The organism is Leuconostoc sp. XM4, assembly GCF_055698815.1.
The window spans coordinates 1,011,848-1,069,389 of sequence record NZ_CP134507.1; the positions used below are offsets into that span (position 1 = coordinate 1,011,848).

Annotated in this window: 63 protein-coding genes and 1 pseudogene (2 of these 64 running past the window's edge); 47 read left to right on the forward strand and 17 right to left on the reverse strand. The window is 38.1% G+C overall.

Translation table 11 applies throughout. The features are described 5' to 3' along the window. The 10 genes from RHP64_RS05095 to RHP64_RS05140 form a co-directional block, all read left to right on the forward strand. Window positions 1-352: the final stretch of a beta-galactosidase gene (locus RHP64_RS05095; protein ID WP_102753277.1), read on the forward strand. The gene continues 1,700 nt to the left of window position 1, outside the view; only the last 352 of its 2,052 coding nucleotides appear in the window; its start codon lies off the left edge, out of view; it ends in the stop codon at window positions 350-352. Window positions 353-367: 15 nt separating this feature from the next. Continuing rightward, window positions 368-2,287: a glycoside-pentoside-hexuronide (GPH):cation symporter gene (locus RHP64_RS05100; protein ID WP_105296023.1), complete on the forward strand. Its 1,920-nt coding sequence runs from the start codon at window positions 368-370 to the stop codon at window positions 2,285-2,287. A gap of 21 nt (window positions 2,288-2,308) precedes the next feature. After that, window positions 2,309-3,547 (forward strand): arabinogalactan endo-1,4-beta-galactosidase, encoded by a 1,239-nt coding sequence (locus tag RHP64_RS05105; RefSeq protein WP_102753275.1) that lies wholly within the window; start codon window positions 2,309-2,311, stop codon window positions 3,545-3,547. Between the two features lie 125 nt (window positions 3,548-3,672). After that, window positions 3,673-5,181: a UDP-glucose--hexose-1-phosphate uridylyltransferase gene (gene galT / locus RHP64_RS05110; RefSeq protein WP_102753274.1), complete on the forward strand. Its 1,509-nt coding sequence runs from the start codon at window positions 3,673-3,675 to the stop codon at window positions 5,179-5,181. Window positions 5,182-5,187: 6 nt separating this feature from the next. Then, on the forward strand, window positions 5,188-6,192 hold the full coding sequence (gene galE, locus RHP64_RS05115) for a UDP-glucose 4-epimerase GalE (protein ID WP_102753273.1): 1,005 nt from the start codon (window positions 5,188-5,190) through the stop codon (window positions 6,190-6,192). A gap of 22 nt (window positions 6,193-6,214) precedes the next feature. Then, window positions 6,215-7,405: a galactokinase gene (locus RHP64_RS05120; protein WP_102753272.1), complete on the forward strand. Its 1,191-nt coding sequence runs from the start codon at window positions 6,215-6,217 to the stop codon at window positions 7,403-7,405. 305 nt (window positions 7,406-7,710) lie between these two features. Then, window positions 7,711-8,964, forward strand: coding sequence for an IS110 family RNA-guided transposase (locus RHP64_RS05125; RefSeq protein WP_102753271.1), 1,254 nt, complete (start codon window positions 7,711-7,713; stop codon window positions 8,962-8,964). A gap of 29 nt (window positions 8,965-8,993) precedes the next feature. Then, complete coding sequence (locus RHP64_RS05130; RefSeq protein WP_102753270.1) at window positions 8,994-9,245, forward strand: transposase; 252 nt, start codon at window positions 8,994-8,996, stop codon at window positions 9,243-9,245. A 17-nt stretch (window positions 9,246-9,262) separates the two neighbouring features. Further along, window positions 9,263-10,141, forward strand: coding sequence for an IS3 family transposase (locus RHP64_RS05135; RefSeq protein ID WP_257999846.1), 879 nt, complete (start codon window positions 9,263-9,265; stop codon window positions 10,139-10,141). 140 nt (window positions 10,142-10,281) lie between these two features. Then, window positions 10,282-10,686 (forward strand): cytidine deaminase, encoded by a 405-nt coding sequence (locus tag RHP64_RS05140; RefSeq protein ID WP_102753268.1) that lies wholly within the window; start codon window positions 10,282-10,284, stop codon window positions 10,684-10,686. Window positions 10,687-11,014: 328 nt separating this feature from the next. Here the strand turns inward: RHP64_RS05140 and RHP64_RS05145 are convergent, their stop codons facing one another. After that, a complete protein-coding gene (locus RHP64_RS05145; RefSeq protein ID WP_102753267.1) occupies window positions 11,015-11,908 on the reverse strand; it encodes a LysR family transcriptional regulator in 894 nt (297 codons plus the stop codon). Window positions 11,909-12,049: 141 nt separating this feature from the next. On the opposite strand from RHP64_RS05145, the gene RHP64_RS05150 reads away from it, so the two are divergent. The 10 genes and pseudogenes from RHP64_RS05150 to RHP64_RS05195 all read left to right on the forward strand — a co-directional run bounded on the left by RHP64_RS05150 (window position 12,050) and on the right by RHP64_RS05195 (window position 22,148). Then, a complete protein-coding gene (locus RHP64_RS05150) occupies window positions 12,050-13,678 on the forward strand; it encodes a malolactic enzyme (protein WP_102753266.1) in 1,629 nt (542 codons plus the stop codon). Between the two features lie 16 nt (window positions 13,679-13,694). Beyond that, window positions 13,695-14,957 carry a 2-hydroxycarboxylate transporter family protein gene (locus RHP64_RS05155; RefSeq protein WP_059442524.1) on the forward strand — a complete coding sequence of 421 codons (1,263 nt, stop codon included), beginning with the start codon at window positions 13,695-13,697 and terminating at the stop codon, window positions 14,955-14,957. 790 nt (window positions 14,958-15,747) lie between these two features. Continuing rightward, window positions 15,748-17,070: a Y-family DNA polymerase gene (locus tag RHP64_RS05160; protein WP_105296026.1), complete on the forward strand. Its 1,323-nt coding sequence runs from the start codon at window positions 15,748-15,750 to the stop codon at window positions 17,068-17,070. Further along, a pseudogene (locus RHP64_RS05165) lies at window positions 17,063-17,414 on the forward strand (hypothetical protein). Before RHP64_RS05160 ends, RHP64_RS05165 begins: the two are co-directional and overlap by 8 nt. Then, window positions 17,411-17,665: a hypothetical protein gene (locus RHP64_RS05170; RefSeq protein WP_011679840.1), complete on the forward strand. Its 255-nt coding sequence runs from the start codon at window positions 17,411-17,413 to the stop codon at window positions 17,663-17,665. The pseudogene RHP64_RS05165 and the gene RHP64_RS05170 overlap by 4 nt, the downstream one beginning before the upstream one ends. Window positions 17,666-17,681: 16 nt before the next feature. Then, window positions 17,682-18,002, forward strand: coding sequence for a MazG nucleotide pyrophosphohydrolase domain-containing protein (locus RHP64_RS05175; protein WP_050892445.1), 321 nt, complete (start codon window positions 17,682-17,684; stop codon window positions 18,000-18,002). Window positions 18,003-18,367: 365 nt separating this feature from the next. Next, window positions 18,368-18,544: a helix-turn-helix domain-containing protein gene (locus RHP64_RS05180; protein ID WP_420537897.1), complete on the forward strand. Its 177-nt coding sequence runs from the start codon at window positions 18,368-18,370 to the stop codon at window positions 18,542-18,544. A 229-nt stretch (window positions 18,545-18,773) separates the two neighbouring features. Beyond that, window positions 18,774-19,397: a response regulator transcription factor gene (locus tag RHP64_RS05185; protein ID WP_105296027.1), complete on the forward strand. Its 624-nt coding sequence runs from the start codon at window positions 18,774-18,776 to the stop codon at window positions 19,395-19,397. Window positions 19,398-19,449: 52 nt separating this feature from the next. Continuing rightward, window positions 19,450-20,781, forward strand: a complete 1,332-nt coding sequence (locus RHP64_RS05190; protein WP_050892443.1) for a sensor histidine kinase — start codon at window positions 19,450-19,452, stop codon at window positions 20,779-20,781. Between the two features lie 329 nt (window positions 20,782-21,110). Then, window positions 21,111-22,148, forward strand: a complete 1,038-nt coding sequence (locus tag RHP64_RS05195; RefSeq protein WP_462784960.1) for a DDE-type integrase/transposase/recombinase — start codon at window positions 21,111-21,113, stop codon at window positions 22,146-22,148. Window positions 22,149-22,401: 253 nt separating this feature from the next. On the opposite strand, the gene RHP64_RS05200 is transcribed toward RHP64_RS05195, so the two are convergent. Next, window positions 22,402-23,340: a sugar-binding transcriptional regulator gene (locus tag RHP64_RS05200; protein ID WP_105296028.1), complete on the reverse strand. Its 939-nt coding sequence runs from the start codon at window positions 23,338-23,340 to the stop codon at window positions 22,402-22,404. A 263-nt stretch (window positions 23,341-23,603) separates the two neighbouring features. Here RHP64_RS05200 and RHP64_RS05205 point away from each other — a divergent pair, with 263 nt between their 5' ends. The 9 genes from RHP64_RS05205 (at window position 23,604) to RHP64_RS05245 (ending at window position 32,586) form a co-directional block, all read left to right on the forward strand. Beyond that, a complete protein-coding gene (locus RHP64_RS05205) occupies window positions 23,604-24,755 on the forward strand; it encodes an NAD(P)-dependent malic enzyme (RefSeq protein ID WP_050892383.1) in 1,152 nt (383 codons plus the stop codon). Between the two features lie 9 nt (window positions 24,756-24,764). Further along, window positions 24,765-25,826: a [citrate (pro-3S)-lyase] ligase gene (gene citC, locus RHP64_RS05210; RefSeq protein WP_105296211.1), complete on the forward strand. Its 1,062-nt coding sequence runs from the start codon at window positions 24,765-24,767 to the stop codon at window positions 25,824-25,826. After that, window positions 25,816-26,109 carry a citrate lyase acyl carrier protein gene (gene citD, locus RHP64_RS05215; RefSeq protein ID WP_050892382.1) on the forward strand — a complete coding sequence of 98 codons (294 nt, stop codon included), beginning with the start codon at window positions 25,816-25,818 and terminating at the stop codon, window positions 26,107-26,109. Before citC ends, citD begins: the two co-directional genes overlap by 11 nt. Continuing rightward, window positions 26,109-27,017, forward strand: coding sequence for a citrate (pro-3S)-lyase subunit beta (gene citE, locus RHP64_RS05220; protein ID WP_050892381.1), 909 nt, complete (start codon window positions 26,109-26,111; stop codon window positions 27,015-27,017). Before citD ends, citE begins: the two co-directional genes overlap by 1 nt. After that, window positions 27,007-28,545, forward strand: coding sequence for a citrate lyase subunit alpha (gene citF / locus RHP64_RS05225; RefSeq protein ID WP_105296029.1), 1,539 nt, complete (start codon window positions 27,007-27,009; stop codon window positions 28,543-28,545). Before citE ends, citF begins: the two co-directional genes overlap by 11 nt. A 79-nt stretch (window positions 28,546-28,624) precedes the next feature. Further along, a complete protein-coding gene (gene citG, locus RHP64_RS05230) occupies window positions 28,625-30,028 on the forward strand; it encodes a triphosphoribosyl-dephospho-CoA synthase CitG (RefSeq protein WP_050892379.1) in 1,404 nt (467 codons plus the stop codon). After that, a complete protein-coding gene (locus RHP64_RS05235) occupies window positions 30,025-30,822 on the forward strand; it encodes an alpha/beta fold hydrolase (RefSeq protein ID WP_105296030.1) in 798 nt (265 codons plus the stop codon). Before citG ends, RHP64_RS05235 begins: the two co-directional genes overlap by 4 nt. Before the next feature lie 82 nt (window positions 30,823-30,904). Next, window positions 30,905-32,230, forward strand: a complete 1,326-nt coding sequence (locus tag RHP64_RS05240) for a 2-hydroxycarboxylate transporter family protein (RefSeq protein ID WP_105296031.1) — start codon at window positions 30,905-30,907, stop codon at window positions 32,228-32,230. 200 nt (window positions 32,231-32,430) lie between these two features. Further along, complete coding sequence (locus RHP64_RS05245; protein WP_462784961.1) at window positions 32,431-32,586, forward strand: transposase; 156 nt, start codon at window positions 32,431-32,433, stop codon at window positions 32,584-32,586. Between the two features lie 262 nt (window positions 32,587-32,848). Here RHP64_RS05245 and RHP64_RS05250 read toward each other — a convergent pair whose 3' ends face one another. Together RHP64_RS05250 and RHP64_RS05255 are read right to left on the reverse strand one after the other, a co-directional pair. Next, complete coding sequence (locus tag RHP64_RS05250) at window positions 32,849-33,655, reverse strand: IS3 family transposase (RefSeq protein ID WP_061399638.1); 807 nt, start codon at window positions 33,653-33,655, stop codon at window positions 32,849-32,851. Between the two features lie 45 nt (window positions 33,656-33,700). After that, a complete protein-coding gene (locus tag RHP64_RS05255; RefSeq protein ID WP_004912700.1) occupies window positions 33,701-33,943 on the reverse strand; it encodes a transposase in 243 nt (80 codons plus the stop codon). A gap of 327 nt (window positions 33,944-34,270) precedes the next feature. Between RHP64_RS05255 and RHP64_RS05260 the strand changes: the two genes are divergently transcribed. From RHP64_RS05260 to RHP64_RS05280, 5 genes are all read left to right on the forward strand, one after another. Then, on the forward strand, window positions 34,271-34,537 hold the full coding sequence (locus RHP64_RS05260; RefSeq protein ID WP_050892476.1) for a GNAT family N-acetyltransferase: 267 nt from the start codon (window positions 34,271-34,273) through the stop codon (window positions 34,535-34,537). Window positions 34,538-34,858: 321 nt separating this feature from the next. Beyond that, window positions 34,859-34,936: a putative holin-like toxin gene (locus RHP64_RS05265; protein ID WP_285714049.1), complete on the forward strand. Its 78-nt coding sequence runs from the start codon at window positions 34,859-34,861 to the stop codon at window positions 34,934-34,936. Window positions 34,937-35,157: 221 nt separating this feature from the next. Then, entirely contained in the window at window positions 35,158-36,480 is a 1,323-nt protein-coding gene (locus RHP64_RS05270; protein WP_435302999.1) for a Y-family DNA polymerase, read from the forward strand. Beyond that, a complete protein-coding gene (locus RHP64_RS05275; protein ID WP_150288723.1) occupies window positions 36,473-36,841 on the forward strand; it encodes a hypothetical protein in 369 nt (122 codons plus the stop codon). The genes RHP64_RS05270 and RHP64_RS05275 overlap by 8 nt, the downstream gene beginning before the upstream one ends. Before the next feature lie 255 nt (window positions 36,842-37,096). Further along, entirely contained in the window at window positions 37,097-37,528 is a 432-nt protein-coding gene (locus RHP64_RS05280; protein WP_146955667.1) for a GNAT family N-acetyltransferase, read from the forward strand. Between the two features lie 33 nt (window positions 37,529-37,561). Here RHP64_RS05280 and RHP64_RS05285 read toward each other — a convergent pair whose 3' ends face one another. From RHP64_RS05285 to RHP64_RS05295, 3 genes are read right to left on the reverse strand one after another with little or no spacing between them, the layout of a single operon-like run. Further along, window positions 37,562-37,807: a hypothetical protein gene (locus tag RHP64_RS05285; protein ID WP_146955668.1), complete on the reverse strand. Its 246-nt coding sequence runs from the start codon at window positions 37,805-37,807 to the stop codon at window positions 37,562-37,564. Between the two features lie 12 nt (window positions 37,808-37,819). Beyond that, window positions 37,820-38,143 carry a hypothetical protein gene (locus RHP64_RS05290; protein WP_146955669.1) on the reverse strand — a complete coding sequence of 108 codons (324 nt, stop codon included), beginning with the start codon at window positions 38,141-38,143 and terminating at the stop codon, window positions 37,820-37,822. Further along, complete coding sequence (locus RHP64_RS05295; protein WP_146955670.1) at window positions 38,124-38,354, reverse strand: hypothetical protein; 231 nt, start codon at window positions 38,352-38,354, stop codon at window positions 38,124-38,126. The genes RHP64_RS05290 and RHP64_RS05295 overlap by 20 nt, the downstream gene beginning before the upstream one ends. A gap of 17 nt (window positions 38,355-38,371) precedes the next feature. Here RHP64_RS05295 and RHP64_RS05300 point away from each other — a divergent pair, with 17 nt between their 5' ends. Next, a complete protein-coding gene (locus tag RHP64_RS05300; RefSeq protein WP_146955671.1) occupies window positions 38,372-38,581 on the forward strand; it encodes a hypothetical protein in 210 nt (69 codons plus the stop codon). Window positions 38,582-38,801: 220 nt separating this feature from the next. On the opposite strand, the gene RHP64_RS05305 is transcribed toward RHP64_RS05300, so the two are convergent. From RHP64_RS05305 to RHP64_RS05340, 8 genes are all read right to left on the reverse strand, one after another. Beyond that, window positions 38,802-39,020 (reverse strand): hypothetical protein, encoded by a 219-nt coding sequence (locus RHP64_RS05305; protein ID WP_021210377.1) that lies wholly within the window; start codon window positions 39,018-39,020, stop codon window positions 38,802-38,804. 10 nt (window positions 39,021-39,030) lie between these two features. Continuing rightward, on the reverse strand, window positions 39,031-39,249 hold the full coding sequence (locus tag RHP64_RS05310) for a hypothetical protein (RefSeq protein ID WP_462784962.1): 219 nt from the start codon (window positions 39,247-39,249) through the stop codon (window positions 39,031-39,033). After that, entirely contained in the window at window positions 39,236-39,679 is a 444-nt protein-coding gene (locus RHP64_RS05315; protein ID WP_160215180.1) for a hypothetical protein, read from the reverse strand. Before RHP64_RS05315 ends, RHP64_RS05310 begins: the two co-directional genes overlap by 14 nt. Further along, window positions 39,679-39,900, reverse strand: coding sequence for a hypothetical protein (locus tag RHP64_RS05320; protein ID WP_146958288.1), 222 nt, complete (start codon window positions 39,898-39,900; stop codon window positions 39,679-39,681). The genes RHP64_RS05315 and RHP64_RS05320 overlap by 1 nt, the downstream gene beginning before the upstream one ends. A gap of 355 nt (window positions 39,901-40,255) precedes the next feature. After that, a complete protein-coding gene (locus RHP64_RS05325) occupies window positions 40,256-40,468 on the reverse strand; it encodes a hypothetical protein (protein WP_146955673.1) in 213 nt (70 codons plus the stop codon). After that, window positions 40,455-40,826, reverse strand: coding sequence for a hypothetical protein (locus RHP64_RS05330; RefSeq protein WP_146955674.1), 372 nt, complete (start codon window positions 40,824-40,826; stop codon window positions 40,455-40,457). The genes RHP64_RS05325 and RHP64_RS05330 overlap by 14 nt, the downstream gene beginning before the upstream one ends. A 10-nt stretch (window positions 40,827-40,836) precedes the next feature. After that, window positions 40,837-41,181 (reverse strand): hypothetical protein, encoded by a 345-nt coding sequence (locus tag RHP64_RS05335; protein WP_146955675.1) that lies wholly within the window; start codon window positions 41,179-41,181, stop codon window positions 40,837-40,839. Window positions 41,182-41,198: 17 nt separating this feature from the next. Next, window positions 41,199-41,630 carry a JAB domain-containing protein gene (locus tag RHP64_RS05340; RefSeq protein ID WP_462784963.1) on the reverse strand — a complete coding sequence of 144 codons (432 nt, stop codon included), beginning with the start codon at window positions 41,628-41,630 and terminating at the stop codon, window positions 41,199-41,201. Window positions 41,631-42,082: 452 nt separating this feature from the next. Here RHP64_RS05340 and RHP64_RS05345 point away from each other — a divergent pair, with 452 nt between their 5' ends. From RHP64_RS05345 to RHP64_RS05375, 7 genes are all read left to right on the forward strand, one after another. After that, window positions 42,083-42,349, forward strand: coding sequence for a hypothetical protein (locus RHP64_RS05345; protein WP_002814593.1), 267 nt, complete (start codon window positions 42,083-42,085; stop codon window positions 42,347-42,349). Continuing rightward, window positions 42,336-44,603 carry an ArdC-like ssDNA-binding domain-containing protein gene (locus RHP64_RS05350; RefSeq protein WP_462784964.1) on the forward strand — a complete coding sequence of 756 codons (2,268 nt, stop codon included), beginning with the start codon at window positions 42,336-42,338 and terminating at the stop codon, window positions 44,601-44,603. Before RHP64_RS05345 ends, RHP64_RS05350 begins: the two co-directional genes overlap by 14 nt. Before the next feature lie 12 nt (window positions 44,604-44,615). Then, window positions 44,616-45,098: a hypothetical protein gene (locus tag RHP64_RS05355; protein ID WP_150288717.1), complete on the forward strand. Its 483-nt coding sequence runs from the start codon at window positions 44,616-44,618 to the stop codon at window positions 45,096-45,098. After that, entirely contained in the window at window positions 45,095-46,993 is a 1,899-nt protein-coding gene (locus tag RHP64_RS05360; RefSeq protein ID WP_462784965.1) for an AAA family ATPase, read from the forward strand. The genes RHP64_RS05355 and RHP64_RS05360 overlap by 4 nt, the downstream gene beginning before the upstream one ends. Further along, window positions 46,980-50,000 carry a type IV secretory system conjugative DNA transfer family protein gene (locus tag RHP64_RS05365; protein WP_462784966.1) on the forward strand — a complete coding sequence of 1,007 codons (3,021 nt, stop codon included), beginning with the start codon at window positions 46,980-46,982 and terminating at the stop codon, window positions 49,998-50,000. The genes RHP64_RS05360 and RHP64_RS05365 overlap by 14 nt, the downstream gene beginning before the upstream one ends. Beyond that, the gene (locus RHP64_RS05370; RefSeq protein ID WP_150288714.1) at window positions 49,997-52,093 is read left to right on the forward strand and encodes a pLS20_p028 family conjugation system transmembrane protein; all 2,097 of its coding nucleotides are present in this window, start codon (window positions 49,997-49,999) and stop codon (window positions 52,091-52,093) included. The genes RHP64_RS05365 and RHP64_RS05370 overlap by 4 nt, the downstream gene beginning before the upstream one ends. A 62-nt stretch (window positions 52,094-52,155) precedes the next feature. Next, window positions 52,156-52,659 (forward strand): hypothetical protein, encoded by a 504-nt coding sequence (locus RHP64_RS05375; RefSeq protein WP_150288713.1) that lies wholly within the window; start codon window positions 52,156-52,158, stop codon window positions 52,657-52,659. 45 nt (window positions 52,660-52,704) lie between these two features. Here the strand turns inward: RHP64_RS05375 and RHP64_RS05380 are convergent, their stop codons facing one another. Both RHP64_RS05380 and RHP64_RS05385 read right to left on the reverse strand, forming a co-directional pair. Further along, entirely contained in the window at window positions 52,705-52,986 is a 282-nt protein-coding gene (locus RHP64_RS05380) for a hypothetical protein (protein ID WP_004915935.1), read from the reverse strand. After that, window positions 52,986-53,765 (reverse strand): ParA family protein, encoded by a 780-nt coding sequence (locus RHP64_RS05385; RefSeq protein ID WP_146992689.1) that lies wholly within the window; start codon window positions 53,763-53,765, stop codon window positions 52,986-52,988. Before RHP64_RS05385 ends, RHP64_RS05380 begins: the two co-directional genes overlap by 1 nt. Window positions 53,766-54,134: 369 nt before the next feature. Here RHP64_RS05385 and RHP64_RS05390 point away from each other — a divergent pair, with 369 nt between their 5' ends. The 5 genes in view from RHP64_RS05390 to RHP64_RS05410 are tightly spaced (at most 3 nt apart) and all read left to right on the forward strand, a layout consistent with a single transcriptional unit that may run on beyond the window. Continuing rightward, window positions 54,135-54,464, forward strand: a complete 330-nt coding sequence (locus RHP64_RS05390) for a hypothetical protein (protein ID WP_150288712.1) — start codon at window positions 54,135-54,137, stop codon at window positions 54,462-54,464. Continuing rightward, window positions 54,464-55,117 (forward strand): hypothetical protein, encoded by a 654-nt coding sequence (locus RHP64_RS05395; RefSeq protein WP_150288711.1) that lies wholly within the window; start codon window positions 54,464-54,466, stop codon window positions 55,115-55,117. Before RHP64_RS05390 ends, RHP64_RS05395 begins: the two co-directional genes overlap by 1 nt. Before the next feature lie 2 nt (window positions 55,118-55,119). Further along, a complete protein-coding gene (locus RHP64_RS05400) occupies window positions 55,120-57,075 on the forward strand; it encodes a type IV secretion system protein VirB4 (protein WP_160215178.1) in 1,956 nt (651 codons plus the stop codon). 1 nt (window position 57,076) lies between these two features. Then, window positions 57,077-57,271 carry a hypothetical protein gene (locus RHP64_RS05405; protein ID WP_105296052.1) on the forward strand — a complete coding sequence of 65 codons (195 nt, stop codon included), beginning with the start codon at window positions 57,077-57,079 and terminating at the stop codon, window positions 57,269-57,271. 3 nt (window positions 57,272-57,274) lie between these two features. Continuing rightward, a protein-coding gene (locus RHP64_RS05410) for a phage tail tip lysozyme (RefSeq protein ID WP_160215177.1) crosses the window boundary here: on the forward strand, window positions 57,275-57,542 show its 5' portion. Its footprint extends 983 nt past the window's final position; the window shows 268 of its 1,251 coding nt (coding positions 1-268); its start codon is at window positions 57,275-57,277; the stop codon falls past the right edge of the window.

Below are 57,542 nucleotides of genomic sequence, written 5' to 3' on the forward strand. Positions count from 1 at the left end.
AGATGATTTTTATGCTCAAACCCCAGCCTTAACAAAAAATAATTTTGGTTCTGGCACTGCTATGATGGTTGCTGGCAGAACGGAAAAAGATTTTTTAAATAAATTTTACAGTAAATTAATTGATAAATACTCACTTCGTGATTCACAAATTCCTGTTGAAAATGCTGATGCACATTTAAGTATACAAGTTCGACAGGATGAGAGCCAAAAATATTATTTCATTACAAATTATACCGATAATAAACAAATTGCCTTGTTTAAGGATAGCTATACGGATATGTTGTCAGGGAATAGTTTAAATGGAAGCACTACATTGGAACCATATCAGGTTATAGTAGCAACAAAGGACTGATTTAGGAGAAAGAATATGAAAGACATAACTAAACAGAAGTTTTCTCGAAATAAGCTAGTAGAAATGATTTCTTTTGCACTTGGTAATCTAGGGCACTCTGCATTCTATGGTGCATTAAGCACTTACTTCATCGTTTATGTCACGAGTGGTATGTTTGATGGGTTACCGCAATCGGTAGCAAACAAGTTAATTGGTTTAATTACGGCTCTTGTAGTAATTATTCGTTTGGCCGAAGTAGTTATTGATCCGATTCTTGGAAATATTGTAGATAATACAAAAACGCGATGGGGAAAATTTAAACCTTGGCAAGTAATTGGCGCGGTTGTTAGTTCAGTGTTATTAGTTGTAATATTTACTGGAATTTTTGGGTTGGCTCATATTAATTGGATTGCATTTGCGATAGTTTTCACAGTTTTATTTATTTTACTAGATATTTTTTATTCCTTTGCAGATGTTGCCTATTGGGGAATGGTGCCGGCTATATCTGAAGACAGTAAAGGGAGAGGAATTTTTACTGCCTTAGGGAGTTTTACTGGTTCTATTGGTTGGAATGGTCTTACGATGATTGTTGTTCCGGTCACCACATACTTCACTTTTATCGCAACTGGGAAACATGAACAAGGGCCTTCGGGGTGGTTTGGATTTTCAATAGTTGTTTCCATTGTAGCCGTTTTATCAGCTTTGGCAGTAGCCTTTGGAACTAAAGAAAAAGATAACTTGATTCGAAATGCTGCAACAAAAAAAACAAGCATTAAAGATGTATTTTCAGGTATTATTCATAATGACCAAATTTTATGGATTAGCTTAGCATATCTAATGTATTCACTAGCGTATGTTGTGACCAATGGTGTTTTATTTTACTTCTTTAAGTTTGTGCTAGGAAAACCAAACGAATTTTGGATTGCTGGTGCTATTGCAACAGTAATAGGGTTTTCTACTGCTCCGTTGTATCCCATTCTAAATAAGTTTATCACCAGGAAAGTGTTATTTAGTATTGGGCAAATGGCAATGATCCTTTCGTATCTGCTTTTTATCTTCGGAAAAACAAATATGATGATGGTTACAATAGGACTTATTTTGTTTAATTTTACTTTTGCGCAACTGGTTGTTGTCTTATCACTAACTGACTCTATTGAATACGGACAATTAAAAAATGGTAATCGCAACGAAGCTGTTGTCTTGGCGGTTCGACCTATGTTAGACAAGATAACTGGTGCTTTTTCAAACGGAATCGTCGGAACAATTGCAATTGCGGCGGGCATGACTGGATCAGCTACCGCAGGAGATATTAGTGTAGCAAAAATTAATACCTTTGAAATTTATGCCTTTTACACACCACTTCTTTTTTCTATTCTAGCCTTAATTATATTCTTATGGAAAGTTAAAATTACCGAGAAAAAACATGCCGAAATCGTTATTGAACTGGAGAAAACTTTATCAAGTGGTGCTAAAAAAGCTAACACTTCTGAAGTGAATGTTGAACTTGAAGAAATATTTGCACCTGCCTCAGGACAAAAAAAGCTACTTAATGAGGTTGATGGCAACATAATTACTGGTATTGGTTTTGCTATTGATCCAGAAGAAGGTAATTTATTTGCACCATTTGATGGCAAAGTCGACTTTACTTTTTCTACAAAACATGTTTTGGGTGTTGTATCCAACAACGGATTAAAAGCAATTATTCATGTAGGAATAGGCACTATCAATATGCGTGGTGCGGGGTTTGTGTCACATTATGTGGACGGCCAATTATTCAAAAAGGGAGATCTTTTGATGAGCTTTGATAAGAAATTAATTACGAAAAACGGATATCAAGATGACGTTATTATGTACTTTACCCAACCAGACAACATTATAGATGTTCAACAAATTGATAATCGTGTCGTCAAACATGGGGAGCAGATAGCAAAATTAACATTCAGGGGTGAAAGATAACTTAAAGGTGGGCCGGAAAGTATGAACTTAAAAAGAGATTGGTTGGTATTAATCACTACAATCGCAATAACTAGTTTTCTTTCATTTTCAGTATCGGCTTCGGATGTTACTGTTAAAAAAATTAATAATTTGAATGGTAATACTATAAAAGGTGTCGATATTTCGTCTGTAATTAGTGAAGAGAAAAGTGGTGTACATTATTTCAATGAAGAAGGAAAAAAAGAAAATATTTTTCAAATATTAAAATCAAATGGTGTTAATTATATCAGAGTCAGAGTCTGGAATAACCCATATACAGAGTCTGGCAATGGGTATGGTGGTGGAAATTCAGATTTAGCGAAAGCAATTTTAATTGGCAAACAGGCAAGTAAATATGGAATGAAGTTGTTGGTGGACTTTCATTATTCCGACTTTTGGGCTGATCCTTCTAAACAGAAGGCACCTAAATCGTGGCAGAATTTATCTTATGATCAGAAACAAAAGTCAGTATACGCTTACACTCTGGATAGTTTACAAAAAATAAAACAGGCTGGAATAGATGTAGGAATGGTGCAAATTGGGAATGAAACCAATAATGGAATTGCGGGTACTAGCAAATGGCCAGAAATGGCTGGTATATTTAATTCTGGGTCAGCAGCGGTTCGTAAAGTGGATAAAAATATTTTAGTCGCCGTTCATTTCACAGATATACAAAAACAAGGAAACGATAAATGGATTTCAAAACAGTTGCATGATTATAACGTAGACTATGATGTTTTCGCTACTTCATACTATCCTTATTGGCATGGTAGCTTAAGTAATCTGACACAATCGTTGAGTGATGTTTCTCTTACTTATAACAAAAAAGTTATGGTCGCAGAAACTTCGTATCCATACACCTATCAAGATGGGGACGGATTTGGGAATACAATTTCCAAAGATTCTAATGTGGTATTGGATTATCCCGTATCCGTCCAAGGTCAAACTACGGCTTTGCGCGATGTTTTTCAGGCTGTTGCAAATGTTGGAAGCACAGGATTAGGTGTTTTCTATTGGGAGCCTGCATGGGTTCCCGTTGGACCGCAGTCGAATTTAGAAAGTAATAGGCTATTATGGGAAAAATTTGGTTCCGGATGGGCAACTACAAATGCTAGCGAATTTGACGCAGATGCTGAGAAGAATGCAGGTGGATCGTCCTGGGATAATCAGGCTTTGTTTGATTTTAAAGGTAAAGCCCTACCTTCGCTAAAGACGTTTAAATATATAGACACTGGTCATTAAATAAACTGGTTGAAATAATGTTTGATTCATTGTGAATTTTATACGGTGATTGACATTATTGTAATCCCAAATTTTAATTTCTGGTGCAATGATTTTTACTTATAAAGATTGAAAGGAGAAGCATAATGGCGGAAATTGATTTATTCACAGCATTCGCAAAAAAAATCATTGAAGAATCTGATTATACAATTGATGACGAAATTTATTTGGTCAATCAAATTATGGGATTAGTTGGTGAAACAAATAATAATACGGCACCTCGCTTGGTAGATGATGACAGTGTAACGACCCTAGCTTTACTAGATCAGCTGACAGCTGTTGCCGAAAAAAATGGGACATTAGCGTTGCGTCAGATGAACACTGATATGCTAGGTGCGCAACTAATGAACTTTATCGTACCAAGGCCATCACAGGTTCGCAAAATGTTTTGGGAGCACTATCAGCAATCACCACGGAAAGCAACTGATTATTTCTTTGATTTATCACAGCGTAGCAATTACATCAAAACGCGTGAAATTAGTCAAAATATTTCTTACCCGGTTGATACCCAGTATGGTACACTTCAAATTACAATTAATTTGTCTAAACCGGAAAAAGATCCCAAAGCAATTGCGGCGGCTTTGAAAAATAAAAAACAACAGCAATCACAGTATCCCGTGTCACAGTTGGCAAAAGAGAATGAGGGGTATTGGGGTCGACTTGATTATGCTGCTCGCACTAATCACCGTGTTATTCCAATGATATTGGGACAAGAAAAGTGGTATTTTCAGTATTCGCCTTATGCGTATTTTAATGAACATGCTATTGTGCTCTCTGAAAATCTCCGTCCAATGCACGTGGATCGTGAAAATATGTCACGATTGTTAGAATTTGTTTCTAAATTTCCAGAGTATTTCATTGGATCAAACGCAGATTTGCCAATTGTTGGTGGCTCAATTCTATCACATGACCATTTTCAAGCTGGTCGCTACGAACTACCAATGGCAAAAGCAGTCATGAAAGAAAAAATTACCATTGCAGGTTGTGATTTGCGTGAAGCGGGTATTTTAAATTGGCCGATGACAACCATTCGCTTGATTGATGATAGTCGCGATAAATTACTGAATGCTGCTGATAAAATTATGAGTGCTTGGCAAAATTATGACGATGCATCACTGTCGATTTGTGCTTATGGATCTGATGGTGAAAGGCACCACACGGTGACGCCAATTGTTAGGTTCCGCAGTGGTCATTACGAAGTAGATTTAGTATTGCGTGATAATAATACATCTGACGCTTTCCCAGATGGCATTTTTCATCCACATCCAGATGTTCAACATATCAAACAAGAGAATATTGGCCTGATTGAGGTGATGGGATTAGCAATTTTACCGCCACGTTTAAAAACAGAATTAGCTGAAGTTGCGCAATATTTATTAGGTAATGACAATAACATTGCAGTGAAACATCAAGCATGGGCAGATGCTTTGAAGCAATCTGAAGTGATTAACACGAATAATGTGACACATATCGTGCAACAAAGCGTGGGACAGATTTTCAGTCGCGTACTTGAGGATGCAGGTGTTTTTAAAAACGATCAATCTGGACAAGATGGTCTGAAAAAGTTTATTAAGCAAATCGAAGTAGGGGAATAAATCAAAATGGCAGTATTAGTACTTGGTGGCGCAGGATATATTGGCTCACACATGGTGAAACGTTTGGTTGAAGCAGGACGCGACGTGGTGGTTGTGGACGCCTTGTTCACTGGCCACCGGGCAGCAGTTAATCCTGCAGCGACATTTTATCAAGTTGACATTCGTGATAAGGCAGCTTTGTCGGCAGTGTTTGATAAAGAAAACATTGAACAAGTGGTTCATTTTGCAGCCTTTTCAATTGTGCCAGAGTCAGTGGCAAACCCGCTGAAATATTTTGACAACAATACTAGTGGCATGATTACGTTGTTGGAAGTGATGAAAGCACATGACGTCAAGCAAATCGTCTTTTCATCAACCGCCGCAACTTATGGTAATCCGGTGCATATTCCGATTAAGGAAACTGATCCCCAAAGTCCGATTAACCCTTATGGTGAATCAAAGTTGATGATGGAAAAAATCATGAACTGGTCCGATCAAGCTGACGGGGTTAAATGGGTCGCGTTGCGCTATTTCAATGTGGCTGGTGCAGCAGAAGATGGCACGATTGGCGAAGACCACAATCCGGAAACACACTTGGTACCAATTATTTTGCAAGCTGGTTTGGGACAACGTGATTATATTGAAATGTTTGGCGATGACTATAATACACCAGACGGCTTTAATGTACGAGATTATGTGCATGTCTTAGACTTGGCAGACGCGCATATCTTGGCATTGCAGTATTTAGCTGAAGGTCATGAGTCAAATCAGTTTAACTTAGGATCAGCAACTGGATTTTCAGTGAAAGAGATGGTCGAGGCGGCACGGGAAGCAACAGGGGTTGATATTCCGGCTAAGATTGGGCCACGTCGAGCGGGTGATCCTGATATTTTGATTGCCAATTCAGACAAGGCACGAGAGGTGCTTGGCTGGGCACCAAAGTATGATAATGTGCAAGACATTATCGTGACAGCTTGGCAGTGGCATCAGAGTCATCCTAAGGGTTATGATGAACGACATGAGGATCAATAACAATAATAGTGGAGATAACAATATGGAATCCAAAATATATAGAGAATTAGAGCGAGAATTTCAATCAAAATTTGACTCTCAACCCAGTGATTTTTTCTTTTCACCTGGTCGAATCAATTTAATTGGTGAACATACAGATTATAACGGAGGACATGTTCTACCTGCGGCTATAACGATTGGCACCTATGGTGCTGCAAAGTCTCGCCACGATAGATTTGTTAAACTATACTCCAAAAATTTTTCAGATGAGGGCGTTATTACTTTTGATATTAATGATGAAAATCATTTGCAGAAAGGCTCATGGGGGAATTTTGTAAAAGGTGTGCTTCAATCATTGAGATTGTATGGTAATAAATTCGACCATGGATTTGATCTAGCTATTGTCGGTAATATTCCCAATGGATCAGGATTATCTTCATCCTCGTCCTTAGAATTACTTGCTGGAATTGTAGTAAAAAAGTTGTATGATCTAAAAATTCCTCGTCTACAATTAGTTGCTAGCGGTCAGAAAGCGGAGAATGACTATATTGGTGTTAATACTGGTATTATGGATCAATTTGCAATCGGATATGGTGAAAAAAATCAAGCAATTTATCTCGATACCAATACGATGATTTACGAACTTGTTCCCGTGGAAATGCGTGACAACGTTGTAGTAATTATGAACACCAACAAGAAAAGAGAGCTATCCGATTCTAAATATAATGAGCGTGTTAGAGAAACCCAAGAAGCGGTCTTTGACTTACAAAAAGAATTGAGAATCAATTTTTTGGGGGAAATTGACAGTAAAACATTTGAAAAAAACAAACATTTAATTAATAGAGAAGTTGTGGCGCGTCGAGCGAAACATGCAGTTAGTGAAAATGAAAGAACTAAAATAGCCGTTAAACTTTTAAAAGATAATCATATGATGGAATTTGGCAGGTTGTTAAATGAGTCTCATGAATCATTAAAGACTGACTATGAAGTGACAGGAATTGAACTTGACACCTTAGTAGAGACTGCTCAAAAAGTCCCAGGCGTTCTAGGCGCAAGAATGACAGGAGCAGGGTTTGGGGGCTGTGCTATTGCTTTAGTTAATAAACAAAATGTTGCTGAATTAAAACAAATAGTTGGAAAAGCATACAAAGATAAAGTTGGATATGAAGCTTCATTCTACGTCGCCGAAATTGGACAAGGAGTTCATTCAATAAGTTTAAATGCTGGAAAATAGTATACTTATAGTTATTAATCAGCAGTTGTAAATGCTCTTATACTAAAAAACTTACTAACATTAAAGGTGAAGATTATTCTCGACGGAGATGATCTTCACCTTTTTTAGATTTATTCTAAAATTGGTAGTGAAACTTAGGTCGTTGGTCCTTTTGGCACCAGATGTCGTAGAAAAAAATGGCCACTTCACTGGCTTTACCACACAATTTGATCTTAGTAAGTTAGGCGCTAGACGTCGAGTATAGAAAATTAAATGGTCGTGAGGTTTCAGTGGTTGTTTCAAATATTTTTTAAGGAGTTGCTATTATGCACTATGTTATTGGTATTGATGTCTCTAAAGCTACTAGTCAAGTTGCGGTGGCGGTTGATGGTAAGGTAACTCAACATTTCAAGATAACCCATGATGTCCTGGGATTCAATCAACTCAATACAATTATCATGCAATTTAATGAATTTCCTGATATTGTTTTTGAGGCGACCGGTATTTATTCGCGACGATTGAAATCATTTTTGGATTGGCATAATTATCCCTATACTTATCTCAATCCTTTAGCAGCAAAAAAACAGTTGGATCAGCTTCGCCCGAATAAAAATGATTTGAATGATGCTAAAAACTTGGCTGAGACCCAATTCATTTTAGCTCGTGCTAAAAGTTATGTTCAAAATCCAATTTATATTGAGTTACAAGATATGAGCCGCTTTTATCAACAAATTAATCATGATATTGTCAGTACAAAAAATAGATTACATCGCATTTTACAACTGACCTTTCCTGAAATCGAAGGACTCTTTTCTGCCACTGATAGTCCACATTATTGGGAACTCTTAACAATAGTGCCACATGCAATAATTACAAGACGTTCGAGGCAAGCATTCATGGACACGATTCAAGGTGGGATTAGTTGGCATATCGGTCACCAGAGATTATGTAAATTAGTCGATCAATTAATGAGTATGGGTCAGATATCAGCGCCTGCAGTTGCTGCCAATTCTTATAATGTTGCACAGGTTATATACTATGCCAAGCGTTTGATTGAGTTGCATGGTACCAAGAGTGACATCCTGACTGCTATGGTAGATAAGGCTAAGGATTTACCGGAATACAGCATTTATCAAAGCATTCCAGGGTTTTCTGATAAAACAGTTGTGTCGCTGATAGCTGAATTGGGCGATTTACATCGTTTCCGTACTGCAAATAAGCTAAACGCTTTTGTTGGGATTGATTTGAGATTCAATGACTCAGGTGATTACAAAAGCACAGGTTTTATCACCAAAAGGGGAAATAGCACCGCACGCAAAGTTCTATTTAGAGCAATATCAAATATAGCAAGTACCGCATCTTATGGGCATCCCAGTCATATTAATGATTGGTATCAAAAGAAAAAGCAATCTTCATTGTCTAAGGGAACAAAGAAAATTGCCATTGGTGCCATGTCGCGATTACTGAGAACCATGCATTATCTAGTCATTAATCATCAACTGTATGATTACAAAGCTGTATCAAAGCATGGATGTAAGCTGATTCCTGAGACAACTTTTAAGAGAGCGTATAATGAATAAATCATCTCTCAAAAGGAAGGAATTTTTACATGCCAACTCGTTACGACAAAGAATTCAAACAAAACATCATCAACCTATATAAACAAGGCGAATCAGCCGCCCAACTGGCCAGAGAATATGGCATTGGCTATTCAACCGTTCATAAGTGGATCCAGGGCCAAGCCAAAACTCAATCCGGTAAATCGCCAGACGTAATTAAAGCGATGGAAAAGCGGCTGGCTTCCCTGTCTGAGGAGAACGAAATCCTAAAAAAAGCCCTGGGCTTCCTTGCGCAGAAGTAACCAATATTTTTGATTATATTCACCAAGAAAGTCATAACCACCAGGTAACTAAGATGTGCCGAATCCTCGGTGTTTCCAGAGCTCACTATTATCGTTATCGATCCCCAAAGCCTTCAAAACGCCGGGCCGAAGATGAGGACTTAAAACAACGGATTCTGCGGATCTTTGCGGAATTCAAGCAGCGATACGGCGTTATGAAGATCCACCATGAATTGAATCTGGAACTTCAACCACTGCAGCGTCGGTGCAGCCCAAGACGGATTTCCCGGCTCATGAAGGAACTGGATATCCACTCCGTTACCGTCAATAAATGGAAAGCGGCTTCGGCTTCCAAAACCAAGGTTGAACAGCGTCCCAACTTGCTTAAGCAGGATTTCTCGACCACTGGTTTAAATCAAAAATGGACCGCTGATATGACCTATATTCAAACGAAGCGTAATGGCTGGTGTTACTTATCAACCATCATGGATCTGCACTCAAGACGAATTATCGGCTATTCATTCTCAAAAAAGATGGATACTGATTTAGTCTTAAAGACCCTGGAAAGCGCGGTTAAAAATCGAACCATTACTGGGGACCTGATTATCCACACAGACTTAGGATCACAGTACACCAGCGATGATTACAACCAACGGTTAACAGAACTACATATCCGCCACTCTTACAGCCGTAAGGGGTGTCCATACGATAATGCACCAATGGAATCTTTTCATGCTTCCCTCAAAAAGGAATGTGTTTATCCAGTGCCGGTCTTTAAGAATTATGAAACTGCCGCTGCTGTCCTTTTTGAATATGTGCATGCTTTCTACAATAGGAAGAGAATTCATAGTTCACTGGGCTACCAGACCCCCTTACAAGTTGAAATCGCAACACTTACGAGCCAAATGGCCGCCTGATTTAATGCTTTCCATGGTTCAAATAAGTTATTAATCACGATTAATGATTTATTTGAGCTGTGGAAGGTAAACGCGGTTCTGAATGTCTCTTAAAACCTGTCTCAAATATTGACTTCAATCCAACAGGAGATTAAGTTACTATGCAAACAAAAACAGGTAAGTTGTTTGATACTGTAAGCAAGACAATAGATAAACATTATCCCAAAGGTTGGGGTGGAGCGGCTGGTGTGTTATTAGAAAACGGCGATATTTTAACTAGTATTTCGCCTGAATTCCCAAATGCAGCATCAAGTGTTTGTATGGAGCTAGGTAGTTATATTCAAGCAGCTACTTTAGGCCAGAAAATTACACATACCCTTTGTTTGGTAAGAGAAAATGAACATGATAGTTTAAAGGTTCTTACCCCTTGTGGTATTTGTCAAGAAAGATTAAATTTCTGGGGAAATACCACACAATGTGGCATCGGGATTTTAAAAAATGGTGAAGTCCAATATATGCCGCTTGCTGATTTACAACCTTTTCATTGGAGTAGGGTTTATCAATAACGCATTGGAATATAAATCAATTGAATATTTTAAAGTGAAGTGATGCCACTGTATAGGGGCATCACTTTTTTGTAAATTTATATTAGATGGCCTGAATTAACGAATTTGTTTTCAGTATCTATCATGTATATAAATAATTAATTCTTGGAATTTACCATTAACCTAATTTCAGAAGAAAAAAGTCAAATATCTTGAAATACTGAACTTTAATTTTATGAGCTAAATAGAAATAGTGCATTTTTTTATTATGAGAGCACACATCTGTCCGTAATTTAAGTACGCTTACTTGGCACTGTTCTGGTTGACGCCGTTCGCGAGCATATCAGAATTAGTTAAGTGAATATTTGGAAAGAATAGTAAGTAGCATCCTTTCTTCCGAGGTCAGTAGATGATTTTTTCTAAACGCTATGCTACCAACAAATTTAGGTTGATGATCATCCTTTATTGATAATGTAATTATGTCTGGCATTGTTGGTTTAACGATATCAGCTAACAAAGCAATACCAAGATTTTCCGAAATCATATTCATTAAAAAATTAATATCGGACGTTTTCATAAAAAATTTTGGTCTGATATTACCTGTACTAGCAAAATAGGCCATAGCTCGATTATGAATAAAACTAGAATCGAGACCAACAAAGTGTTCGGATTTTAAATCAGAAAAAGATAAACTCTCCTTCTTAGAAAGTGGGTTTTTACTAGAGACGTATATTTTAAAATTGGCTTGAACGAAAGGTTCCTGCAATAACTCATTAGTAACGTCACTATCCAATGAGCCTAACAATGCAATGTCAACATCGCCATCTATTAGTGATTTTTTTAATACATTAGATCCAGCTTCAAAAATGTGCATATTTTGGATATTAAATTGCTTATCAAATTCTTTACTAGCCACTGCAATTTTAGCAAAATAGGCACTCTTTAGCATTGGTGGCAAACCAATTGTTGTACTATGTGATTTTAAGTGATTCAGTTCATGCATGGCAGTTTCTATTTCCGTCGTAATCGAATGGGTGTGTCTATATAATTGTTCACCTGCTGGGGTGAATTTTAGTGCATTTTGTGAGTTTCCTCTTATAACTAACTTACTTTGGAAGTGAGATTCTAAGCGCTTTAAAGCAGTGCTAATAGATGGCTGGCTAACATTAAATGTTTGGGCGACTTTGGTAAAACTTTTTTTTGTATATAATTCATTAAAGTATTTGAAATCTTCTGTTTTCATTAGAAACCCCTTTATATCAATGACAATCATGATGTATATAAAATAAATTTATAGTAACCAGCTAGTTTGACTATAAAACAATTGACCATGTATAGTCAAATATGTTGTTAATTAAAATACAAAATTTTTGGAGGAAATAACATGACTACAACAGGGTATAGCATTTTGCGTAATCCATTTTTAAATAAGGGAACGGCATTTTCTGCAGCTGAGCGTGAGCAATTGGGCTTAACTGGCACATTACCAAGTCAAGTACAAACGATTGAAGAACAAACAGAACAAGCTTACAAACAATTTCAGGCGAAAAGTCCTTTACTTGAGAAAAGAATATTTCTTATGAATTTGTTTAATGAAAACGTGACATTGTTCTATCACTTGATGGATCAACATGTTTCCGAATTCATGCCAATTGTTTATGATCCTATTGTCGCAGAGTCTATTGAACAATATAATGAAATTTACACTAATCCTCAAAATGCAGCATTTTTGTCAATCGATCATCCAGAAAATATTGAAAGTACATTGAAAAATGTCGCTGACGGTAGAGATATAAAGCTAGTTGTTGTGACTGATGCTGAAGGTATATTAGGCATGGGAGATTGGGGTGTCAATGGTGTTGATATTGCGGTTGGTAAATTGATGGTTTACACAGCAGCTGCTGGAATAGATCCAGCAACAGTATTACCAGTAAGTATTGATGCAGGTACGAACAATGAAACGTTATTGGAAAATCCTTTGTATTTAGGAAACAAACATGAGCGTATTGCTGGTGAAAAATATCTTGAATTCATAGATATGTTTGTGACTGCTGAACAAAAATTGTTCCCAGAATCATTATTGCATTGGGAAGATTTTGGACGTTCAAATGCACAAGTAATTTTGGATAAATATAAAGACAGCATTGCCACATTTAACGATGATATTCAAGGCACCGGAATGATTGTTTTGGCAGGAATATTCGGTGCTCTAAACATATCGAAAGAAAAACTAGTTGATCAAATATTCCTAACATTCGGTGCTGGGACGGCTGGCATGGGAATTGTTAATCAGATTTTTTCAGAATTAAAACAAGCTGGGCTATCCGATGCCGAGGCTCGTAGTCATTTCTATCTTGTGGATAAGCAAGGATTATTATTTGATGACACTGAAGATTTAACTGAAGCGCAAAAGCCGTTCACACGTTCAAGAAAAGAATTTGTTAACTCTGAACAACTAGACAATTTGGAAGCAGTGGTCAATGAGATACGTCCCACAGTTTTGATTGGTACGTCAACACAGCCAGGCACATTTACGGAAGCAATTGTAAAATCGATGGCACAAAATACAGAACGCCCAATTATTTTTCCTTTGTCAAATCCAACAAAACTAGCTGAAGCAACTGCAGAAAACTTAATTAAATGGACTGATGGAAAAGCTTTGATAGCAACTGGTATTCCTGCAGCGAATGTTACCTACAAAGGAGTGACATATAAAATAGGACAGGGCAATAACGCGTTGATTTATCCTGGTTTAGGCTTTGGTCTTGTTGCCTCAACTGCTAAGCTGTTAACACAAGAAACAATCTCAGCTGCTATTCATGCATTGGGTGGTCTAGTGGATGCTGATGAACCAGGAGCAGCAGTACTGCCACCAGTTTCAAATCTTACTGAGTTTTCACAAAAGATTGCTGAAATTACAGCACAAAGTGTTCTAAAGCAGGGACTTAATCGTGAAAAAATTGCCGATCCAAAGCAAGCCGTACAAGATGCTAAATGGTCTGCGGAGTACTAATTAGGACTTAAATAATATGACAAAAATAAAAATCAGTGGTGTCAGCTTGCCGTTGTATATTTTGATGCTGGTCATACTTGGTGTCACAATTTCACTCAACAAGCTGCCACTTAATATGCTTGGTTTAACCTTGTTATTGGTTCTACTTGGTCATCTATTCTACTACATTGGCAATATTTTACCAGTTTTCAAATCATATCTTGGTGGTGGATCCGTTTTCACCATTTTCGCTTCAGCTGCTCTAGCAACAAGTGGCATCATACCTTCAAACGTTGTGAATGCTACTAAGACATTTTTAAATAACCAAGGATTACTAGACTTTTATATCGCCGCCTTAATCGTTGGTGCGATTCTAGGAATGAATCGTAACTTATTGCTTAAAGCGGCTGTCAGATTTATCCCAGTATCATTAGCAGCCATGGTTATAGGATTCTTTGCTGTTGGTCTCGTTGGTATGTTACTGGGACTTGGATTCGGGCATTCCGTAATGTTTGTTTCTATGCCAATGATGGCAGGTGGTATAGGTGCTGGAGCGGTGCCACTTTCGCACATTTATGCTCAAGGTTTAGGTGTCAGTTCCGCCTCAATGTTTTCTCAACTAATACCTGCCGTTACCTTAGGGAATGTTCTTGCCGTTATTGGTGCAGCATTAATTGCAAAAGTTGGAGCAAACACAAAATACGATGGCCATGGTGTTTTATTACCAATCAATGAGGACGAGAAAAGTAAACCAATAAAGAATCTAGACGTTACTCGTATCGGAGTTGGCATGATGCTAGCATTTTCGTTCTTCTTGGTTGGCACAATTTTAAATAGTTTTGTTCCAAAAATTCACGCCTATGCTTTTATTATTATCTTAGTTATTATCGCTAAGGCATTTAATTTGATTCCGGATCAGCTTGAAGAGTCAGTAGTCATGTTTAACAAAATTATAATGGGTAACTTGACACACGCAGTATTGGCTGGCATAGGTTTGGCGTTAATTGACTTGAATGTATTGGAACAATCATTGACTTGGAAATTTGTTCTTCTCACGCTTACGAGTGTCGTTGTAATGGGTGTTGCGAGTGCCGTGATTGGAAAGCTATTTGGGCTTTATCCTGTTGAGTCTGCGATTGCTGCAGGAATGGCGGACAATAGTATGGGCGGCACAGGTAATGTGGCGGTATTATCCGCTTCAAATCGAATGGATATGATTGCTTTCGCTCAAATGGGAAATCGAATGGGGGGCGCAATCGTTCTAATTTTGGGAGGAGTATTAATTCATTTTTTGCACTGAAATACCATAATTAAAAATCATATATAAAATAGCCTCTTCAGCAAGAGGCTATACTCTGAATCGTAATGAAAATTACGATTTTTTTATATATTTAATGTTGTGTTCGAAGGATTAAATCAACATTTAGATATCTAAGAACAAAAAAATTGGTAGCTTCTTTAAAGAGTTAGACGACACTATTGGACTTCGTTATTTTATGTTAGATTTGCTCAAAGAACAGAAAAAGGTTTCAAAGCGGTTAAAAATAAGGTTGCCAAAAAAACTTTCACAAAGTCTTTGGAAGCCTTATTTTAATACCTGTTTTTTAAAATTTCACAAGTGTTTGAGTTTTAGACCAATTGCTATTTTAGGGTGTGTTATATTAGTTAAAGCAATCAAGTTAAGACGGTGGCTATCCTGAATGGAGGTGGCGCTTATGGTGTAAACACTATAAACACACATTCTAGGAAAGGAGAGGCCTTGTGTCCATATCGGACGCGCTACTGGTCATGTTTGCCTTTGGTGGATTCATCATAAGCTTCTGACTTTTGTAGTTTTGTTAATCGAAAAAATTAGCAAAAAAAAATAACCGTCTTATCTTTGGCTGATAACGGTTATTTTTCAAGTAACTAAGATTTAGTCACCGTCGAAACGGGATTGCTAGGAGTCGTAGTTAGCGCTACGGCTCTTTTCTATGTCTTCATTATAGCATAGCTTTTGATTTTGTCACAAATTTAATGTTTTGTTCGCTTGCTTAATCGAACATTTGTTCGTACAATGGATTATACACATTTGTTTTTGGAGGTTGCTGATGGAAAACGCAATCACAACTGAATATGATTATAGCAAAGAAAACCGTGGCGTGTTCTTCCTAATTGATTCAAAAAGTTTCTACGCCAGTGTTGAAAATGTTGAGCGGGGCTTTAATCCATTAAAAAGTGATTTAGTCGTGATGTCTGAACAAGCAAACACTAATGGTGGTTTAATCCTTGCGGCCTCACCAACAGCTAAGAAGGACTTAGGCATTAGTAATGTGATGCGCCAGCGTGATTTACCTGATGTGCATGGCTTGTTTATCGCACACCCTAGGATGAATAATTATATTGCTGAAAACCTAAAAATCAATAATATTTATCGTCAATATACCGATGATATTAACTTGCTGCCGTACTCGATTGATGAGTCTATTTTAGACGTAACCCACTCTTGGCGGTTGTTTGGTAAAACTCCTGAGGAAGTAGCTTTTAAAATTCAAAAGCAAGTTAGAGCGGAAACGGGTGTCTATTTAACAGTTGGCATTGGTGACACGCCTGTGCTCGCAAAAATAGCCTTAGACATTGAAGCAAAACACAATAAAAACCTGACGGGTATTTGGCACTATGAGGATGTGCCGACAAAATTGTGGCCAATTACGAAACTGGATGATGTCTGGAGTATTGGTTCCCGCACAGCACATAAACTTGCAGTGATGGGCATCCACACAATGTACGACTTAGCACATCAGGACCTTTATCTATTTAGAGCAAAGATGGGATTAGTTGGTGAGCAATTGTTTGCCTTATCTTGGGGCATTGATCGTACAGATATGACAGAGGTGGTCGTTCCTAAAAGCAAATCATACAGTAATTCCCAGGTATTGCCGCGGGATTATAAACGAAAAGAAGAGATTGAAATTGTTGTCCGTGAAATGGCGGATCAAGTGGCTACCAGGATTAGAGCGCACAAGAAACAAACTTGTTTGGTTAGTCTTTTCATCGGTTATTCCTTTGCCGAAAGCGAACGTCAAGGGTCTCACGGTTTTAGAAAACAACAAAGGATTGATCCCACTAATGACACACGAAAACTAATGGCTATTATGGTCGATTTGTTTGAAAAGCATTGGCAGGGTGAAGTGATTCGTAATATTGGGATTGATTATGGCGGCTTAATTGAGGACACTGGGGTACAGCTTGACCTATTCGAGCAACCAGAAAAGTCAATTAAATCTAATAAAATTGATCAAGTTGTCGATGAAATTCGCAAACGGTTTGGCACAACAGCCCTGATGCGGGCCATGTCGAAAGAAAAAGGTGGTACGGCGATTAACCGTGCCAGTCTTGTTGGTGGTCATAACGGAGGTAACAGCTATGAGTGATGCAGAATTTAGTAAGATGATTAACAATTACTTTCAAAACGACTATCGCGAGCGTGGCAAGGTGAAGTGGAATGGCTATTTCCTGTCGGACCATACCTCAGCCTTAAAGCGTGAAGCACAAGCCAAAAATGCAGTACCTGTTAAATTACCAATGATGTCCTTAACGGCTTGATGCCTCAGCGAATTATGAATTTGTGACTGTACAACAAAATATTGAGGACACGGACGGTCACTTAGTACCTAACCTAACAGGTTTGGTCAATGGTTTTTCTGACTTGGGTGTATATGTGCAAGAGACCTATATTGCCTTTGAAAATATTAGAGCGGTGGTGAAAGAAGAATGAATCAAATTGATGCTATCATTGTAGATATTAAAAAGATGTTTGCTAAACAACCTAACACAATCTATGAGGTGAGGGTGGTTGATCAAATATACTCAAAGAAGGTTAACATTTTCTTTGAATACTATAAAATTGGCAAAGCAACACACTCACAACAAATAGCTCGCTTAGATAGTGAGTACAGAGAACAGATACCTGAAATCATCGCTAAAATACGCAAAGAAACGGGCTTAACAGTTAACACTAATATTTAAACAAACGCAGTTACAAATGATAATTGATGAACATAGACAATGGCTAACAAATTTTTATAAACAACGTGAACGGTATCAGTATTCACCCTTTATCCGACTCAATTTTTTGATGGAAGAAGTTGGTGAGCTGGCACAAACAGTGCGAGCCATTGAACTGGGGCGTGATCATCCCGGTGAAACATCACAAACACCTACGGAGCTTGATGAGCCTCTCAAAGAAGAATTAGCCGATGTTTTAGACCAGGTTTTGATTTTGAGTGAGAAATATCAGTTAGATGTCGACGAACTAATTGTTCAAAGCGAAACAAAATTAAAAAAGCGCTTTCATGAAGACTAAGAATTCATGCTATAATGATAAACGTAAATGATACCAGTGGCATTTACAACGCGCTTAACCATTGGATACCGAATGTTATAGTTTGGTAAAAACCTTGATTATCAAGGTTTTTTATTTTTCTATAAATTGTGATAACGCTGCCTGTATATCGACACTGCTAATGCAAGTGACAGAATGAGAATAATTAGCACCAGCATCGCTAAGACACTTTTGATGCAAAAGAATAGCTAGACTTATCAAAATAATAAGTGTGCTCTTATGCTAGATTTACGGACAGATTTTCTTCTGCCCTGTAAACTAATAGCATAGGAGCATTTTTTAATATGATTCGATACAAAAAAGAATTTAAGCAGTCTCTTGTTGAGATGCACAATCAAGGCCGTTCATATACTGATCTATCCGCTGAATACGGACCTTCGGTCGACTCAATCCGTAACTGGGTCAAGTTGTACGCGAATCAGAACACTCACTCCCTTTGTAGCTGGCATGAGTGGGATGCATTATGGAAAATTTGCCCGTTACAATTTGATAGGAGGAGTTAGTTGGATCATATTGATGACACTTTCAGGATATATGTTTGGGTCAATTCCATTTGTAAAATCACATTTTGAGTTGATAACTATAGCGATTGTTTTTCTATCTCTAGTGCCCATGTGTTTTTCAGCTATCTATAATAAGCAAAAATAATGAGAAACTAATGTTTTATTATTTTAACTGCTATAATGTGTTTAATGACACAAGAATATTGGATTTTTTTAGAGGTACATAAAAATGAGCAAAACAATATTGCTAGTAGAAGATGAAGAAAGTTTACAATTTTATTTAAAGAGTGAACTATCTTTTGAAAACTATGTAGTGATACAGTGTTTTAACGGAAAAAATGCACTTGATCTTCTTGAGGCACAGACCTATGATTTAGTAATTTTGGATTGGATGTTGCCAGAGCGAAGTGGTATCGACATACTCAGGCGATTACGTCGGCAAGGGTCTAACGTACCGGTTATTATCATGACAGCGCGTAGTGAGGTGGATGATAAGGTAATGGGTCTTGATAGTGGGGCTAATGATTACATTACCAAACCATTCGAAATTGAGGAGCTTTTGGCAAGAATTCGAGTGTTATTACGTGTTGCAGGTACAAACCAAAAAGATGAATATAACTATTATGATTTAATTATGAATACAAAAACACACCGTGTGACTCTGTTGAACCAACCCATCTTATTAACACACAGAGAATTTGATTTGTTAAATTATTTATTGAGAAATAAAGATGTTGTTGTTTCCAGAGATGAAATTTTAGACAATGTTTGGGGCGTTGATTTTTCTGGGCAATACAATACAGTGGATGTTAACATTAGGCATCTAAGACAAAAGCTTTATTTGCCTGATTGAAGCTATATACAAACCGAACGTTCACTTGGATATGTTCTAAGGGTTAGATTTGATGGATAAAGATACAAAACGCAGCACAGCTATCCGTATGATGACTGTTGCATATATTCGATTATTTGTGTTCATTTTTATTCTGATTACTTTTGTTGTTGTAACCACTGTTAGCTACAAATTGGTTAAGTCTCGAGTTAGTGATGCAGATAGAATTATAGCAAGTTTAAATAAATCTGATATTGACTCTGGATTTGATTGGTCTCACTGGAAGAAAAATAGCACAATCGATACCAATAACACGTTTGTAGTTGTTAAAAGAGATGGGAATTCATTTTATTCGGCTGGCACAAAAGCATTTTTATCTAAAGCAAAGCATGAAACTGTCGTTTTTGGGATTTCCAAAGTTGAAGACGGAAGCTTCTACTTCTACAGGACAAAAAAATATCGTCATATACAATATGCAGTTTATTTGGGCTTGAATGAAGTGTTTAACACCACCAAAACATTATTAGTTAGCTTGTTGTTAATACTGGCAATAATATTTGCTGGTTCTCTCTGGTTTATTATTAAGTTAGCTAGAAAATTGAGTATGCCACTTCATAATTTATCTCTAGCAGTGGAAAACTTAAATATTCAGAATGATATTGATTCACAAGTGCCAAATGTAAACGAACCGGCCGAAGTATATATTTTAAGTGAAACTTTGAAAACTTGGTTGACAAATTTGCAAAAGCAAAATAATCGTGAGAAGGAATTTTTCGTCAATGCTTCTCATGAATTAAAAACACCACTAGCTGGGTTTCAAGGAAATCTTGATCTAATAACACGTCGAGGAAAACTGCATCCTGAGATAGTGCAACCAGCACTTAATGCACTTAATAAAGAGTCTAAACGCATGCAACGATTAGTTAATTATTTATTAGAAATTGCGCGCAACGAAAATGGAATTACCGAAAAGAAGACAACATTTTCAGCCCAAAACATTGTTAATAAGGTTACTTGTGATTTCCAAGAAGACTCTAAAGCAAAAGTACAAATTCGAGTAAAAAAAGACTTTAATATATTTGGTAGTTACGATGAATTACAACAAGTACTAAGAATCATTTTAGACAACGCAAAAAAATATTCAGGTAATGCTTCTGAGATATTAATTGTTATTGAGGATGGCAATATAGCCATAATTGACCAAGGACAAGGTATTTCTGAAGAGGACAAGCCACACGTATTTGATCGATTTTATCGTGGGAACAAAACACGTAGTAATGTTCAGGGAAACGGGCTTGGATTGTCTTTGGCTTTACAATTTGCCAACAAAAATAATGCCTCATTGTCTGTATCAGATAATATTCCTAAAGGAACGATTATCACGGTTAGTTTTACAGCGAAATAATTTGAAAAAATAGTTTAATCAGATTTTAATCGGCGATCAAGATGATGTGTTGAAAGACACTTCACTTCTTGGTTGCTATTTTTTTCTGACAAATTACCATTTTATTGTCATCGTTATTGAATTCACTGGCCATTAAACTTGTCATACAATTATAACTAAAGAAAGTCAAAGTTATATTTGCTAATTTTTTATGTGTTCTACATGACCAACGTAATTGTTGCATTTCGTGCTTTGAATAATCTTAATACTTTTTTCTAAATTATGTTAAAGGGCAGGGAAGTTTCATGAATTTAAAACCGGTTTTATCAAATAGAGTTTTTGGAGGTTGTATGCTGATTGGATTTACGCTGATCATGACTTATATCAGTTTTAATCCAATCAACCGTGTCGATGCATTTTTTCAAACGTATGTCGAGCAACTAAACATATATCACTTAAAACAAGTGATGATTTTGATTACCCAACTAGCAAATCCAGTTGTGGTTATCATGTTGGTTCTATTGATAGCGTGTGTAATGTGGTTAAAAGGCCATAAATTAGATGCAGGTTGGGTTATATTAACATTGTTTGTGAGTGACGCTGCTGCTTACGTTATTAAGCATGTTGTTGGGAGAGTTAGGCCAGTTGGTCAAATGATTTTTGATACGGGATTTTCATTTCCCAGTATTCACACAATCTCAGCGGTAATAGTCGTTTTGATTATCATTTCTCTAGTAAAACATCATAAAAAGTCAGTTTGGATTGTGGGATTGCCGCTCGTTAACCAATTTTTAGCACAAGGCTACGCGCTTGTGCGTATTTTAAGTGCACTTAAAATCAAACCTAGTACCTATTACAACTGGCGCCATTGGCAGCCCAGTCGACAAGAAAAGCGTAGAGAATCCCTGAAACCTTATATTTTAGACGTTTGGAAAACCTTTAAATTTTATGGTTATCGTCGTATTGCTGCTTATAGTCAACAAACCGACGGGCCGAAAGTATCTGAGTATATGACACTCAAATTGATGCGTGAATTAGGGATTAAATCCCGCATGCAAAAACGTTATCGCAAGCCAAAAACTGTGGTGACTGTTGATCAAAAGCCCAATTTGATTAGACACTTGCATGATTTGAGCGGTGTTTGGCAAACAGATATCACTTATATTCAGTTGACTAATCACAGATGGGTCTATTTAGCGACCGTTTTGGATCCTGAGAAGAGAAAAGTATTGGGCTATAAAATTGGCGATACAATGACAGCCGAGCTAGCCACAAGTGCCTTACAGATGGCTTTAGATAAGCATCGAAAGCCATTAATTATTCATTCAGATATGGGGTCACATACACGAGTGCTGAATTTAATATTAAATGTCAAAATTATGGCTTGAAACATTCATATTCACTCAAAGGACATCCATACGATAATGGCCGTATGGAAGCATTTCATTCAATATTGAAACGTGAAGAGGTGTATTTGAAGGCATACGAAACATTAACGCAAGTCCAAAAAAAAGCGCCAGTTAATCCAAGACATTGTTCAATCTACTTAGCTATAACAAATAAAAACGCATTGCCATCGAAATGTAACACTGGCGCGAAGATTGGATCATGATTCGTAGCAATTTAGTTTGCAACTTGGATTTAGGATATTTCATTTAAAATTTTATACGCCATACCTTCTGTCATGATGACGTCGGTAATTAATTTGCCTTTGATTGCACCAATAACTGGCTTGTATTTTGATTTTCCCCTCACCAAGCAAATTCTTTTTGGGACCTTCAATATTTGGTCAATGCGAAGACCCAACACTTTATCGGCTTCAAGATTTAAAAAACGACCATTAATATCGTAAGGGCGACCATAAATCAAGCCAGCAATTTCTTGAGTATTAACAGTAGAAAAAATTGCATTCAAATTTTGCTTCCAAATTGGAATAGAATCAAGCGATAATATTGTGCCAACACCGGTAATCAACGCATCCATATTATCGGCGACCGCAATGGTATTTTGTAAAGAAGGCTCTGAGTACAAACCATTTCGAACACTGTCGTTTAAAATGTACAACGGTGCTGGTAAGGTTAAAAATTCACCAGAAACTTTTTTTGCGGCTCTTTCCACCATTCTCATTGAGCCGGCGGTTGAATTATACTTCATGTTTTCTCCCAAAAACTGTGTGAATTTAACACGCTCAAGCGGTCTGTTTTTTAAACTATCAATCATGGTGTAGATGGTTTCGCCCCATGTTAAACCAACAATTTTATTATTACCTTGTAGAACCTCATCAACGTAGGTAGCGGCAAAATTAGCAAGGTGCTCGGATGTTGTTATATTGTTAATGTCATCTTGAACCACATAAAAATTGATGTCTTTGAACTTGTCGCGCAAAATATGCTCAATCTGCGGATTACGATTAGAATTTTCAGTGATTTCGATCTTAACAATTCCAACTTTAACCGCTTCATTGAGGTATTTATTAACTAAATAACGACTAATATTGTATTTTTTTGAAATATCACCGAACGGCAATTTGTTTAAATAATAATCCTCAGCAATTTGGGAAAGTATTGTTCTATCGAGCATGACGAATGCCTCCATTTGTTATCTTTACAAATTGTACAAATAATTTATGAAAATATCAAATTATTTCAAAAAAAATAAATGATTTTAAAAATATTAATTTAAAAAAACTAAAACTTTTTTAAATATTTAAAAATAAAAAATCTAAACAAAATTTATTTCAAATATTTTAAAAAAACAGTTGACTTTTTAGAATGACAACCATAGAATGAGTTTGTTATCAGTTACGTGTTTTGTAATAACTGAAAAAGAAAAAGGAGTTATTTATGGTAAATATGGATGAAGTGCTTTCAATTCATCAAGCACATACAGGTGTACTCGATATTGAATCTTGTTTTGATATCACCACACCAACTGATTTAAGTGAAGCATACACACCAGGCGTTGCTGGACTAGCGAAACTCATTGCTAAAGATACGTCAAAAAAACGCGATTACACAATGAGTGGAAAACTAATTCCAGTTATTACAGATGGATCTGCTGTTCTTGGTTTAGGCAATATTGGGCCAGCAGCTGGCTTGCCAATTGTTGAAGGTAAAGCATTAATCTACAAAAATTTTGCAAATGTTGATGCTTTACCCATGGCGTTGAATCAAATGAGTGTTGATCAATTTGTTGATACAGTTAAAGCTATTGCACCATCTTTTGCTGGTATTCATTTGGAAGACATTTCGGCACCTAAGGTGTTCGAAATTGAACGACGTTTGAGCAATGAACTTGACATACCGGTTTATCACGATGATCAGACAGGAACAGCAATTGTTGTATTAGCGGGTATTATGAATGCAGCAAAAGTTGTTGGTAAAAATGTTCATGATTTGAAAATTGTTGTTAACGGTATTGGTGCTGCAGGTGTGGCAACAACAAAAATTTTGATTGCGGCTGGTATTTCTAATATTACATTGGTAGATATTAACGGCGTTATTAATTTGGGAGACGCAAATTCAAACAGTTACCAGCAAGAGCTTGTACGTGAGGTTACTCAAGTAGATGGCAAAACATTAGACGATGTTATTGCAAATCAAGATGTATTTATTGGTTTGTCAGATGCCAATGTTTTGAGCGGAAAACAAGTAGCTCGGATGAACGAGAATCCTATCATTTTTGCATTAGCAAATCCTGTACCAGAAATTTCACCGGATGATGCTAAAAAAGCTGGTGCAGCAGTTATTGCTACTGGTTCGTCACAATGGCCAAACCAAGTCAATAATGTACTTGTATTTCCTGGTTTGTTTAAAGGCTTGCTAGAGAGTGGCATTAAACACGTGGACATGGCACTTCAACTTAATGTTGCACATGCTTTGGCAAATATGATTAGTGAGCCAGATGCCACCCACATTGTACCAGCTGTCTTTGATGATGACGTTGTGAACTCGGTAGAAACAGCAGTAGTTGATTATGCTAAACAGCACGCTTAAAACGATATGATGTCAAATGAAATTACAACAATAGATTTAAAGGATAAGTCAGTGCGACGTGATTGGCAAAATTTTTTAATGGCTTGTGGCATCAAAAATTTTGATGATAGTGAGTTAAATCCTTTAGATATCACAATCGCGGTGTATGAAAACGAGGAAATTATTGGGACTGGTTCAATTGCTGGAGATGTGATTAAGTACGTTGCAGTGCAAGAAACAACAATGTCGGGTCACAGTACACTCTTTAATCAACTCATGACAAAACTAGAAAACTTTATGGCCGTTGAGGGACGTTTTCATCAATTTGTTTTCACCAAACCAATTTACCAAAAAAGTTTTGAATACATTGGCTTCAAAACGTTGGCTGAGTGTAAACAAGGAATTTTGCTGGAAAAAGGATTACCAGATATTAAGGAATACTTGTCAACAATTCCCCGTCCCAAAACACCTATTGATAAGGTAGCCAGTGTTGTTATAAATGCTAATCCATTTACAAACGGTCATCGTTTCCTAATTGAAGAGGCATCCCGAAATAATGAACTGGTCTATGTGTTTGTATTAAATCAAGAAGCTTCGTTATTTCATACCGATGAGCGTATTGCGCTCGTCAAGGCAGGTGTTCAAGACTTATCCAATGTCATTGTGGTTAATGGTGGTGCTTATATCATTAGTTATCTGACTTTTCCTGCGTATTTTCTAAAACATAACGACTCTGCCATTGATTATCAAACAACAATAGATGTCAGATTGTTTAAATACAAAATTGCTTCAGCTTTAGGCATAACTAGTCGGTATGTTGGCAGTGAACCGTTATCACACACCACTAACTTGTACAATCAAAAGTTAATTTCTGAATTAAATCCGCAAATTGAAGTTCATGTTATTCAGAGAAAACTAGCGGCGGGTGATCTGGGTGTTATATCGGCACGCACCGTCCGTGAAGCAATTGATAAAGGAGATGAAGCAGTATGGCAAAAAATGGTGCCTGAAACGACACAGCATTTTATTTCAAATAACTTACTAGAATTGCAACAACGTATTAGAAAGGGACAAAAGATTAATGGAAATTAAAAAAACAGCCATTGCGGGAACATTAGAATCTTCCGATGTTCAAATCATGTTAAGCAAAGGGACAGTTGGAGTGGAGTTTGATTTGGTTTCTGATGTGGCAAAACAATTTGCCGATGATATTAAATCAACAATTAAAGAAACATTGGGATTGTATGGCATAGAAAATGCTGTGGTGAAAGTTGTTGATAAAGGGGCATTGGACATGGTTATCAAGGCACGTACCCTTACGGCGATTCAAAGAGCTTTAGATGCTGTTGATCAACCAAATTGGGAGGTTTTGTAATGAATAACGAACGATTACGTCGCACAATGATGTTTGTTCCTGGTAATAACCCAGCTATGGTTAAGGATGCAGGAATTTTTGGAGCTGACTCTATCATGTTTGATTTGGAAGATGCAGTTTCTTTGGCTGAGAAAGATTCAGCACGTTATCTGGTTTATGAAGCGCTTCAAACAGTAGACTATGGTTCTTCAGAACTAGTCGTGCGTATCAATGGACTAGATACACCGTTTTATAAAAATGATATTAAAGCAATGGTGAAAGCTGGTATTGACGTTATTAGATTGCCTAAAGTTGAAACGGCAGCGATGATGCATGAATTGGAAAGTCTAATCACCGACGCGGAAAAAGAGTTTGGTCGTCCAGTTGGCACAACACATATGATGGCAGCCATTGAATCGGCGCTTGGTGTCGTTAATGCGGTTGAAATTGCTAATGCTTCTGACCGTATGATTGGTATCGCTTTATCTGCCGAAGACTATACAACTGATATGAAAACACATCGTTATCCTGATGGCCAAGAACTCTTGTATGCACGTAATGTTATCTTACATGCCGCACGTGCCGCCGGTATCGCAGCATTTGACACTGTGTTTACCAATTTGAATGATGAAGAAGGATTTTATCGAGAAACTCAGTTAATTCATCAATTGGGATTTGACGGTAAATCATTGATTAACCCCCGTCAAATTGAGATGGTAAATAAAGTTTATGCGCCAACAGAGAAAGAAATTAACAACGCGCAAAATGTTATTGCTGCTATTGAAGAAGCCAAACAAAAGGGTTCTGGTGTTATATCAATGAACGGGCAGATGGTTGATAGACCAGTTGTCTTGCGTGCACAACGTGTGATGAAACTAGCTAACGCCAATCACTTAGTAGATTCGGAGGGAAATTACATTGAAAAATAAAGTAAATATCGACGTTCCTGATGCTATTTTGGAACAATTAGATGATAGTGTGTTTGAAAGCACAAATTATGGCAATCCTGAGATTCAAAGAGTTGGTCCTAAGGTGCGAGCAACTACTGGAGAAAGTAAAGTTCAAAGTTCAATTGATGATGTCTTGTCAAATACTTTAAAAGATGGCATGACAATTTCATTTCATCATCACTTTCGAGAAGGTGACTTTGTCTTTAACAAAGTCATGAGAAAAATTATTGACATGGGCTATCAAAATCTTACGTTAGCGCCTTCTTCTTTAACAAATGTTATGAATGATATTGTGATTGAAGCAATTAAAAAGGGTGTTGTCACTAATATCACTTCTTCTGGTATGCGTGGCACACTTGGTGATGCGGTATCACATGGTATTCTCAAAAATCCAGTTATCTTCCGTTCTCACGGCGCACGTGCACGTGCAATTGAATCTGGTGAAATCAAAATTGATGTTGCATTTCTAGGTGTACCTAATTCAGACGAAATGGGTAATGCTAACGGTATGAATGGTGACGCTGCTTTTGGATCACTAGGATATGCACTAATTGATGCGCAGTATGCGGATAAACTAGTTTTGATTACAGATACGATTATGCCTTACCCCAACACACCCGCTTCAATTAAGCAGACTCAGGTTGACTATGTCGTTAAGGTAGATAAAGTAGGTGATCCCGACAAAATTGGATCAGGTGCGACAAGATTTACAAAAGATCCAAAGGAATTAAAGATAGCAAAAACGGTTAATGACGTTATTGTTAATTCTAAGTATTTCAAGAATGATTTCTCATTTCAAACAGGATCAGGTGGTGCTGCACTTGCTGTAACTAGATTCTTGAGAGAGGCAATGGTGGCCCAAAACATCATGGCTTCATTTGCATTGGGCGGTATCACTAAGCCTACTGTTGATCTTTTAAATGAAGGCCTAGTTAATCGTGTAATGGACGTACAAGACTTTGATAAGGGTGCCGCAAGCTCTATGAAGCTAAGTCCTAATCAGCAAGAAATTGATGCTTCTTGGTATGCCGATCCTGCTAACAAAGGGGCAATGGTTGATAAATTAGATGTTGCTATTTTGTCGGCCTTAGAAGTTGATACTAACTTTAATGTCAATGTCATGTCAGGTTCTGATGGCGTTATCCGAGGTGCAATTGGTGGACATCAAGACGCTGCAACTGCAAAATTGACTATTATTTCTGTACCCTTAGTTCGAGGCAGAATTGCGACGATTGTTCCTAAAGTTAATACTGTTATCACCCCCGGAGATTCAATTGATGTTGTGGTCACAGAGGTTGGTATTGCGATTAATCCTAAAAGAACGGATTTGGTAGAACAGCTAAAGCAAGTGCCAGGATTGCCAATTTACAGTATTGAAGAGTTGCAACAAAAGGCTGAAAAAATTGTTGGCCAACCAGCACCCCTCAAATTTACAGATCGTGTAGTAGCTGTGGCAGAATATCGTGATGGTTCAGTCATTGATATTATCAAAGAAGTCGCAGATTAAGTGATAGCGTATTTTAATGGCGAAAAGCGAATCATATTTGATTCGCGTACATAGCAAATAAAAGCAGAAGGAAAAACGAATGGACTATTTTGAAGGTGGAGAGCGCCTTAACTTAATGCAAGTTCTTGATAATAGAGAATGGCGCGAGAAATACCAAAAACAGTTAATGGCAAGTTTCCCAACAGCTGTCATCACTAGTGTCAAGCTTAACTTGCCGGGACCTATCAAAACCTCACCAAAATTACAGTCAGTATTCCAAATTATAATTAATGACTTGAACCCAGTTTTCAAAGATCTTCAAATTATTAAAGAGGCATCATTTGTAGATCAAATCACTGGTCCTGAAATATTTTTTGTCACGAGCGGTTGTTTGAAACTAGTAAAGCAAATCATGATTACTTTTGAGGAAAGCCACCTACTGGGACGTTTGCTGGATTTAGATGTCATGTGTCAAAACGCTGATAAGCAATTATCTCGCGAAGAACTGGGATTTGCCCCAAGAAAGTGTTTGTTGTGTGGAAAAGATGCCAAAACTTGCATAAAAGAAGGTAATCATTCTCTTGCAGAGGGATACAGTCAGATTAATAAGATGCTTCATAATTTTGAAAAATCAAAAATGATTGTGCCACAAATGACTCAAAGTCAAGTTGTTAATGCAGCACTTACTGGCATGCTTTATGAAGTATCGTTAGCCCCGAAACCGGGTCTTGTAGATCCAAGCAGTAATGGCGCGCACAAAGATATGACGGTTTTTACATTCATAGATAGCTCATTGGCATTACAACCTTATTTAAATGAAGCCTATCGTATTGGTAATCAATTTAAAGGGACAGATTTACCTAGGATGTTTTCATTATTAAGGAATGCTGGCATAAGGGCTGAAAAGGATATGTTTGCAGCGACGAATGGTGTCAATACCCATAAAGGTGCTGTATTCTCGTTAGGAATTATGGTAACGGCAGTTGCGTATGCAACGCAGAAAGGTATTACTAACTTACTGACGATTCAAAAAGTAATTAGTGACATGACTCAAGATCTCGTAAAAAACGATTTAGGTAAAAACAACTTACGCCATAGCCAAAATCAACAAACAGCAGGAGAACGTCAATTCATTAAATATAAAATTCCGGGTGTTCGTGGTGAGGCTGAAAAAGGCTTTCCAATCGTGATGAATCTTGCGTTGCCATTTCTCTGTGAGCAACAGGGTAACTTAAATCAACGACTATTAAACACGTTGATGAAGATTGCGGGTAATATTGATGATACTAATCTAATCAAAAGGGCCGGTAATGCTACGATTTCAAAAGACATGCAGCACTGGTCAGTGACGTTTTTCCAAATTGGTGGTAGTTACACACCAGAGGGGCTAAAGTTTCTCAATGATTTAGATCAAATGTTTATTAAACGAAACCTTAGCATGGGCGGTGCGGCAGATAACTTAATTTTAACCATATTCTTAGCAAGATTGGTGGGATCTTTATGAGTATGAGCTACATTGTGACAAACGATCACGTCAGACTCGCTTACAGTGATGTTGGAGATGGGCCAACCATGATATTTTTACCGGGCTACTCTGATATCAAAGAGACGTGGTATTTTCAATCTAAATACTTTTCCGAAAATGGGTACCGTATTATTTGTTTGGACTGGAGAAGCCATGGGTGTTCAGCGCATACAGCCAAAAATATGAAAATCATGCGTTTAGCTGCCGATTTGCACGAACTGATTACAACCTTAAAGTTAGAAAATGTCATTTTGATTGGTCATTCAATGGGTGCTAGTGTGATTTGGGCGTATGTGACAATATTTGGACAAACGAATGTTAGCAAAATAATTATAGTCGACGAATCACCAAAACTAATTAATGATGTCGGTTGGCAAGCAGGCATCAAAAACCTTAATTGGGATAATTTTATTGAATTGGCACCGTTAATTTTGCAGCAACCATTGACTGAACAGCAGATGCCAGCAACACTGAAAAATGTTCGTAATAGATTTAAAACAGATCATCCATTTGATGCTGATTTGGGATACGGACTACTATTAGATCATATGAAACAGGATTGGCGGAAAACCGTTATTAACATAACAGTTCCTCAATTATTTGTTGTCGGTGATAAATCACCATTATGGGCAGGTGATTATAGTAAATATTGTGAAAAAAAAAACAATATAAAATTTTTTAAAACTTTAATTAAAAATACAGGGCACTTTCCGCAAATCGAAGACGCAGAGCGCTTTAACAGTGAAATAAATTTTTTTCTTAAAAATACTTAAATGATTAAAAGTATACTGTCTATTTTTTTAAAAAATTTTAAACATTATATGTGAATAAAATAACAAACGAAAGAAGTTAATCATGATAAACGAAAAAGAAACAAGCGGCAATAAGTCAAAGCTCAAAAGTGCTTTAGGTGCTGTGGACAAAATTAAAATTAGTGGGATTGGATTGGTTGCTTATATTGTAATGGCTATTCTTTTGATTGTAGCTATTAGTACTCATAAGTTACCCAATACAATGATTGGGGCCATTCTAGCTTTGGTTATTATGGGACATGTATTCTATTATATTGGGGCTCATTTACCAATTTTTAGATCTTATTTGGGTGGTGGTTCAGTCTTTACAATATTAGTGATGGCTGTGTTGGTTTATCTCAACATAGTTCCTAGTTACACTGTAAAAACAGCATCAGGATTTATCAACGGCATGGACTTTCTTGGTCTGTACATTGTTTCCCTTATAGGATCATCAATTTTTAAAATGAATCGTAAAATGTTACTCAGTGCAGCTGTACGATTTTTACCAGTAGCATTTTTGTCAATGGCAGTTACTTTCTTCGGAGTGGGCTTAGTTGGTATGTTGATTGGTGTTGGATTTAGTCACGCAGTATTGTATACTAGTTTACCTATTATGGCCGGCGGAGTTGGCGCTGGTATTGTACCGCTTTCAGGTATTTATGCTCACGCCTTTGGTAGCTCTGCCTCAGTTGTTTTATCAAAATTATTCCCCGCCGTTATTTTTGGTAATTTGCTGGCTATTATTAGTGCCGGCCTTGTTTCTAAACTGTTCTTACACAGCAAGTCAAATGGGCACGGCGTGTTACTGAAGACTGAAAATGCTGATGCGCAAGTCGTAGCAGATCCCAAACCAGACTACACTCAAATAGGTGTTGGCTTGATCATATCCGTTTCTTTCTTTGTATTTGGCACACTCTTAAGTGCACTATTTCCATCAATCAATGCATACGCTTTCATCATTTTGTCAATTGTGTTAACAAAAGCTTTGGGCTTGTTGCCTGAGTATTATGAACAGTCTGTGATTATGTCCGGACAGGTGATTACTAAGAACATGACACATGCCTTGTTGGCAGGAGTGGGAATGTCGTTAGTTAATATCAAACTTCTATTGAGTGCATTATCATGGCAGTTTGTGGTACTTTGCTTAACGAGTATTATTGTGATTTCATTGGCAAGTTATTTCCTCGGTAAATTGTTTGGCTTATATCCAGTCGAGTCGGTCATTACTGCTGGTTTAGCTAATAATAGTATGGGCGGTACTGGCAATGTGGCTGTTTTGGCTGCTTCTGATAGGTTGAATTTGATTGCTTTTGCTCAAATGGGAAACCGTATTGGTGGGGCATTAGTTCTGGTTATAGCTGGCATACTTGTGTCGTTTATGCATTAAAAGTTTTGACGGTTGCAAAGGAATATTAAGAAAAGCACAGCGTCGTCAATTAATCCGATAGGTCTTAAAACAGATGGTTATTCTGCTTTGAGACCTATTGTTTTTTATATTTAATTAAGAAATTGAAGCTAATTGCTCTTATACTAAAAAAATGGACTATTTTTATTCAGTCCGTAAAATGAAAGTATAGGAGTATTTTTATGTCAATTCGTTATTCACAAGATTTTAAAGATTCACTGGTTAAACTTCACCAAGAAGGCCGTTCACTTAAGTCATTAGCAGAGGAATTTGGACCTTCAAAAGATTCTATTGCTATTTGGGTCAAGCAAGCTACCCCAATCATGATTCAGGGTTAGTCAAAGACGTTAAAGGATGTCAAGCAATTAGAAAAGCGTCTCGCTATTTTGGACGAAGAAAACGAAATTTTATCACGCATAGCCTGACAGGCATTGAACGGCCATCTTACTAGCCAAAAAATAGTCCGTAATGTGAGATTGCCGCTAGTTAACCAATTTTTAGCACAAGGCTACGCGCTTGTGCGTATTTTAAGTGCACTTAAAATCAAACCTAGTACCTATGCTCAGAAGTCAATAAATTGGACTATTTTTATTCAGTTAATTAGGCGACATTTGAGATACGATTGCGATTATAAAAATTGATATACCAACCAATGGCTGCTTGGACTTCAGTTAATGTTTGGTATGCCTTCAAATAAACCTCTTCACGCTTCAATATTGAATGAAACGCTTCCATACGGCCATTATCGTATGGATGGCCTTTGAGTGAATAAGAATGTTTCAAGCCATAATTTTGGCATTTAATATTAAACTCAGCACTCGTGTATTGTGATCCCATATCTGAATGAATAATGAGTGGCTTTCGATGCTTATCTAACGCCATCTGTAAGGCACTTGTGGCTAGCTCGGCTGTCATTGTATCGCCAATTTTATAGCCCAATACTTTTCTCTTCTCAGGATCCAAAACGGTCGCTAAATAGACCCATCTGTGATTAGTCAACTGAATATAAGTGATATCTGTTTGCCAAACACCACTCAAATCATGCAAGTGTCTAATCAGATTGGGCTTTTGATCAACCGTCACCACAGTTTTTGGCTTGCGATAACGTTTTTGCATGCGTGATCTAATCCCTAATTCACGCATTAATTTGAGTGTCATATATTCAGATATTTTTGGACAGTCATTGTTTAGGTGACTATAAGCAGCAATACGACGATAGCCATAAAATTTAAAGGTTTTCCAAACGTCTAAAATATAAGGTTTTAGGGATTCTCTACGCTTTTCTTGTCGACTGGGCTGCCAATGGCGCCAATTGTAATAGGTACTAGATTTGATTTTAAGTGCACTTAAAATACGCACAAGCGCGTAGCCTTGTGCTAAAAATTGATTAACTAGCGGCAATCCCACATTACGGACTATTTTTTGGCTAGTAAGATGGCCGCTCAATGCCTGTCAGGCTATGCGTGATAAAATTTCGTTTTCTTCCTCCAAAATAGCGAGGCGCTTCTCTAGTTGCTTGACGTCTTTTAAAGTCTTTGACTGACCCTTGATCATGATTGGGGTAGCTTGTTTAACCCAAATAGCAATAGAATCTTTTGATGGTCCAAATTCTTCTGCTAATGATTTGAGTGAACGGCCTTCTTGGTGAAGTTTAACCAATGAATCTTTGAAATCTTGTGAATAACGAATTGACATAAAAATACTCCTATACTTTCATTTTACGGACTGAATAAAAATAGTCCATTTTTTTAGTATAAGAGCAAAATAAAGTAGTCGGAATTTTCGGTGTATGAGCACTAAATTTTTCAATATTTCAGCTCCCTGTTTTTTAGTTTCATGAATATGAGAAAATATGTTAAAATTGTTCTGTAAGAATTATATTAGATTAGAAAGTCAGTGCGCGGTTTAATAGTTTAAATAAAATATCTATTATCATACCAATTGGTCGAATCATAAAACCAGAATGGCTTTTTTACTTTTGTTCTAAAATTTTTTTGAAAAGGGTGTATTAGGAGGAAAATTATGCAATTTGTCAACTATAATGGCCGCTTGAGTGTACCAGGAAGTAATGATGATTTAGCCTTTATTGATTATGAAGAAGACAGAAATACATGGAAAATTACAAATACTTATGTTTCACCTGCATTGAGGGGACAGGGTATCGCGCAACAAATGATTGATGAATTAGTTTCGCTAGCCAGAAAACAAAATATTAAAATTAACCCAGCTTGTCCTTTTGCCAAAAAAGTATTTGAAAAAGCACTTTATGCAGATATTGAACTAAAATAATGCTGAGTCAATTAACTAGCTCGACATAACGTGTGCTATCATAAGTAACGCTATATCATCTTTTTAAAGCTGTCAAAAATAAGGGTTCCAAAAAAACTTTCACAAAGTCTTTGGAAGCCTTATTTTAGTAAGCATTTTTAAAATTTCACAAGCGTTTGAGTTTTAGAGCAATTGCTATTTTGGGGTATGTTATACTAGTTACAGCAAACAAGTTAAGATGGTGGCTATCCTGAGTGGAGGTGGTGCTTATGGTGTTAAAACTGTAAACCCAGATTCTAGGAAAGGAGATGCCTAGTGTCCGTTTCGGATACTTTACAGCTAATGATTGGTTTTGGGACATTTGTCTTGATACTGGTTGGATTAGTTGTTGAGCTGATAAAAAACAGCAACAAAAAATGATCATCTTGCTTTAGCTGGGCTGATGATCATTAGATGAATTATTAACTTAGCCACCGTCGATACGGGTTTGCTAGGAGTCGTAGTTCACGCTACGGCTCTTTTCTATGTCTTTATTATAGCATAGCTTTTGCTTTTGTCACAAATTTAATGTTTTGTTCGCTTGCGTAAACGAACGCTTGTTCGTATAATGAATTATACACAAATGTTTTTGGAGGTTGCTGATGGAAAACGCAATCACAACTGAATATGATTATAGCAAAGAAAACCGTGGCGTGTTCTTCCTAATTGATTCAAAAAGTTTCTACGCCAGTGTTGAAAATGTTGAGCGGGGCTTTAATCCATTAAAGGGCGATTTAGTCGTGATGTCTGAACAAGCAAACACGAATGGTGGTTTAGTCCTAGCGGCCTCACCAACAGCTAAGAAGGACTTAGGCATTTGTAATGTGATGCGCCAGCGTGATTTACCTGATGTGCATGGCTTGTTTATCGCACACCCTAGGATGAATAATTATATTGCTGAAAACCTAAAAATCAATAATATTTATCGTCAATATACCGATGATATTAATTTGCTGCCGTACTCGATTGATGAGTCTATTTTAGACGTAACCCACTCTTGGCGGTTGTTTGGTAAAACTCCTGAGGAAGTCGCTTTTAAAATTCAAAAGCAAGTTAGAGCGGAAACGGGGGCCTATTTAACAGTTGGTATTGGTGACACGCCTGTGCTCGCAAAAATAGCCTTAGACATTGAAGCAAAACACACTAAAAACCTGACGGGTATTTGGCACTATGAGGATGTGCCGACAAAATTGTGGCCAATTACGAAATTGGATGATGTCTGGAGTATTGGTTCCCGCACAGCACATAAACTTGAAGTGATGGGTATCCATTCAATGTACGATTTGGCGCATCAGGACCCTTATCAATTTAGAGCAAAGATGGGATTAGTTGGTGAGCAATTGTTTGCCTTATCTTGGGGCATTGATCGTACTGATATGACTGAGGTGGTCGTGCCTAAAAGCAAATCATACAGTAATTCTCAGGTATTACCGCGTGATTATAAACGAAAAGAAGAGATTGAGATTGTTGTTCGTGAAATGGCTGATCAAGTGGCTACCAGGATCAGAGCACATAAGAAACAAACTTGTTTGGTTAGCTTGTTCATCGGGTATTCTTTTGCCGAAAGTGAACGCCAGGGAAGTCATGGTTTTAGAAAACAACAAAGAATTGATCCCACTAATGATACCCACAAACTAATGGCAATTATGGTGGCTTTGTTTGAAAAGCATTGGCATGGTGAAGTGATTCGTAATATTGGGATTGATTATGGCGGCTTAATTGAGGACACTGGCGTGCAACTTGACCTCTTTGAGCAACCAGAAAAATCAATTAAATCCAACAAAATTGATCAAGTTGTTGATGAAATCCGGAAACGGTTTGGCACCACAGCTCTGATGCGGGCGATGTCCAAAGAAAAAGGCGGTACGGCGATTAACCGTGCCAGCCTGGTTGGTGGTCATAACGGAGGTAACAGCTATGAGTGATGCAGAATTTAGTAAGATGATTAACAATTACTTTCAAAACGACTATCGCGAGCGTGGCAAGGTGAAGTGGAATGGCTATTTCCTGTCGGACCATACCTCAGCTTTAAAGCGTGAAGCACAGAACAAAAATGCAGTACCTGTTAAATTACCAATGATGTCCTTAACGGCATGTCAAAATATCTTGCGTCATGCCTCAGCGAATTATGAATTTGTGACTGTACAACAAAATATTGAGGACACGGATGGCAATTTAGTGCCTAACGCAACTGGTTTGGTCGATGGTTTTTCTGATTTAGGGGTGTATATTAATGAGTCCTATATTGCCTTTGAAAATATTAGAGCGGTGGTGAAAGAAGAATGAATCAAATTGATGCGGTCATTGTAGATATAAAAAAGATGTTTGCTAAGCAACACACTCACAACAAATAGCTCGCTTAGATAGTGAGTACAGAGAACAGATACCTGAAATCATTGCTAAAATACGCAAAGAAACGGGCTTAACAGTTAATACTAACATTTAAAGAAATTATGATTAATTAGTATTATTTCCTAGTTTTAGATACTTGACTCCTCTCCTATTTTTTATTAAACTTGTTTTAGGAAAAAGGGGACTACAATGATTACAAAATTAAACAGTTTTTCAGACAGGGATTTAGAACAATTGGCACAGATTTGGTTGAATGGCAATTTACAAGCACATTCATTTATTCCCGCTCAGTATTGGAAAAATCAATTTGTGAACATTAAAAAAATGTTGCCTGAAGCAAATGTTTTTGTGTATAGGAATAATGAAACAATTGTCGGTTTTTTAGGCGAATTAGATGGTTACATAGCTGGATTATTTGTTGACATGAACTACAGAAACCAAGGTGTTGGTAGCCAATTAATTAATTACCTAAAACAAATAAACGACAAATTAACACTTTCAGTCTATGTAGATAATATTAATGCCGTTAATTTTTATGAGAATAAAGATTTTATCATAGACAGTGTAGGTATGGATACTGAGACTGATTCAAAAGAGTATCATATGATTTGGGAAAAATAAAAGGTAAAGACTTTTTTATAAAGGCTTTGCTTTTTATTTTGCTATAAATAATGCCAATGCAAGTGACAGAATGAGAATAATTAGCACCAGCATCGCTAAGACACTTTTGATGCCAAAAGCAATAGCTAGACTTATCAAAATAATAAGTGGTAAATAAAAGTACCAATACGAAATCAAATGACCAACAAATAGGATACTCAAATACAGGATGGTGCCAATGATGTGGCCGAACAGCCAAAATAGAAACATTGCCAATAAACATAAACAAAAGATTAACATGATTTTATCCTCCTATTCGGATAGTTTTGTCAGACAGAGAGAAAAAAGTTCCTTTGTTACTGAGGGATAATTCAATAGATTCTTAATACCAAAATGCGTTTGGGTATAAGCACAGACCAGATAACCAAAATACCAGTCATGGCCTGATTCACTCAGACCATCTGGGTGGTCAACAAAAAGACGTTGCAGTCGCTTTAAAATACGCGGACCAAAAATAGCATCGTCAAAGATTGCTTGTGCTAAACCTGGGTAGATATATTGGCCATTGCTTTTTAAAATGACTAATCCGTTGGCATCAATAGTGGTAGACAATGTTTTAGTTGTGAGTTTTGACATGAGTTTTCTCCTTATGTGGCAGGTGACCAGTATTGATCCAGGAACGCATCGCTTTATAAGCGGACTGCTTAAAAGCCAAGCTAGCTAAGACATAAAAGCCAGCCAGGGTGAGTAAGACATACAACATTGTGCCATTGATGACCATTAATAAAATATCCAAACTGATAATTGTTGCGGCAATAGTAGTGATAACTTTGGTGATTCGATTCATAGTAGTTCTCCTTGAGTATGTACGCACCAGGCAGAAACCATTTCCTGTCGGCCCTGCCTGTGATTGGTGTGTTATTTCGTTTTGACGAAGAACATGGGGACACAAGCAGCGCAGAATACAAGGGTGAGCGTAGCGAATTTACGAAGCCCTTGTATTCTGTGCTAGTGCTTGTTGCTGTGGTATCACCACCACGGCTTACAAGTCACTGGTTGTGGCACAATGTTTGACTCAAAGCGAAGTGGCACCCAAGAGCTTGGCAGGACAAGCGTAGCGTGTTTGATCCCGCTTGCGGGTCTGGGGAACACGGCAAAAAATTTTTACCGCTCATCATCTTCACGCGCAATCATAATCACACCGACTAGGTAATATAAAATATAGACCAGCATGGCAATTAGCATGAGAAGTTTAAAAACGAATACACCCATAAGCACACACTCCTATCTGTGATTAAAATTCCTCGTAGTCCGTTGTCTCTTGTTTGTACTCCGCACTGATTTCACGTAAATCTAAATCATCTGCTCCTAAAATCACTTTTTCATCAAAATAGTGACGTTTACCAATTGCAACAGCTTGTGTCAGTTTCTGTTCATCTGTGAGTGTATCAGGGACATTAACTGCCACTGTTCTAACCAATGTTTCCATATATTTAACGTTGACGATTGCCATATTATTCTCCTTAAATGGTGGTTCTTAGGGTAACGTGTTTACCCTCAGCTAATTCTTGCATGATAAATGCACTTAATAGCAGTGCTTCATCATCTGATAAATCTATTTCACCCGAGTCATTGCTAGTGGACTCACTGACGTGAATTTCACTCCCGCCCATAAGGAAATCATCAGACCATGAAAAGTAACGTATGGCTATATTTTCAATCACTTCATCATTCATTGTCATTAGTCTCCTGTTGGTTTTGTGTGTAATAGGTTAGTCCGTTTTCTTCAACTTGATTGAATATTTGGATAAAGTCCTTATCAAGGATATTTTTCTTTTTGTTCAATTCAAATTGTGACCAAGTAAATTCCATTGCTTGATATTGACTAGGGGTAATACTGCTAGGCTTTACTTTGGTATCAAGACACAACATAGCTTGATAAAACAACTTGGGACTTTCTTTTTGCAAAGCTTGCAAAGTGTTGAAAATGGTGTTGACTAATGAAACACTAACGCTAGCTTCAACCATTTCTTCAAAGCCTTTACTTAATTGCGCTTTATAGTGACTAGTTGGCACTTTGGTCTCATTGAACAAATAAGTCATATCAGCGATTGATTGTGCCATTTTGGCGATTGGTAATTTGCTAAAATCATCATAGAATTGCTTTGTCATTATTTTTTCTCCAGTTCATCAACATTGACTAATTTAATATTGTTGCCGTATTGGGTGGCTAAAAAGGCAAACGTGTCTTTCAAGATGTAATCTGTTGAACGATTAGCGCCATAGATTTGTAAATAAATTGGGTAGCCATGCGTGAGAACAACTTGCTTATCGGTTGAGGCATAACGAACGGTATGACCGCTATTGCGAATAAGTTGATAATAAACTTCCATAAGAAATAAACCTTTCCAAAACTTTTTCCTGTTGGCAATCGCTCCAATTGAGCTGGTTGCGTCGTGACGGGTAACAATTGGCATGATAACCAAAGAAACACAAGGATTGCGCAGCAACTTGCCACGTCCTTGTGTTTCTTTGTAGAGACTGTTTGGCGCTTGCGCCTTACAGACTCTTTATCATGCGATTGTGAAAACGGCACAGAGCAAACAGAACAATTTGGTGCGATGCGAACGGAAGTGAGCCTTTTGAACCCCCAATTAACTTTACTGGTGTGGTATCAACCACGCCTGTCAAGTTAATGATCAGGGGGACTGGGGGAAGGGCTATGACTAAAAAATGGTCATGGCTTTTTTATTGAGATATTGACTGAACAATAGCGTCAAGAATTGTATCAATTGAAACACTCGCTAGAATGTCTCCATAATCTTTGAAGTAAGTCCCGTTATGTCTGGCTAGACCATTACTAGCCACGGTTATTTCATCACCATTTTTGAGAGTTGCAATCATCACACCATTGCTAGTGATTAGCTTATTTACAATTTCAAATGGGTTAGTTTCTGTCATTTTGTTGCTCCTTGTCTGATTTTGGTGAATGATAGTCTGGGTTGTGTAGCCACCAGTCGTTCATAATTTTAAATAACTTTTTACGAATGGTTGCTGCACTGGCTTTTGGGTTGCCACATACTAGTTCCGTAACATCTTTATTAAAAACAAGATTGGATAATGGATATTTTGCAAAACGCAGTGAGAAAAAATAGTCATAATCACCGTCCTTGTAGTCATTACGGTACGCTTGCATGTGAATTGGTTTGAAGGTTGACTCACAATCACGCCAACTTAATAATTCTTCTGGTCTGGCAATATTTTGTTCAATCATCATATAGTCGGTTGTCAAACCTTGATGAGGGCTATACCATGCCATAATGTCTCCTTTACATCCAATCGGGTCTTTCGTCACCATCAATACTACCGTGAATATGATTTACTAGGCTTTCGTTTGTGACCGTGATGTTGTTGTCTGCGACGTAGCCAATTGCTAATCTATCGTATTTATCATTTAGATGTTGATGATGTACCCAATTGTTGTTGAAGGGATAATAAAGTCCTAGCTCGGATAGCTCATCTTCCAGCCCTGACCAAACATTAGCCGTCAAGTCATCTTCATCATAGCTTTTAGCTTCATAAACAAGTTCTACGGCTTGAATAGCACCGCTAGGAATGAGTACCATTGCAGGATTTTGTAAGTAGGTTTCCATTCTAATAATTTTGATATTCATTTTTATATCCTTCCTGATTATTTAAACTGATTTTCTGCAAATGAGTAATAATCATCTGTGCTAACAATAAAATGGTCATTAACTGGTACTTGTAATAATTGCCCAACTTCTCTTAGCTTTTGTGTTAAGGCAATATCTTCTTGTGAGGGAACTAAATGACCACTGGGGTGATTATGCGCAAGAATGATACTACTGGCGTTATTTAAGAGCGCTATTTGAAACACTTTCCTAGGAGATACAACAATACTGGAAATTTGTCCTATGGCAATCGTGTCTGAGGCGATAACGTCCAATTGAGAATTTAAGCTCATGACAATCAACCGTTCTTGCAATTGACGCCCAATTTGATGTTTGAGGTAATTACCGACTTCAACCGCTGATTTAGCAGTAAAGTCTACACTGACATCTCTCAGTTGAAAACCTGAATTTGTGACTGTGATATTAGACATTATTTTGTCCTCCTGTTGGCCTGTTTTGTGACCAATTTATTCTTATTGCGTTGTGAACGGACAAACTAAAACAAGCCAGGGCGGGTTTGCAAAGCTCGCGTAGCGACACGTAGTGCTTGGCCTTGCAAATTTAGCCCAAATCTTTGGACTTTAGTCCTTAGATTTGTTTGGCTTGTTAAAGTTTTGGTAGTCACAAAAGCAAGAATAGATGGTGCATAACAGCCAGCAGGAAGGAAAGCCATCACATTTAAACGGTTTGAGAATCGTTTGAATGTGATGGCTTTTTTGAACCCCCAATTAACTTTACTGGTGTGGTATCAACCACGCCTGTCAAGTTAATGATTAGGGGGACTGGGGGGATTGTGTGGTCTCAGGAAAAACCATTTACTTTTATGAAGTTATTTAAAAGGTTGATATATTGACCCTATATTAAACAAAAAGGGAGCTACAAAATGGCTAAAAAAACGATTGACCAACAAATTAAAGAAAAGCAAACACGTTTGGATGAACTAGATTTACAGGCAAAAGCAATTCAAGACGAAAAGCGCGCAATCAAAAAAGACATCAAACAACTCAATGATGCCCTTGTGGCTGAATTGGGACGATCACTGTTAGCCAAAATGAACTTGGAAACAGATGATATTGATCAGGCATTTGCTGAATTGAATCACTTACCAATTGACAAACAAGTTGGAGGACAAGCTCATGGCGATCAGTAAAGAAGAACGTGCGCAACTCAAACTATTACCAATTCGTGGCTATTGCGATTGGAAAGGTATTCCATACACAACGGATACCCCAACTGAGTTACGTATGGTTGATCATGACAGTTTAGTTGTTAGGACAAAATTAAACCGCTTTGTCTGGAACTCAACTGGCGTTAAAGGTGATTTGGTTGATTTCATTCATTACTACGAATTAGGTAAATCAGATGGTGACAGTAAAGGTGCCGCTATTAAAAATCAACTGGCTTACGCACGCTTTGTCAAAGGTGAAAATATTGATGTCTCTAAACTGTACGAAGACAACACACCGCGTTACAAGTTTGATTATGACAAGGTCTTCAAAACTCAGGAAACAAACGTAGCCAAAGATTATTTAGTTAATCAACGAAAACTCAATTCACAGTTCATTGATAATTTATTGAAAAGTGGCGCAGTGGTACAAGGTAGCCGTTATCATGAAGGTGATAAACTACATCAAAACCCCGTCATCTTTCCCTGGAAGGATGTTAATGGCAAAATTGTGGGCGCTGATCGTCAAGGAACTGAACAAGACTTTGAACATTACAAAAAGCGTGGCACATCCAAAAAAATCTTTGCTGGCAGTGATACCTCAACGGGCTATAACCTCTCATTTGGATCAGGCGACAAAACATTAATTTTATTTGAAAGCCCAATTGACTTATTGAGTTATGCGCAACAAAACCATCAAGACATGGTGAAAAGTAACGCCACGCTGTTGTCTGTGTCTGGAACTGATGCCAAACGTGGCTTGCAATATTTGAATGATGCGGTTGCTGCTAAGCAAGCCAAATTTAATAAGATCATTGTGTCTTTTGACAACGATGTTGCAGGGTTTAAAGCCGCTGATTACTTTGATCGTTTTAGTTTTAAAAATCCAATTACTGGTGAAGCGATTGAAGCAGAGCGTCATATTCCCTTACAAGGCAAAGATTGGAACGAACAATTGAAAGCAGGTGTTACAGGGCGGCGCGTTATGAGTATGACGGATAATGCTAATCGCTTAGATGCCTTAGAAAAACTTGCAGTGCAAGAGACACAAACAGGCAAACCAGATTATGTGGATGTCAAAATGAGTACCATTCAACCTGTTAAGCCAGCAGTTGACGAAAAAACACCGAAAAAGAGTAAAGAACGTCGTTCCAAAGCTGATCGTCGTAAGGAAAATGCTTTGAAGAATAAGCAGATAATTCAAGAGGCAATGGGAAAGGTGGCCAAGTACCAACAAGATCCCGCTGAACTTAAAAAGCTCCTTGACTTTACCGCGACTGGCTTAAATTATTCGGCTCGTAATTCAATGTTGATTCAACTACAAAATCCAAAAGCCACCTTGTTGAAAGGCTACAAACAATGGTCAGCGGATGGCATCCAAGTTAATAAAGGTGAGAAGGGTATCAAGATATTTGGTGCCCCAACAAACTTGAAAACCATTATTGATAGCAATGGTGAAAAGATAGGTTGGTCTGATGCGACACCTGAACAAAAGCAATTAGCCAATAACAATCAATTGGAAGTCCGCAGTGTAAAACATTATCCAGTCGAAACCGTATTTGATGTTCGTCAAACCAATGCCACAGCTGAGCAATTGCCAAGTATGTTACCGAATCGTCCAATTGACTTAGCCACTGATAAAAGTCCAAAACATTTGGATGCGGCTTATAAAACGTTGTTGAAGTTCGCTGACAAGCTTAAAGTGCCCGTCATTGACCAAGGTGTAGATGAACAAATTGCCAAGCGGCCAATGACCTGGCAGGGACAAGCAAAAGGAGCCTTTGTTCAATCAAAAACCAATAAGGATGAAAAATATATCCTATTGCGCAGTGATCTTACCCCAACCGATAAAATTCATACCTTAGCGCACGAAATAGCGCACGCGCAGCTTCATTCTTTGCAGAGTCAAAATAATTGGCCCACAGCCATTAAAGAAACGCAGGCAGAGTTATCCAGCTATGTGATTACTAAAAACCTAGGCATTGCGCCTGGTGAAAAAAGCGTTGATTATATTGCGGGTTGGTCAAAGAATTTAAAGGCACTTGAGGGTCAAAATACTGGCAAAATCATTAGTCAGGCACTCAAAGCTAGTACCGATGTTACTCAATATTTATCGGATAACTTGAGCAACGGTGAAGTACGTCAACCAAAAACAACAAAATTGCTTAAGCCTGATAAGTTAGCGGTTGTCGAACAGAATTATCAGGCCATTAATCAAACAACTACACGACACATGTAAAAGGAGCAAAACATGTCACAAGAAAACATTCAAGAACTTACAGGCTTTATCACAGGCATTACAAAGTCTGCTGAAGTTAATATTTTATCCTTCCAGGAAAAAGGGCAACCAGGTGCAATTGCTTTGACAATTGAAACCAGGCGCTACCACGAATTATTTCCAGCAGGCGATCCAATTTTAGGCATTGAAATGGTGGCCGTGTTACGGCAAGTTGGCAAGAAATTACAAGTGGTATCAATTTATGATCCCGAAGGTGATTTTATTGCCGCTGATGAGGTGCCAGAACTTGGCCAATTAAATCATCAATTAGATGATGCCAAAAGCACAGATGTCTACACAAGTTTACTCGCTGATCGTCAAAAAGCAGTTGATCACATTGATGCGAGTACAAGCGAATTAGAAGAATTAGCCAGAGAACACGATACTGCAAATCAAGTCCCTGAAAGCAATACGAATTACGGTGATCCCGTCACCGACCAGGGAGGGAATGAATGATTGAATTAAAACAAAACAATCCCACGCCTTATCTTGATCGCTATACAACAGACATTAGTGCCAAAGTGATGTCTGATCCAGACAAATATCATGCCTACGAACGTGAAAGCATTACACGTCGTATCATGGTCTCTCTGATGAAACAAATTCAAAATGCGCCTTTATTAGTTGGGTTACCTGGAGTTGGTAAAACAGCTATTGTAGAGGATTTGGCACGCCAATTGTTAAGTACCTCAGTTCCTTCCCTCAAAGGCAAACACTTAGTTCAAATTAGTTTGGCCAACTTGATGAAAAGCAGCGATGGTGAGTCATTTGCGCATAAGTTCCAGGCGATCATTGATGAATTGATTGCTAATAAAGACACTGTAATTGCTTTTATTGATGAAATTCATCAAATTGTTGGCACTGGTGCTGAAACATCAGGCAGTTCATTGGATGCGGGTAATATTATCAAACCAGCTCTGAGTCGTGATGATCTCCAAATTATTGGGGCAACGACTACGAAAGAATTTCACGAATATGTGGCGCGTGATGGCGCACTGATGCGGCGATTTGATTTGATTGAAGTGCCAGAATTAAGCTTTGAACAAACGAAAAACGTTTTATCTAAAGTCGCCACAAAACTAAATAACGGTATTGAAGTGCCAGAAACGGTACAAGACAGAATTATGGCACTATCACAACGCTATATCACTGACCGTTACTTTCCTGAAAAGGCAATTATGCTGTTAGATGGCGCGTTGAGTGTCGCACGACTGGATAATCGATCAACACTGTCAAATCAAGACGTAGCTACGATTATCCATGATGACTATCATGTACCTGAATATGTCATTAATCAGACGACTGATGAACGATTATTGAACTTGTTACCCAGACTAAAAAGCCAGGTGATTGGTCAAGACACAGCCTTAGAAAAAGTTGCTATGAAACTGACTAATCGCGAGGCAGGATTAGCCGATACTTCAAAGCCTGAATCATTTCTCTTTATGGGGCCCACAGGTGTTGGTAAGACTGAGACCGCCAAACAACTAGCGCTAAATCTATTTGGTAACCAACAAAACTTTATCCGCTTTGATATGTCTGAGTTTAAGTTTGCAGGGACTAGCCTAGAAAGATTTAAAGATCAACTCACCACTAGAGTCAGGCACACACCTTATGCCGTATTATTGTTGGATGAAATTGAAAAGGCTGATCCAGAAGTCATGGATTTGCTTTTGCAGGTCTTAGATGATGGTCGTTTGAGTGATGAATATGGTCGTGTCATTAACTTTAAAGACTTAATCATTGTCATGACAACTAACTCAGGGGCCACAGCAGTGATGAATCGTGATGCCAAATCAGGTTCTATTAAAGAAGACAAAAAGCGTCAAGCAAACTTTGAAGAACAACTCGAAATTGCCTTGCAAAGTGATGGTTACCGTCCTGAGTTTATCGCTAGAATTGGTGCCATTATTGTCTTTGATGTCTTAAAAATGGCGGATATGGTGCGAATTGTTGAACTAAAATTGTCACGACTCAATCAAAAAGCACAAACTAGTGGCTTCAATATTGTTTTTGACACACAAGAAGTAGCGCGTTATATTCCATCATTTGACCTGGGCTTTGAGTATCTAAATGGTACACAGGAAGTCAGCTCACCAATTGCCAACTACATCGCAGATGTTGGTTATAAACCATCGCGAGGTGTCAGACCAATTGATGACACAATTGCCACGTATGTGAGTGATCCAGTGTCTGCCGCAATTATCCAAAAGCGACAAGGATTAGGACAAGACTTTGACACTTTCATCTTTAGAGCCATTGGCAATCCACCGTCTTTGACAAGCCCTTATGGTGAATGGCAAGTTGTGGTTTCCACAGTTAAGGAGGCAACAGACAATGAAGCTATTTAAAAAAGATTATCGCGCTGAAAGACAATTTATGCGCGAGAGTTACATTCGTTGGCGTGGTCGTCCCTGGTTCTTATGGCTGTATGGCATTATAGCAACTATTGGAGTGATATTCATATCGCTTTACGTCACGATTATTGTTGACTTGTTGATAAGAGTCGTTGGCCCATATATTCAAGCCTTCAAGTTCTACATGCAAAGTGGTGTTGCTCAATGGCCTGAATTCAATGATGTTATGAACATGACAGCCACTGTGCTCAATCCACTCAATATTTTCACTATTCTGTCGCGACTAACTTTAGTGACAAGCATTGTACTAATCCTATGCCTGTTACTCCTACTCAAAAAATATGTCTTCCAACGCATCTATGACTGGTATCAATTGTTTAGAGACCAAACGCGTAATACCAATCGCTTTGCGGAAGTCCGTGAGGTTGATAAGGTTTATAAATTGATTCCTGATCGCAATAAGAATTTTAAGGGTCGCCCAGGACAACCAGTGCTGCACACACAAGGATACACCTTCGAATTCTTTATGATTCATCCGTTCCTGTGGGCGTGGCAATGGTTCAAGCGGCCACTAGGTATGAATTCACTAGAATTTAGCGGGGTGTACAAAAAAATACGTCCCGTTTTACTGGAACGTTTGCCAAAGCTATTTGAAAAGCAACTGAATGTTCAAGGCGGTTTTGATGGTTTTTACTGGGTGGATACAAGTAACACGCATTCAAAGACCACTGGGATGACGCGTTCCTCAAAAGACCAAATGCGTGGATATACCCTAATTGACATCATTCGTCGTGCCGAAATCAAATGGAATATTATTGATACTGATGCCAAAAACGAAGATGCCAAAATGAGTTACAAGTCATTACGCACAGCGGGCTATGACGTGAAACTACTTAACATCATGGAGCCAAGTGAGTCTGAGTCCTGGAATCCTCTTGAAATTGCGATTGATTATGCCTTTGATGGTGATTGGGACAGTGCCAATACGGAATTGCGTAAGGTCGTGCAGGTTATTGGTGGTTCCAGTGGTGAAGAAAGTAGCCACAAAGATATTTGGGATAGTGCCGCTGAAAGTACCATACAGGCAGTCATGCTCACGGTGTTAGATATTGCTGTACGTCACCAGGACAAATCAATGGTAACCATCTCAAACGTTTTGCAATTCATCAATGATATGAACAAGTTCACGGATAAAGAAGGTGATGGCTTAACTAAGTACATTACTAATATTGGTAAACTACCGCGAACACCAGCGCGCAATATGATTATTCTAAACGCCGCTGAGTATCTATCCGCCACAGGGGATACAAAATCATCAATTTCTTTCTCAGTTATGAATCGTTTGAATTTGTTTGCCTCAGAGTCAATCACACGTCTGACAACCTTCAACACTATCAATCTGACCGACTTAGGGTTTCCAAGAATGCTAAAGATTAAGTTTTCTGACCGCTATAAGGGCGTACATGTTAGCATTCATGTTTATGAATCAGGTAAAAAGCATGCAATAGAAAAGGACAAGCTAACTGTGTCCCAATCAGGCACGCTAACTTATCCGATTCATAACCATTTACCCGTCTCATGGCAAATTGAGTTGTCACTCGATAATGACGGCAATTCAATTGCGATGCGTAAACAGTCGTTTACGTTGACTGGTAAGATTGTACAACGAAAATTACTCAATGGCAAGATTAAGCGTGACTTGTTTTCTAAGCAGCCTGTCATCCAATGCCTGGTTGATCAAATTAAACCACAAGGCACAACTGAGACACCAGATGTCACCTTGCGTTACTCAGAAAATCCAATGGCAGTCTTCATCATCACGCCACAATCTAACGATGATTTCTCCGCTTTGGCCAGCTTGTTTATCTCACAAGTCTTCTCGGTTAACACCGATATTGCTTCAACGATTACCCGCAGGAAAATGGACAGTTGGATACTTTATAAGCTCAATGAGTTTTCTATGTTCCCACGTATTCCAGGCTTCACCAACATTCTAACGCGTGGTTTAACCTACGGGCATTTGGTTGATTTGTATATTCAAACCCTAACACAACCACGTCTTCATTATTCTGAAATGGAAACCAATGACATCAATGGTAACACAGGTAACTGGTTCCACATTTTAACTAATGATGAGCCAACAAATGAAGCACTATCTAAGCAATTAGGTGAAGTCGAAGTTCAAACCGAATCAGTCAATTCACAGATTGGCTTAGATCGTCAAGATCGTGGTAATCGTCATGCACAAGTTAGCAAGGTTCGGCTGTTGGATGCCAAAGAAATTAGTGAATTGAGTCCGCGTGAGATGATTACCATCCGTACGATTAAACGTGCGGATAAGAAGGGAAGATCAGTTAGACCTTTGCCAATTTTCTCTACGGGTGCTTATAGAATGCCGTTTGCCTATGAATTATTGGGTAAGCAGTATTCACTTGATTATTATACGGCAGACTTGAACATCAAAGCACAGCATAACGATTTGAAATATGATGACCTCTATCATGACTTTGTGCCTTACTTTAATGAGCTAGATCAACAAGTTCAACTAGAAATTGAGGAAGAAGGCGCAGGTGGCAATCAAATTGATAATCGTCAACTCAATACGTTAGCTGATGATGAAATCAACAACATTTTGGCCAAAGCGCATCAAGGTATCGAAACAGCGACAGTGCAAACACAACAAGAACTCTCTGATGAGGAACGTTACTTGCAGTGGAAACATGACTTTAACCCTGATGAGCCATTTATGACAGAAGAACAACTAGATAATGTTGAGCTACGTCAAATCGTGGAGAAATCCATCAAAATGAGGATACCGCGCTCAAATAAAACGGAAGAACAAAACAGTGCCGTTGCTTACTTAAATCGTGGCAAATATCTGACACTTTCTGGCAACAACAATAACGGTAAAGTTCTACGATTACTAAACAACGAACCCGCATACATGTGGGAAATATATAAGCAGCTTAACGCTGCAACAACTCAAGGAGAAGTCGAATGACAAATCTATTCTCGGGCCTCAATACATTAGCAGATACTTTACCTGTAAATGGCCCAACAGCCGATTTTTACACGCAATGGTCGCAATACCTATCGCCATTGCCACACATATTCTTAACGCTGATCATGTTATTCATGCACAGTATTGCGTTAATTTTCTATTACATTGCGAATGCGGTTTATACCGCCTATACCGCATCGTTTAAGTTACTTGACTTTATGAATATCTTTTTTGAACCAAACAGTGATGTCTATCGCGACTGGAATTTAGGAAATATTCTAAAAGATTTCCTGTACCTGGGTTTTGTCATATTCGGCATCATGATGATGGTGCAGTGGATACAATTTACCGCTACTTCTGGTCGTAAGGGTAGAGAGTGGCCTAAGGGAATCACCATCACAGTTGCCGTTATAACGGCTTTACCCTGGGCGATTGGATTGATGAGTGGCATCGGGACAGCGACTGTTAATGATACTATTGGTAATAAAGAAGCAAATATTGTTACGCAACTGTGGCAAGGTAATTCAACAAATTTGAAGGAATTGGCGAAAAAGAATTTTGATTTGTCATCTTACAAGAAGGACCATAAGTTAAGCACTAGGCAAATAACAGGAAGTGATTTTCACTCTGTAATGAGTGATGCAGGATATACAGATGGATTGTCCGATGCACAAAAGTCCGTCTTTACTAAAAAAATTGGCGGTAACGGTAGCATGGTTGATATTACCGGTGACTCACTTGTGCTGGGTAAGACATTTGCGGATGATTATCCAGTTATGAAAACAAACTGGTTAGGCATTATTGGTGGTGAGATAGTCTTTATTATCGTTGTAGCTGGGGCAATTGTCCGTTTGCTATCGTCTGTTTATAAAATGGCTTTTATGGCAGGTTCAATTGTATATTTTGGCCTCAGAGATGGCACACAAGGCAAACGTGTCCAACAAGTTCTGGGAATGATTGAGGGACAAATAACAGGTATTATCATGATGCCGATTTCATTAATCTTCTTCTTTGCCTGGGTAGAATTCGCCTTTAATACCATTAATGGTTTAGGTCTAGATATGTGGCCATTCACCATTTTGTCGATTGCCGCTCTGTTAGCTGGTGGTAAAGGGCTCGCAGGTGGCTTTGAAATGATTGAGCAATGGACTGGTGTTCGCTCAGGCCATAATCCCGTTGCTTCAATGATGTTAGCCAATCAAGCTGCCCACATGGTAGGTGGTGCCACAAGGGTTGCCAAAAAAAATATTGGCAAAGGCCTTAACGCAATTTCACCAGAACAGAAAAAGAAGAATCGTGAACTAGGTAAGAAGATTGCCAACTCAGGTGGCAATCAAGGCTTAGATAATAGTAAAGCGCTGACTGATCATAGCTTAAACGATACTGGTGTTGATCCCACTGCTCAAGCCACAGGGAAGGCGGCAAAGGCGGCTGAGGTAGCAGGACGTACAGTCGGAGCAATGAAACATCCAGGTAGTTTATTGAAAAACACTGGTCGTGCGGCTGGTGATAAAGTTAAAGGTGGCGTGAATAAAGCCGTTGGCAATGTCAAAGATTATGCTGGTGGTGTCGCCGACAACTTTGCAGGAGGACAACAAGCCGTTGAAGCCTTTAACAAACGTCATTCGCCTGTGACACCCAAAGCAGATAGTGGCGATTTACCATCTAATTCTTCTCAACCACGTAATGTTCATGAAGCACTTTCAAAGGCTGCCACAGATTCACCTAATGCTCATCCAAAAGATACAACAAATAAGTCTCAATCTAACATGAGCCACGCTATGTCTGATGCACACCGTGGCTTACCTACTAGAACTAACTCACACAACCCTAGCGCTACTAATTCAACTAAGCCAATTGTGAGTGGCGGGACAGTTGTTCAACCTAAGGGAGTTGGTGCAACACCAGCAACCATGTCACGTCCAAACACCCCACGTTTGAGCGGTACATTGCCTGGCAAAAAGACGGTGACTCAACCTTTGACAGCAGCGCAACAAAAAGAAAAGGATCGCTCCTGGGCTGAGAGTGTTATTGCAAAACAAAAAGCAAAAATGCAGAATCAACAAAGCGTATCAAGTAAAGAAGACAAGTGAAACTTTTAATTTGTAGGCTAATACGGTAAAATTAACAGTAGTTGATTTTAGGGAGTATACTGATGGAGAAAATTAAGCAAAATAAAATTTGGATTACAATTGTGGTGATTGGAATCATTGTTATCGGAATTTTGTTAGCCATGTTGCACCAACAAAAACAAAACAGCCCTGAGGCACAATCATCAAGTTATGCTTCAAGCGTTAAAAGCGCGTCAGATGCTGCTTCTATAAAAACAGCCAAAAAAGTCAAATTATACGGCGAAAAAGCGGCTAAAACAAAAGGTCATATTTACAACGGTCATATAACAACATGGACAGAACAGGATTTTGTCAATTGGGCCAATGATTACTTATCTAAACCGCACTCAATCAATGATGTGGGAAAAGATAAAGAGAAATTTGGAACAAGCGTTGAATTCACCGACTCGGATGTTCCGGATATGTCGATTAGTAACATGGCCAATAACATTCATCAAAACGGTACTGTTGATGGGTACTACAAAAGTTTTACAGAATACCATAAAGATTTTCCCGATATGGATCCAGACGATATAAAAAATAAATAACAAAAGCCGTGATTACTTAAATCACGGCTTTCGTTTTATCCTAAATTATTTTGATTGATTTAAAACCTGCTCAAGCACTAAATCGACAAAGGCACTTGATGAGCGGAATCCTTGTTTGGTAGCCAACTTCTCAATGCCTTGTTTTATCTCAGGGCGAATGGTGTAAGTCGTTTGTATTTTACGACTACTATGATTTGAAGAAGGCAGCTTGAATCCGTCACCTAACGATACCTCTGATTGTGGCTCGTCTCGACTAAAGGCATCTGCCATTTGTTTTTGAGCGCTGGCTTCATCAAACATACGGGGGTCTTTTTTATCGTAATCCATTATTTCACACTTTCTAATAGCTTTTGATAAGCATCATTAATTTGTTGCAAGGTTTTAGGGTTGCGCTTGGCTTGGTCTAAATCAAACACTGGGGTTTTAAGCATCGTTGAACTATTAAACACTTCACGCTCATTTAAGACAGCGACAAGGTTCTCAATTTGGTCAATAATTTGGCCAAACTCATGACTTGAACGGGTATTGTGCTTCACACGATTAGCAAGGTACAAGACTTTCGCTTCAATCAGTGATTCGCGTGTTCTAATATCTACTGCATCATCTCGGAACTCTTTCATTCGCAGGTCAAATTGTTGTTTTGATTGAATAAAGCCATATTCAGAGGGTTCTAGTGGCACGACAACGTAATCAGACACAGCAATCATATTCTTCGTTAACGTCCCAAACTCTGGATGGGTGTCAATTAGAATATAGTCATAATCTTTGATTTCCTCAAGGTGATCTTGAAGCCACATCATCATCAAAAAGTTTTTATTATTCTTTGATTGTAATGTGCCTTCTAATTCGTCTAAATGAGGGCTAGCAGGTAACAAACCTAATTGTGGGGTAATTTGTCTAATTTGTGCTAAACCGCCTGTAAAGACGTCATATAGCGTATTTTTATTAGTATAACTTTCATAGGTAGAGGACAAGTTACCTTGATAGTCTGAATCAATTAACAAAACCTTGTAGCCTTGTCGAACCAGAAAACTTGCGAAGTTAAATGTCATCGTTGTTTTACCAACGCCACCTTTAGATGCTGAAAATGTAATTGTTTTACTCATGATGAAGCTCCTTAGTTATTTTATCTGTCAAAACGAAATGACGATGAAACCATCAATCCAGGCATGTAAAACTTGCTTACATATATATTATATCATACGTATAACATGTATATCAATATACTATACTTTAAATATAGGTAAAGGTATGTTTGTGTTATAAGATGAATATATACACATCTATCAATATCTTATATAGATTGGATACACAAAAAGATAACAAGCAAATCATTGTCTCCTGTTCGTGCAGGGGGCTTTTTCTTTGCCTTAGGAAAAACCATTTACCTTTATGACATTCTTTCGATACCTTGTACACTGACCACAGATTGAACTTCAATCCAGGCAAAAATAACTCGTTAAAGGAGAAATTATATGTATGAACACTTTACCCCTGGACGCAATATTTGGAAGAAAGTGTCACGGTGGATGTTTTTCACGATGGAACGAATCTTTGTCCTAGTCATTGTTTTTGGCATTACTTACCTGATGATTAAATCATTCTATCCCTACAATATTGGCAAGTATGGGCTGATTCTAATTATCAGTAATGCGTTACTAGCTGGCTTTTTGATTTTACCTAGTCCAAGTAACCCAATGGGTCTCATGTATCAAGAAATCCTACGTGGCATCTTAAAGTCCAGCAAACACGCCACAGGTGATCTAACTGCCATTACTGAAAACAGGAAACGAGAGGAAAAATAATGGGAATAAAAGCTAAACAAGCACAAAAAGGAAAGGGTTTAACAGTTGTCAAACAAGCACTTGATAATCGCAAACCAATTCCAATCTACTTTGCTTTACCTTATAAAGATATTTTGAATAAAAAAGGGCATCCAATTCTATTGGCAGATGATACGTACGCTGACATGCTCAATTTACCAGGAAAAGATTTGGATTTCCTGAATGCAGAAGGTGATAAGAGTTCTAACGCCATTATCGCTGACTTTCACCAGTTGCTATCAGTTTACGTGGAAGACTTTGATATTTTCGTTAGTCAACTACCCGCTGACACCCGTATCCAGCAAGCTTCATGGGGACAAGAGTTAGTAAGAGTGGAAAGTCAATTAAATAGCGGTGACCTAGATGATCGTCATTATCAACAATTGTTAATGATGCGCCAAACTATTTTGCAAGAAATTAATATTGAAAAAAATGTGGTCGGCGACATTAAACATCAAGAATATACCGCTGTGATCTACGGTAAGACGTTAGCTGCCTTAGATAAAAATCGTCGTGACTTTATGGCACACGCGGGCATGGCATTTACACCTGAGCCAGTCTCAATTAATCGTAAAAAGATGGTCATGTACCAAATCAATAATCCTGGTGAAACCTTAGAACTGGAGGAGAAATAAGCATGCGCACAAGTTTAAATACAGCAAAACGTTCCGCTTTAAAAGCACGCGGCTATAATTTAGAACTTATTGAGGAAGTTCAAAATCCTAGTGGTATTGAATTTCATACTACTTACTTTGATGATGGTATGGCAAGTAGTGCAATTATCAACGTCTACGACTATCCCAAAAATGAACAATTACAAGGCTGGTTCAAAGAGTTAATCAATCATAAGAATACAATTGTAGACATTAAGATTGGGACTGAGAACAAGTTTGAGGTGCAAAAAGCACTTGAAACAGCCACTAATACCTTGCGTAGTAAGGCACGTAGTGAAGTGACATCACAAGGTGACGCGTTAGAAGCCGAACAAGATGCTGACATTACACTGCAAGATTTGAATGAAGCTCGCAATGGTCGGGAAATTTACAAACGTGTCTACGTTAGGTTGCTGGTATCAGATGTTTCTCCAGAAGAATTACGCCGCCGTGTTAAAGAAATCCAACAACAGCTTTCTAACTACCGCATGAAAGTTTATCCTTCTGAGCAATTGACACACTTCCAACAGTTTTTTATGCCAGCAATGTCAATTGAAAATCAAACGATTAAGGACAAAGGCTTTCCAATGAAAGCCTATGCTTTGGCTGGCTCGTATGCCTTTAACCAAACCTTTATCGCTCATCCTAGAGGCTCATACATGGGCTTAACGATGCAACGTGGTGAAGTTATGTATGATCCTAGCTTCAATGACCATCGTACGCAGTTAACCGCTTATAACCTAGTTGTGGGTGGTGAGCGCTCAGGTAAAAGCTCGTTTGCTAAAAAGAATTTGGGGCCATTAGTTTCTCGCGGTGACACGGTTTGGGTATTTGATAAGTCTAATGAATGGCGTGATCTCGTCAATTATTATTACGGTGTCACTTTGACACTTGATGGTAGTCAAAACATCATTAATTTGATGCAAGTGTTTGGCACAGTCTTAGATGCTAACGGCAATGTTGATGTTATTGCTAGCTTCAACCAACACCGAACAAAGGTGATTACCTATTACGCTACACTTAACCCGCAAGCCGACAAGAAAGAATTGGAAATGTTAGGAAACTTAATTACTGATTTCTATGTTGAACGGCGTATGTGGTCATTGTCACCAAAAGACAACCCACAGGATTTACGTGTGATCGGGCTACGAAATGACGACTATCCAATTCTCGAAGATTTTCAAACCTTCCTAGAAACTCGTAACATGCTGACACGCAACATGACGCAACCCGCCGTAGAACGTTTGGACAATATCTTATCGACGATTAGCAGCTTAATACAAAATCATGGCGACATGGTGAATGGTGTAACGACTATGCCTGATTTGTCTGGTGAGCGTTTGATTCGTTTTGATACGAGTGGTCTTTCAAGATTAGAAGATGATCTCTACAACGCGCAATACTTTACCATTTTGTCTTTGATGGAAAGCTACATCACGATTAACGGCACACAACAACGTGAGCGCATTAAGCGCGGTGAGGTCTCAACTCAAGCCAACAACAATGGTAATCCACCAAAATACTTTTGGTGGATACAGGATGAAGCGGATGATATTTTCAATGCTAAACATTCATTAGGCATAACCTTTGGCGATAACATGATGGCACAACATGGTAAAGATTTCTTTGGTATGTTTGCTATCTTCCCAGGACTAAAAAACGTTGTGCCAACAGGTAATGCATCAGACACTGAGGCTAGTCGTGCCGCATCTTCGTTCTTTGGCCGATTCCCAAAGCAAACGATTGGACGTCTATCAAAAACGGATACAACCCGTTTACGCAGTGTGGTGAGTGAAACTAATATCACTGATGGTCAACTACAAGCGCTACAAGGATTGGATCAAGGTGATTTCTTAATGAACTTGGTGGGTAAGCAAGCTACTTTCATGCACGTTGATCTCAATGACTCAGAAATTAATTTGTTTGGTGGAGGACTGTAAGATGAAATTGCCACATCCATTAAAGAAGGCGCGTGATAACCGCGAAAAAATGAAGCAAGAGGCACAACAAATCGTTGAAAACTATGACAAAGGTCAAAAGCCTCAACCAGTGGATAACAAAATTATTTGGTATGTCATTGTTGGTTTTGTTTTTGTTTTTATTCTCAAAGGCCTCAGCCTTTTAATTGGAGGTTAGACCATGTTAGAACGTTGGATGCAAGATAAAAAGCGCCGTTTGTATGTCATCATCGGCATCATTACCACAGCAATTCTGTCAATATCAGTTATTGCCTTAATGTGCGTCATGGTCTTTTCAACACAGAATGCCAATTGTTGGAATGATGATACAACAATTGATGATGGTGGCACTTCAATCGGTGGCGATTGGAAAGATCCCAACTCAGCAACGCACAAAGCCATACAACATGCAATTGACCGTTTTCATAAAGAAATTAAAATGTCAGGCG

Coding starts and splice junctions, on each gene's coding strand:
- RHP64_RS05100 (WP_105296023.1), top strand. CDS start 368: ATGAAAGACATAACTAAACAGAAGTTTTCTCGAAATAAGCTAGTAGAA.
- RHP64_RS05105 (WP_102753275.1), top strand. CDS start 2,309: ATGAACTTAAAAAGAGATTGGTTGGTATTAATCACTACAATCGCAATA.
- galT (WP_102753274.1), top strand. CDS start 3,673: ATGGCGGAAATTGATTTATTCACAGCATTCGCAAAAAAAATCATTGAA.
- galE (WP_102753273.1), top strand. CDS start 5,188: ATGGCAGTATTAGTACTTGGTGGCGCAGGATATATTGGCTCACACATG.
- RHP64_RS05120 (WP_102753272.1), top strand. CDS start 6,215: ATGGAATCCAAAATATATAGAGAATTAGAGCGAGAATTTCAATCAAAA.
- RHP64_RS05125 (WP_102753271.1), top strand. CDS start 7,711: ATGCACTATGTTATTGGTATTGATGTCTCTAAAGCTACTAGTCAAGTT.
- RHP64_RS05130 (WP_102753270.1), top strand. CDS start 8,994: ATGCCAACTCGTTACGACAAAGAATTCAAACAAAACATCATCAACCTA.
- RHP64_RS05140 (WP_102753268.1), top strand. CDS start 10,282: ATGCAAACAAAAACAGGTAAGTTGTTTGATACTGTAAGCAAGACAATA.
- RHP64_RS05145 (WP_102753267.1), bottom strand. CDS start 11,908: ATGAAAACAGAAGATTTCAAATACTTTAATGAATTATATACAAAAAAA.
- RHP64_RS05150 (WP_102753266.1), top strand. CDS start 12,050: ATGACTACAACAGGGTATAGCATTTTGCGTAATCCATTTTTAAATAAG.
- RHP64_RS05155 (WP_059442524.1), top strand. CDS start 13,695: ATGACAAAAATAAAAATCAGTGGTGTCAGCTTGCCGTTGTATATTTTG.
- RHP64_RS05160 (WP_105296026.1), top strand. CDS start 15,748: ATGGAAAACGCAATCACAACTGAATATGATTATAGCAAAGAAAACCGT.
- RHP64_RS05170 (WP_011679840.1), top strand. CDS start 17,411: ATGAATCAAATTGATGCTATCATTGTAGATATTAAAAAGATGTTTGCT.
- RHP64_RS05175 (WP_050892445.1), top strand. CDS start 17,682: ATGATAATTGATGAACATAGACAATGGCTAACAAATTTTTATAAACAA.
- RHP64_RS05180 (WP_420537897.1), top strand. CDS start 18,368: ATGCACAATCAAGGCCGTTCATATACTGATCTATCCGCTGAATACGGA.
- RHP64_RS05185 (WP_105296027.1), top strand. CDS start 18,774: ATGAGCAAAACAATATTGCTAGTAGAAGATGAAGAAAGTTTACAATTT.
- RHP64_RS05190 (WP_050892443.1), top strand. CDS start 19,450: ATGGATAAAGATACAAAACGCAGCACAGCTATCCGTATGATGACTGTT.
- RHP64_RS05195 (WP_462784960.1), top strand. CDS start 21,111: ATGCTGATTGGATTTACGCTGATCATGACTTATATCAGTTTTAATCCA.
- RHP64_RS05200 (WP_105296028.1), bottom strand. CDS start 23,340: ATGCTCGATAGAACAATACTTTCCCAAATTGCTGAGGATTATTATTTA.
- RHP64_RS05205 (WP_050892383.1), top strand. CDS start 23,604: ATGGTAAATATGGATGAAGTGCTTTCAATTCATCAAGCACATACAGGT.
- citC (WP_105296211.1), top strand. CDS start 24,765: ATGTCAAATGAAATTACAACAATAGATTTAAAGGATAAGTCAGTGCGA.
- citD (WP_050892382.1), top strand. CDS start 25,816: ATGGAAATTAAAAAAACAGCCATTGCGGGAACATTAGAATCTTCCGAT.
- citE (WP_050892381.1), top strand. CDS start 26,109: ATGAATAACGAACGATTACGTCGCACAATGATGTTTGTTCCTGGTAAT.
- citG (WP_050892379.1), top strand. CDS start 28,625: ATGGACTATTTTGAAGGTGGAGAGCGCCTTAACTTAATGCAAGTTCTT.
- RHP64_RS05235 (WP_105296030.1), top strand. CDS start 30,025: ATGAGTATGAGCTACATTGTGACAAACGATCACGTCAGACTCGCTTAC.
- RHP64_RS05240 (WP_105296031.1), top strand. CDS start 30,905: ATGATAAACGAAAAAGAAACAAGCGGCAATAAGTCAAAGCTCAAAAGT.
- RHP64_RS05245 (WP_462784961.1), top strand. CDS start 32,431: ATGTCAATTCGTTATTCACAAGATTTTAAAGATTCACTGGTTAAACTT.
- RHP64_RS05255 (WP_004912700.1), bottom strand. CDS start 33,943: ATGTCAATTCGTTATTCACAAGATTTCAAAGATTCATTGGTTAAACTT.
- RHP64_RS05260 (WP_050892476.1), top strand. CDS start 34,271: ATGCAATTTGTCAACTATAATGGCCGCTTGAGTGTACCAGGAAGTAAT.
- RHP64_RS05265 (WP_285714049.1), top strand. CDS start 34,859: ATGATTGGTTTTGGGACATTTGTCTTGATACTGGTTGGATTAGTTGTT.
- RHP64_RS05270 (WP_435302999.1), top strand. CDS start 35,158: ATGGAAAACGCAATCACAACTGAATATGATTATAGCAAAGAAAACCGT.
- RHP64_RS05275 (WP_150288723.1), top strand. CDS start 36,473: ATGAGTGATGCAGAATTTAGTAAGATGATTAACAATTACTTTCAAAAC.
- RHP64_RS05280 (WP_146955667.1), top strand. CDS start 37,097: ATGATTACAAAATTAAACAGTTTTTCAGACAGGGATTTAGAACAATTG.
- RHP64_RS05285 (WP_146955668.1), bottom strand. CDS start 37,807: ATGTTAATCTTTTGTTTATGTTTATTGGCAATGTTTCTATTTTGGCTG.
- RHP64_RS05290 (WP_146955669.1), bottom strand. CDS start 38,143: ATGTCAAAACTCACAACTAAAACATTGTCTACCACTATTGATGCCAAC.
- RHP64_RS05295 (WP_146955670.1), bottom strand. CDS start 38,354: ATGAATCGAATCACCAAAGTTATCACTACTATTGCCGCAACAATTATC.
- RHP64_RS05300 (WP_146955671.1), top strand. CDS start 38,372: ATGTACGCACCAGGCAGAAACCATTTCCTGTCGGCCCTGCCTGTGATT.
- RHP64_RS05305 (WP_021210377.1), bottom strand. CDS start 39,020: ATGGCAATCGTCAACGTTAAATATATGGAAACATTGGTTAGAACAGTG.
- RHP64_RS05310 (WP_462784962.1), bottom strand. CDS start 39,249: ATGACAATGAATGATGAAGTGATTGAAAATATAGCCATACGTTACTTT.
- RHP64_RS05315 (WP_160215180.1), bottom strand. CDS start 39,679: ATGACAAAGCAATTCTATGATGATTTTAGCAAATTACCAATCGCCAAA.
- RHP64_RS05320 (WP_146958288.1), bottom strand. CDS start 39,900: ATGGAAGTTTATTATCAACTTATTCGCAATAGCGGTCATACCGTTCGT.
- RHP64_RS05325 (WP_146955673.1), bottom strand. CDS start 40,468: ATGACAGAAACTAACCCATTTGAAATTGTAAATAAGCTAATCACTAGC.
- RHP64_RS05330 (WP_146955674.1), bottom strand. CDS start 40,826: ATGGCATGGTATAGCCCTCATCAAGGTTTGACAACCGACTATATGATG.
- RHP64_RS05335 (WP_146955675.1), bottom strand. CDS start 41,181: ATGAATATCAAAATTATTAGAATGGAAACCTACTTACAAAATCCTGCA.
- RHP64_RS05340 (WP_462784963.1), bottom strand. CDS start 41,630: ATGTCTAATATCACAGTCACAAATTCAGGTTTTCAACTGAGAGATGTC.
- RHP64_RS05345 (WP_002814593.1), top strand. CDS start 42,083: ATGGCTAAAAAAACGATTGACCAACAAATTAAAGAAAAGCAAACACGT.
- RHP64_RS05350 (WP_462784964.1), top strand. CDS start 42,336: ATGGCGATCAGTAAAGAAGAACGTGCGCAACTCAAACTATTACCAATT.
- RHP64_RS05355 (WP_150288717.1), top strand. CDS start 44,616: ATGTCACAAGAAAACATTCAAGAACTTACAGGCTTTATCACAGGCATT.
- RHP64_RS05360 (WP_462784965.1), top strand. CDS start 45,095: ATGATTGAATTAAAACAAAACAATCCCACGCCTTATCTTGATCGCTAT.
- RHP64_RS05365 (WP_462784966.1), top strand. CDS start 46,980: ATGAAGCTATTTAAAAAAGATTATCGCGCTGAAAGACAATTTATGCGC.
- RHP64_RS05370 (WP_150288714.1), top strand. CDS start 49,997: ATGACAAATCTATTCTCGGGCCTCAATACATTAGCAGATACTTTACCT.
- RHP64_RS05375 (WP_150288713.1), top strand. CDS start 52,156: ATGGAGAAAATTAAGCAAAATAAAATTTGGATTACAATTGTGGTGATT.
- RHP64_RS05380 (WP_004915935.1), bottom strand. CDS start 52,986: ATGGATTACGATAAAAAAGACCCCCGTATGTTTGATGAAGCCAGCGCT.
- RHP64_RS05385 (WP_146992689.1), bottom strand. CDS start 53,765: ATGAGTAAAACAATTACATTTTCAGCATCTAAAGGTGGCGTTGGTAAA.
- RHP64_RS05390 (WP_150288712.1), top strand. CDS start 54,135: ATGTATGAACACTTTACCCCTGGACGCAATATTTGGAAGAAAGTGTCA.
- RHP64_RS05395 (WP_150288711.1), top strand. CDS start 54,464: ATGGGAATAAAAGCTAAACAAGCACAAAAAGGAAAGGGTTTAACAGTT.
- RHP64_RS05400 (WP_160215178.1), top strand. CDS start 55,120: ATGCGCACAAGTTTAAATACAGCAAAACGTTCCGCTTTAAAAGCACGC.
- RHP64_RS05405 (WP_105296052.1), top strand. CDS start 57,077: ATGAAATTGCCACATCCATTAAAGAAGGCGCGTGATAACCGCGAAAAA.